Source organism: Pleionea sp. CnH1-48 (assembly GCF_024124665.1).
Taxonomy (GTDB): Bacteria; Pseudomonadota; Gammaproteobacteria; order Enterobacterales; family Kangiellaceae; genus JAMXSB01.
Genome location: NZ_JAMXSB010000009.1, coordinates 57,672 through 115,342, shown reverse-complemented (window position 1 = coordinate 115,342; position 57,671 = coordinate 57,672). Strand labels below are relative to the sequence as shown.

Sequence of the window (57,671 nt, the reverse complement as noted above, 5' to 3'; positions counted from 1 at the left end):
GTGGCGATCATAAAGATCCGTGTCACGCTTTTTGCCACTGCCTTCTCCTACCGCACGAAAAGCGACCTCTCGAAGACGACCAATTTCACGTAACACCACAGAGTCAATTAATGACTGACATAAATAGATAAGCTTTTTATCTGGCGTCTCACCGATCAACTGATGTTGTTGCAGCTCTTCATAAACTAGACAAGGACTCTCTGGATGAGCAATAGCCGATTGCGTCTTAAAAACACCCGGTCTATTTTTGCCGATTTTATAAAGGTGTTTTCGGAATAGCTGCACCAAAGGTTTCTTTTTTAGTTTGCCACTTTTAAACTGCTCGAACGGAATCATATCTCCCGCTTTGATGGTCACCGTTTTCTTTGTTTGTTTCATCATCTCTTTGACTAAGAGCAATGTTGCTAACGGCTTATAAACAAACGATGCCAAATAAAATGCCATCGAGTTACGAGCATCAACAAACAATGGAAGTATCGGTGCGTTAGCTGATCGAGCGATATTAAGAAATCCACTGCGCCACTCGCCGTCTTTTACGCCAGAAAAGCTCATACGAGAAACTTCGCCCGCAGGAAAAATAATGACAACGCCTTCGTTTTCTAAGTGTTCATTGATCTTCTTTAAGTTTTCTTTAGGCGTGTTACCTTCCATATTATTTACTGGAAGTATTAAACTATGTAACGGCTTCAATGCCATCAGCATATCGTTGGCAACGACTTTTACGTCATTACGTATCTCGCTGATCAATTTAAGCAGCGCTAACCCATCAAGTGATCCAATAGGATGATTGGCTACAATAACCACTCGACCAGATGCAGGAATACGCTCTCGGTCTCGATTAGAAATCGCATAACTAAAATCAAAGTAATCAAGAGTTTGCTCTACAAAATCAAGACCATCAAGGTGAGGATAATCTTTCTCAAATTGACGACACTCACGCTCATGCAGCAAGTACTTCAGTACCCCTGTCACTAGTTTAAAAAACATAGGTTTTCTAGTGATATCGGGATATTTCTCAGATATTACTTTTTCGACGGTAAACATAAAATCATCGGAGCTTATTACACACTTGCTCAGAATATAAAGACGCAGTGAAAGCCAGGTGACAGAAAAATGTATATTTTATGACAGACAAATCAACGTGCGATAATTAGAGGCAATCGATTACGCTGCTTCATTTAAATCATCCATAGACGAAACTTGTGTTCGATACTGAGAGATAGCTTGTTGCACTTCTGTCCAGCGAACGAGTTCCATATCTCCGTTCAAGTGCTCAACTAATAAAGTACAGTTCTCTATCCAGTCGCCACAATTAGCATAAATTCCTTGCTCAGTTTCGCACAGATCGGGCTGATGAATATGCCCACAAACAACACCATCGAAGCCTTTGTTTTTTGCACACTTGAGTGCAGCACAACGATAACGAGAAATATACTCCTGAGCTTTAGAAACCTTAGACTTGATAAAAGTTGATAATGACCAATAGGGGCGGCCAAAGAGTTTTCGCAATCGACTATAACATCGATTTAAAAATAATAAAAAGTCATACAAACAATCGCCTGTCCAGGTGAGCAAAGGGGCCGCTCTGACGGCACTGTCAAACACATCACCATGAATAACCAACAAACGTTTATTGGCATTAGTTAAGTGATGATACTCTTCAAATAATTCAACTTGAGCAATATTAAGATGCAAATAATCTCGTATGGCTTCATCGTGATTACCAGGAATGTAAACAACACGCGTGCCACTTTGTGCCAGCTCAACAAATTTATTAAAGAGTTTATGATGAGATTCAGGCCAGTAAGCTTTGCGCCTTAACGCCCAAAGATCAACGATATCACCAACCAAAAAAAGAGTATCGCACCGAAGCTGGCTTAAACAATGATATAAATAGTCTGCTTTGCAGTCTTTAGTGCCTAAATGAATATCCGAAATAAAAATGCTGCGATAAATGGCCAACGAAATTGAGCTTTCCATAACTTACCAGTGCATTGCTTTTTACTGGTTATGATACTAGTAAGCATTAAAGACGCTTCAATGACGTAATTTTGAACATTTCTTTTCACACTGCTAGAAAAATAAAATTTAGCCGATTAACCAGTAAGGCTTATTTTTAAAAACAGCGTTCCGAGTTTGTTCCATTGCCTCTAACACCGAGTCATTGCGTTTTTCTAACCAGCGTTCCGTTTCATCGGCGGTTTTTAAATTACAGTCCAGATAGATTTGAGCTGCGTAGAGATTGTATTGTAACTCTCTTATGCCAGCTAACAGATCAAGCCAAGGCTGACGATACTGTTGACGTTTTTTAGAATCGAATAAAGCGCCAAAGAAAAGCCCTAAATCTAATGCTCTGCGTAAGCTAGCCACCTCATCAAGATAGTCACTGGGTTCCATTTTGCGCTTTGGCCCCAAAGAACGCTTTAACTCTTTGAGCATGTGCTCGAGTTGCACTTTGGCAAAAGCCACAATAGGTGCATGTAGCTGTTCTTTATCGCGGTCTTCGATGAAATCTTGCCAACGTTTAAAGAACAACCATTCAGAAATACCCAGCATCACGAGGTTATAACGCTCCGTCGCCTGTAACGCGCGAAAACGCTCAATAGCACTTTCTAGTTGCTTGCGATTTTCTTGCGCTGCAAGAAGAAATGCCTCACCATCAGCGCCGTTTTCTGCCAACATATCTATATGCTGTTGATTACGGGCCACTTCTATGATGGTTTCCATAAACTCAGCAACCCAGTTCCAGTTTGCTCTCAAATCTGATGTTGCATTGCGTGGAATGATACTGCCAAAAACATGGTACACATGCTGGATATAAACCATGGCTCGATACATTTGCAAAATGGCTGTTGCGGCCATGTCAGAATCAAGCAACTGCTCGTAATACTGCCAATGTTTTAATCCCGCAAAACAAATGATCTCAAATGCCTTCTCAGCTTCCATTCCGTGAGTTAATTCGGTAGTAGTCATGCGTCGATGCGTAGCGGGTAAACCGTTACATAATCGATAGCCGCGTCGAGCCTTGCTGGCATTACAAATCAAAAATCCTTTCTCTGAGATCAACTGTCGACTCAAATTAAAAAGATGTTTGGCATCACCTTCTTTAAGCTCTAATTCAACTTCAGAAATATTTAAGGTTTTGCCATCAGACTCGATGGTTCCTATATCTAAGGCAAGCTCAATGCGAGAGCCATCGTCAAAATGCAACTCGGCTTTTTCGCGATGAAAATTCGTATCAAAAACTGCGCGCAGCTCGCCTTCTTCCTGAGCCTCTTCTAACAAGATCTTTAAGTAAGGGTCTTCAACAAGCTCTAAATCCAGCTCTGGTTCAGGCAACAAAGATTCAGATTCGTTACGCTGATGCAATCCGCCAATAGCTTTGCCGGATGACTTAACGGTTTGAATATACTGCTCACCGTCTTTGCGTACACGCAACCCAATACGCAGCTCTCTTAGTTTAAAAGAATCCGTATCAAAATAAGTGTTTTCTAAATGACTTGAACTCCATGGACTTGTTGAGATAACTCCATCGAACGTCATTTCTTTTATGCTGCTGACCAATTCTGGTGGCGCAATCAGTTTTACTTCAATTTCGTTAGCCATCTAGCAGTCTGCCATATAGCACCTTTATGTTGTAATTAAGTCAGTTTACCCAGCCAATGCTACGCTGTCACGCCAAAATTCATGTCAAACTTTTAACAAATTCGAGGTAATTTTTGAGCGGCTCCCTTACTTTTTACCCATACAAACCAGAATCCAATTATTTGATATTGAAAGATATTTTGAATCATCCTTTGCTCCCCCAAAATGTAAAGCACGTCAAAAACAAGCCAAAACACTTTTCCTTCCATGACAATAGGCTAGACTTTAGAGAACTGGATCACTAAAATTCGCGTCACAAAATCACAACAGAAGTGCAAAACAAGTGTCATGAACATTATCAGTGAGTTGTTTGCAGCATCCCCCTTCCGCCCCATGCAGGAACATATCAGCAAGGTGCATGAATGTGTTAGTAAACTGCAGCCATTTATGGAAGCAGTTATAGAGCAACAATGGTCAACAGTGGCCGAGCTTCAACTAGAAATTGCTCATCTCGAAAACGACGCAGATGATCTTAAAAAAGCCATTCGGCTACAACTCCCTGACGGCCTCTTCTTGCCCGTTGCTCGAACAGACCTTTTAGCGCTTCTCACCGCTCAAGATAAAATTGCTAACAAAGCAAAAGACATCGCCGGATTAATGACTGGCCGCCAAATGAAAATCCCTTCAGAAGTGCAGGAATATTTCAAAGCCTACACACAGCGCTGTATCGATGCCTCTGCTCAAGCAGACAAAGCGATTCACGAGCTTGATGAGTTAGTAGAAACTGGCTTTCGTGGCCGCGAAGTGACACTGGTAGAAAACATGGTGTCAGAACTCGATGCTATCGAAAACGATACTGACCAAATGCAAATCAAGCTTCGCCAGCAACTCTTTCAACTTGAGGCAGAGCTACCTCCCGTTGATGTGATCTTCTTATATAAGATCATCGACTGGTTGGGAGATCTTGCCGATCGAGCAGAGAAAGTTGGCTCTCACCTAGAACTTATGCTTGCCCGTTAAGGCAGCGCTTTATCCTTTTTAATCTCCATTTGCTTCAGTCCTTCAGTTAACTCTGATTGATGTCATCTGCAAAATGAGAACAAAAAGATTTGATGACGACTGATTACATTTATCGATAGGAATAATTCATGGATATCATCCAAACCTACGGCTTGATGCTTATCATATTTGGTGCTCTCGTTGGCTTTTTTATGGCCTGGGGTATCGGTGCAAACGATGTTGCCAATGCAATGGGAACATCTGTTGGTTCAAAAGCCATTACTATTAAGCAGGCGATTATCATCGCTGCCATTTTTGAATTCGCAGGTGCTTATTTAGCGGGCGGCGAAGTCACCTCAACCATTCGTAAGGGGATTATCGATTCAACCCCCTTCTTGCCCAATCCCGAGTTGCTTGTCATCGGCATGATATCGGCTCTACTGGCAGCAGGAAGCTGGCTTGCGATTGCATCTGTTAAAGGCTGGCCGGTCTCTACCACTCACTCTATCGTTGGTGCCATTATTGGTTTCGCCGTTGTGGGTGTTGGTATGGACGCAGTGAACTGGGGCAAAGTCGGTGGCATCGTCGGAAGCTGGATTATCACTCCTGCTATTTCTGGTGTTATCGCTTATCTAATCTTTATGAGCGCACAGAAGCTCATTTTCGATACAGATAACCCACTTAAAAATGCTAAACGTTATGTGCCAATTTATATGGGTATGGCAGGCTTTGTATTGTCACTGGTAACCATCAAGAAAGGCCTGAAACATATCATTAAAGATCAAGACTTCTCGATCTCTACTTCAGAAGCCTATCTTTATGCCGGTCTTATCGGTGTTGCCATTGCTATCATTGGTGTTCTTTTTATCAAGCGAATCAAGATTGATCCTGCTGCTGATCGCGAGATGCAGTTTAACAACGTAGAAAAAGTGTTCGCTGTTCTTATGGTAGTGACAGCCTGTTGTATGGCTTTTGCTCACGGCTCTAACGACGTTGCTAACGCGATTGGACCTTTAGCCGCTATTGTTAATGTAGTGCAGAATGATGGTGAAATCGCCAAGAAAGCGGCTCTAGCCTGGTGGATTCTGCCTCTGGGTGGTATCGGTATTGTCGCTGGTCTGGCTCTCTTTGGCCACCGAGTCATGGCGACCATCGGTAAGGGCATTACTCATCTTACGCCAAGTCGTGGCTTCGCTGCCGAGCTAGCTGCTGCAACGACAGTAGTTCTGGCATCAGGAACCGGACTGCCGATTTCGACCACGCAAACGCTGGTTGGTGCAGTATTAGGTGTGGGTATGGCTAAAGGCATTGCTGCTTTGAATTTAGGTGTGGTGCGAACCATTTTTGTCTCCTGGGTTGTTACCTTACCCGTGGGCGCCTTGTTCTCAGTAATTTTCTTCTTCCTGCTCAAAGCCGCTCTCGTATAATTCCTCTAGTGGTCGACTCACTGTCGGCCACTCTCCTCCCCCTTCCCATTTCGTAAATATCAGAACCCCGTCACTGCTCTCAGGTGATTAAACACTGTGACAGATCGTCAGATTGGCTTACAATGTTTTAAAATTGTGGTCGAGGAAATACCATGTCTACCTTGGTTAAATTCATTCTTTTTACAGCTGTTGCATTTATTTCGGCAGCCCAGGCGAATCAAGTAGCCTATGTCACTAATGACTTGAAAATCCATGTTCGTAGTGGCCCTACTGATGGTTATAGAATCAAATACTTTTTGCTAGCCGGTGATGCCGTCACTCTGAATGGCGAAGCTGAAAATGGCTACCAGCCTATCCTTGATGCTCGTGGTAGAGACGGTTGGCTTGAAGCCAAATATGTATCCCCAATCAAGGGGGCAAAAATTGCTCTGTCCGAAGCAAATCAAGAAATCCAGCGGTTAAAATCCAGCCATAAAGCTCAAGTGACAGAACTCGAAAATCGTATAGCCAACCTGTCATCTTTGGCTAAAAAGGCAGCGACTTCTCAACAAACCATTAGTAAGCTGCAAACCGAACTCAACTCCGTAAAGCAACAAAATGACCTTATTTCTGGACGATTTAAGCAAGAAACTTTTTTTGCTGGGGCAGTCGTCGTTTTGGTTGGTGTAATCCTCGGAATAGTGTTTGGAAGAGCGACACGAAAGAAAAATACGGGCTGGAGTTAATCTTCAGTCCGACACACTGAGGGACGATAAATATCTGGCATGGAGCCGCCACTGCAATCCCAATAACCATCAAAGTCGATGATAATAGTTCGTCCATTTAAAGTTTTGTCTGAGTGCTTAAAATGCAAAACAAACATTGGGTCCGAGTAATACTCGATATTTAGAATGTCGTCGGGGAGCGGCTCTAGTTTAAGCCGTTTTTTCTCCGGCCAACGTTCATTTTTCTGAAAGTATTTAAAACTCTGATTAAGCTTAGGCTCAAGCCAAAGCAGTCCTTGATGCACTGTCTCAGAGAAGTTTCTATCTTTCGCAGCGACTTCCTCTGCAAAACTCACCATCGCAATACAAAAAATAATGAGTGAAGCTACTTTGCTAGCCACTTTTGCGCCGCTGTTTGATCGGAAGCTCTAGCTTCAACCCAATGCTCCCCCTCTTTAGATTGTTCTTTTTTCCAGAAGGGGGCCTGAGTTTTTAATAGATCCATAATAAACTGTGCCGCCATAAAAGCATCAGCACGATGCATAGCACTGACTCCCACGAATACAATGGGGTCATTGATGGCTAAATCGCCCACACGATGTATAACCCGAACGCGACCCAACGACCATTGTTGGTTTGCTTGCTCGACAATATCTGCCAACACTTTTTGTGTCATGGCAGGATAATGTTCTAATGTCAGTTGCTTAATGTTTTTACCTTGATTGAAATCTCGGACTAATCCAATAAAAGTGACGACGGCCCCATCCGTTGGATTATCTTGGTAAAGCGCATCTGTCTCTGCGGCAATATCAAATAATTTTTCATCGACAAGAATATAGGGCTGGCTCACATTATCCTCCGGTAACCGGCGGAAAAAACGCCACTTCGTCATTGTCTTTAACAAGAGCTTCATCGGTTTGCATTTCTTGGTTAACCGCAGCCAGAAGATTACCAGCAAATGCTTTGCCCCAACGCTCATCTTTATTAGCCAGTATTTCTTTTACTTTGCCAACTGTTAAACTAGATTGCTCGGCCAAGTCGATGGACTCACACCCTAATTCTTCTCTCAGCTGAGCAAAAAATAAAACCTTAATCATTGGCTCGCTCCCAATGACCCGTTTTGCCTCCTTCTTTTGCCTCCTTCTTTTGACAACACCTGAATGCCGCTAATTGTCATGTCAGGATCAACCGCTTTGCACATATCAAATAAAGTTAAAGCTGCAACAGATACTGCTGTTAGAGCTTCCATTTCGACACCGGTTTGGCCACTTAATTTACACAGGCTTTCGATGCGTACACGATTTTTATCCGCCTCGATGTAAAAGTCGACTTGCACCTTGCTCAACGCCAAAGGATGACACAAAGGTATTAAGTCGGAACAACGTTTTGCTCCCTGAATTCCAGCGATTCGTGCGACAGCAAAGACATCTCCTTTGGCATGTTCCCCTGATTGAATAAGCTCCAGTGTACGTGGTTGCATCGACACATAACCTTCAGCAACCGCTTTACGTTGAGTAACCGACTTATCGCTTACATCCACCATATTGGCTTCGCCACGATCATTTAAATGAGATAAAGACATTAATTACCTTACTACTGTTTTTATTCGGGGCGGAAGGTGACGTGATGAACAAAATTACAGGGTTTATAGTTAGAGTTAAGCTGTTGCTCAATAATAGAATCCCACGCCGTACGACAGGCATTAGTAGAACCCGGCATGCAAAAGATCACCGTGTGATTGGCAATACCCGCGAACGCTCTTGATTGAATCGTGGAAGTACCAATTTGTTCATAAGAAATATGACGAAATAACTCGCCAAATCCATTCACCTCTTTATCGAATAATGGCATTAACGCTTCTGGTGTAGAGTCACGGGTAGTGAACCCCGTTCCTCCCGTTACCAAAATAGCATGCACTGATGTGTCAGCGATCCATTCAGAAACAACCGCCCGCATTTGATAAACATCATCTTTAACAATTTTCTTGTGGAGCAACACATGCTCTGCTTGTGTCAGTTTATCTACTAACAGATTGCCTGACTTATCCGTTTCTTCTGTACGAGTATCAGACACGGTTAAGACACAAATATTTAATGGCACTGTTTTATCTTGCTGTGACATTTAAAACCTCTTTGAGTAACAGTCTATTTTCTTTTTGCCTTGTAAGCTTGCTCATCATTCCTTAGCCTCCCAACATGGCTAAATGTCGAGTCGCGCCGGTTTTTCCTGCATGCAAAAAGTGGCTGTCTTTTTTTAGCGTAACAAATTCATAAATTTTTTGTTGCAATAGTTCTTGCGCTTCAGGGCGACACCAATGCCTTAAAGAAAAACCTTCTTCTCCGAATAAACAGAGGTGTAACTTGCCTTGTGATGACACTCGTAGACGATTACAACTTTTACAAAAATCTTTACTGTACGGCATAATCAAACCGATTCGACCAGCAAAGTCAGGGTGCATATATTCAATTGCTGGGCCCGCCGTTTTGCTGCGTGCAACAGGAATCCAATTATCTTGCAATAAAAACTGCTTAAGCTCTTCACCAGAAACATGATTACGGCGAAAAAACTTTTCGTTGTCTCCCGTTTGCATTAATTCAATAAATCTGAGAGTCACAGATTTATTTTTTACCCAGTGCACCAACTGAGAAAATTCACCTAAGTTATATTCTCGCATCAGCACACTGTTAATCTTCACTTTTTCAAGACCACTTTGCAGCGCTAAATCAATGCCCTGCAAAATCTCTTCTAGACGATCATGCCCAGTGATACTTTGAAACATGCGCGGATCAAGACTATCCACACTGATATTGAGTCGGTCCAACCCCGCATCCACCCAGGATTGAACAAACTTAGGCAACTTGTAACCATTGGTTGTTAAAGCGACGGATTGAATACCAGGCGTTTGTTTGCAGATACGAATAATGTCTGTTAGATCACGCCGAATGCTGGGCTCTCCCCCGGTAATGCGAATTTTTTGTGTTCCTAAACGGGCAAAGGTTGCCACCAGAGAAGAAATTTCTTCAAGGCTTAAGTGAGATTCAAGAGAATGACAGTCCTGATTTCCATCCGGCAAACAGTAGTTACAACGAAAGTTGCAGATATCGGTTACCGACAGCCGTAAATAACGAAATTCACGACCTTGTTGATCTTGCAGCATAAACCACCTTTGCAAACACAATAGGCTCAATCACTTCTGATAGGCCAGATAATACCTGGTAGAAGCCTCTCTCTGACCAGACAATTCGTTTGAAGTTTAACGATTAACTATAAGACGTCGCTCAGCAGCAATCATTACACGCTGCGCCTAAGTTTATAGCCATCGCCTTTCTTTGATTACTTTTTTAGCTATGTATAGCACGTAGCATACCAAGATTACGAACGATTAGTAGCTCGCCATATCGATAAGGAGCCTCGATTGGACTCAGGCATGTTTTTTCTTAAGGTCTTTCACCGATTGCTGAACCAGCTTTTTTAGTACTTTGGGATCAACATCGGTGAGCTTTTTAATATAAAGACAAGATTTACCCGTTTTGTGTTTTCCCAACTGCTCCATCAGTTCCGGATAGTCAGAAAAACCGGGCATAATGTAAATAGACAGGTTGTTTTTGCGAGGAGAAAATCCCGTAAGAAACCACTCACCAGGCTTCCCATTAGCATACTGATATTGATATCGCCCAAAACCCACAAGAGACTTGCCCCACATCTCTGCTTTACTACGAGTCACCTTTGACATCATCTCCATCAGATATTCACAATCGGCTTTTTGTTGCTCATCTTCAATGCTCTCGAGATAAGCACTCACATCACCATCATTAACTTTTGTTTTAAGTTCTGCCATTCAATCAATCTCTAAAAAAGATAAACCTTACTCCACAATTAATTCTCGCCACCCAGAATTAGGCTTGTCGCCATAGCAATCTAATATGGCTCTGGCAACATATCGATGCTGACAATAACGCCCATGATAGGTGGGTTCTGCACTTTTAGGCAACGTAATATCGAGAACCCATTCATGCTGCTGACCTGCTTTTAGAGTAACGGAATCTTCAACTGGATACTCGCTGGCAACGGTTGTGTGTGAGGCGTGAATCGTCTCTCGACGCCTTTCGACAACACTGCCTTTATCATAAAGGACTTCTGTATCGGGGATTTCGATCTCTTCTCGTCCTCGTACCTCAAGATAAATGCGTTTGACTTCAATATCATGCAAGCTGGATTCCGCACTGATTTTTATACTGAAAGATTTACTTCGCTGACCGCCATCGATTTCGATGTAAATGCGGGCATGCTCGCCAGTAATCACCTTTTTCGTTGTGTGAGCTTTATTTAAAAAACCCATGTGTGCCTCCCTGACAGAATCAAGTCACAGTTATCATTAAGTATATGCAATTTCTTCCTTCTTGCTGTGACAAAAGTGTATCAGGACCTGTAGTTCTTCCATTGATGAAAGAGCTACAGATCCTAGTTATTCACAGCCAAAGCAGGTTTCAAGCGATGATAATCCGCTCCCCACTGACACATGGCTTCTAAAATAGGATCAAGTTTTTCTGCCAACTCTGTACGGCTGTACTCCACTCTTGGCGGCACTTCCGCATACACTTTTCGATGAACCAACTGGTCCTGCTCCATTTCTTTGAGCTGCTGGGTCAGTACTTTTTGAGTAATTTTTGGAATGCTTCGTTTTAGCTCGCCAAATCTCAAAGTTTTATTTTTAAGTTGGTATAAGATGATCACCTTCCATTTTCCGCCAATTACTTCGATTGCGGTGGTCAAAGGGCAATCCTGCAGCGGATTTTTTTGTGTTTCTAACTCGTTGATTTCGTTCATTAGTCACCTTTAAGTTAGTAATGCACTCAGGGGTATCTACTTGTAATTCATTGATAGAACCTAATAGTATCAAAAGTATACTAACATATTAAAGTCAGGACCAAATTCATGAAAACCCTCGAACTCATCAGTTTTGAACTCTGCCCTTTTGTTCAACGTTCCGTTATCACTCTGCTCAAAAAAGACGTCGATTTTAAGATTACTTACATTGATCTTGCCAATAAACCAGACTGGTTTCTGGCACTTTCCCCCTTAGGAAAAGTACCTGTTCTGCGCGTTGACGACGACGTTTTATTTGAGTCCGCGGTTATCAACGAATATCTTGATGAAATCACCCCAGGCTCTCTGCTACCGCAAGAAGCACTGCCCAAAGCTAAAGCACGTGCCTGGATAGAATACAGCAGTCAGCAACTCATGAATCAATATCAGCTGACGATGGCAAAAACTGAGGCAGACTTTAAAGAAAAGTCGAACAATGTCAGTGTGGGCTTGCAAAGACTCGAAGCAGTCATTCAGGGCAGCTACTTCAATGGTGATGATTTTAGTTTGGTCGACTCAGCTCTGGCCCCCTTGTTGATGCGCTACAGTATTCTGGAGCGGCAACTGGGCCATCGATTCATAGAACGAGGTAGCAAGTTAGAAGCTTTGTCTCACAATCTGCTTGAGCAGCATTACGTCAAACAGTCGGTCGTCGGTGACTTTAAACAAAAGTTACTGACCTACCTCGACAGAAACCAAAGCTATCTGGTTTCTCAGGCTTAGCCTCCATTAGCCTTACCACCTAACCTGGTGAGGCTACTTCCCCTTCCATCGGCTACGCAGAGATCCCTACATCTGCAAGAGTTAACATTGTCTTACCAATTATTCCGTTTCAGAATGGTCGTCTAATCGTTTAACATATTATAAGATACCAACAACTTCTGGCATTTTTTAACCAACAACATGACACTTCTCGTTATTTATATCGTGGTTGCAATAGGATTCTCTTTCGCCTGCTCAATTATGGAAGCCGTTTTATTGAGCGTGAACAGTGCTCATATTGCACTATTAGAAAAAGAAGAAAAAAAGCACGGCCCCTTATTAAGAGCTTTAAAAGACGAAATAGGCAAGCCTCTTGCTGCCATACTCACTCTCAACACCATAGCGCACACTATTGGTGCAGCGGGTGCAGGCGCACAGGCAGCGGCGGTATTTGGTAACGCCTATGTAGGCGTTGCCTCAGCGGTTTTAACATTACTCATTTTGGTGTTTTCAGAAATTATTCCGAAAACTTTAGGCGCATTCTACTGGAAACAACTTTCTCCAATTACCGCTTACACCCTTAAATATCTCATTATCATACTTTACCCCTTTGTTAAACTCTCTGAGATCCTGACACAAAAGTTCACCAGCAAACCCACGCTCAGTGGCTTTAGCCGTGAAGAGTTCTCTGTAATGGCAGAGCTCAGCTCAAAACAGGGACAAATCGCTGAGCAAGAATCCAGAATCCTGAAAAACTTGCTACTCATGAAAGAAACGCAGGTGAAAGACGCAATGACACCGCGCACCGTTATTTTCTCTTTATCAGATAACGTCACGGTGGAGGAGTTTTTCCACAAATACGATAAATACACCTTCTCTAGAATTCCGATTTATTCTGGAGATCAAGAAAACATCACCCACTTTGTTTTTCGTAGCGACTTACTCCTCGCGCAAGCCCGAGGTAATAGCGACAATACCTTAGCCAACTACGGCCGTGATCTGCACAGTATTTTAAGTTCTATGCTACTGGACCAAGCATTAAATGAATTGCTTTCTTCACGGGTTCACATGCTGTTGGTCGTCAATGAATACGGTGGCGTCGAAGGGGTTATCACTCTGGAAGATGTACTCGAAACCTTATTGGGTTTAGAAATCGTTGACGAAAAAGATAAAGCCGTCGACATGCAAGAAGAAGCTCGACGACAATGGCAAAAAAGAATGAAAGAAAAAGGGATGATTATAAACGACTAGCTCTCCTTCCAGAGAGCTAGAGTTTCTCTTCACTAATACTTAAACACATCAGCACAACCGCCATAGTTTCTTAACCGCTCATCGAGAGCTAGCACATCAGGCAGTCGGCGCCAACGCTCATGAAAAAACACCATAGGGCATTGGCGTCCATCAGGTAAACGATCAATTAATGTTTCCCATTCTTTGACCTGATCATAAGGAGGGTAGTGTTGAGGAGTGCCATAGGTTGGTCCGTTGAGGCGCTTGAGCTCAAGCTCAAAGAAGCGCTCCGGTGATACCCATTGCCGGGTATCTTCGTAGTAGACTTTTAATATCTGTCCTTCTAATTGACTTTCACCATGTTCAACGGCCCAACTGATGATAGTAAAAAAAGTCACAAATGCTGCAAATACCTGACGGCCAATCATGCTGCCTCTCTTATTTATCGGGTTAACATCACAAGCAATAGATGATTAACTCAAGAAAACATTACAATCTATTTTGATGATTGAGCTCTAGCACGCTGTTGGATTTCTTCTGGTGTTAATAACTCGACGACTTGTGCAATCCACCACTGGTTACCGCAGGGATCAATCACTCCACACTCTCGTAAACCGTAATAACGATCATCTGGTTCACAAATCGACTCGGCTCCAGCAGCAAGGGCTTTTTGATAAGTTGCATCAACCTGCTCGACAAATACATAATTCATACTGCTACGAACATGCTCACTGCTGGCTTGCCCCATCATAATAACAACATCCCCTATTTTCACTTCACCATGAGTTTTATTGCCGTCATTGTCGCTGATGATTTCCATAACTTCAGCAGCAAAAACCTCCGTTAAAAAGGTCACCTGCTGCTCGAGATTTTCGACCATTAGATAAGGACAAACCCGGCTATAGCCGGGTAGTGAAATGGGTAGTTTCGTGTTTGTCATAACGCATCTCCTTTACAATAATATCCTTACCTTAGTCGAGCTTATGACGTCTGTCAGTTATTTCGCTTCGCGCCACCAATATAAATCTCGAGCTTCTTCCAGTGATGCTTCATCTTGTAAAGTAATCGGTTGTCCCATTATGGGAGTGAGTAGATCAACCCAAAACTTATCGGCTAATGCAACAATGGATTCCATGGGATCATCCCAGTCGTGAAATGCTAGATCAAAAGTGCCATTGTGAATGGGCAATAACTTTTTACCTCTTACATCAAGATGTGCCTGCATAGTTTGCTCTGGCGTCATGTGCACATCGGGCCAATAGGCATCGTAAGCCCCTGTCTCCATCAAAGTGATGTCAAAAGGCCCATACATTTCTCCAATGGTTTTAAAGCCATCAAAATAACCCGTATCTCCACTAAAAAAGACAGATTGCCCCTGTGATTTAATCACCCACGAATTCCACAACGTCTTATCACGATCAGATAACCCTCGCCCGGAAAAATGTTGAGCAGGTGTAGCCGTTAAAGTCACACCATCAATTTTCGTTGACTGCCACCAGTCCAGCTCCTGGATCTTAAACTCATCGATTCCCCACTTGGTCAATTGAGCAAAATTACCTAGCGGCACTAAAAAGTGTTCCACTTTTTGACTTAACAATTTCAGTGTTTTTTCGTCCATGTGATCATAATGGTTGTGAGAAATGATCACGCCTTTGATATCTGGAAGTTCCGTTAAATCGATAGGCAATTGATGAAAACGCTTTGGCCCAGCAAAAGAAAATGGCGATGCTCGCTCAGAAAAAACAGGATCCAGTAACCAGAAATCTCCATTCACCTTTAACATGATGCTGGAGTGACCAAGGCGAATGACAGAAATACGATCATTAGGCAACGCAGTCAGCTGGGCAAAATCAAGTTTGTGTAAAGGAATGTCAGATATTGGTGCAGGGCTTTCTCTCTTCTCAAACATATAGCGCTTTAACAGAGACCAATAATTCCCTGAAACCAAATCACGAATAGGGACCGGATTGCTGAATTTTCCTTCTTTGAATTGAGGAGATGATTCGAAAGAAAGTTCATCCTGAGCCGCCTCAGCATTTAAAGATGATAGAAACATAGTGATAGCACTCCCTATTAAAGTGATAAAAATCAGCCATTTAACTCCAGATTGCCAGCGTCTTGAGTGTCGCTTCGAGGTGTTCTGAGACAATTGCATCATTGTGTTCATCGGTTTATGGCCCTGTCAGAATGTAAACTACACTGTATAGTTTACATTTATTTCCCAAAAAGTAAACTGGTGAGTGTAATAAAATATGAAAAATGATAAGATCACACCAAATCATCAGCACGGCCGACCGCATGAAGTTATCTGAAATCAAGCGCAAACAAATTATCGAAGCCGCCGCAGAAGAGTTTCGCTCGGCAGGCTTTAACGGTACCAGCATGGATAAAGTAGCCGCTCGAGCGAATGTATCGAAGCGAACCGTTTACAATCACTTTCCCAGTAAAGATGCACTCTTTAATGGTATTGTCGACTACATGTTGAACATGCTAAGCGAAGCCACCGCTATCGAATACAGTTCTGAGCGCAATGTCAGAGAGCAACTCACAGAGTTAGCAAGGCGCGAAATTGAGCTGCTATCAACTCCGCAGTTTATTGATCTGGCACGGGCGGTTATTGCCGAAGGCATCCACTCGCCAGAAAAAATGCAAGAAGCTTCAGAACAGTTTGCTGGTATCGAAGACAATCTGTCTCAGTGGTTTGATGCCGCTGCTGCCGATGGAAAACTAGCAACATCGGACGGTCAGTTTGCTTCGAATCACTTTATCGGCATGCTTAAAACTTTTTGCTTCTGGCCTCAACTGATCAAAAACCAACCCTTCCCTGATAGCACAGAAATAGAACACATTATCGAAACCTCTGTTTCTATGTTTGTTAACTACTATGAGAAGAAGAATTAAGATCGAATAACCAAGCTCTATTTGATTCACTTTGGATTCAGTTAATACATGGATAATAGCTACTAAATCCTGAACAAATAGGAAAGCCACAATGAGAAAATTATTTGCTGTATTATTACTGACTCCATTAATGGCATTCGCTGCACAAAAGCAGGAAGTACAAAAATCAGCACCTAAGCAAGCCCCCAGTAAACAACATCAAAAAGTTGTTAAGCATCATGAGCGCCACTGGCAACAGCCACACTATGATCGCCATACAACACAATATAAATGTGTCGATGCTTGGGGACATTCTATTCGTGGACGATTTATTGAGCGCCAAAAATATTTTATTGAACTAGGTGGTGGTTGGTGCAGGCAGGTTCGTAATGATCACTACAATAATGGCGTCAACGGCGACCTATCAGAAATCTATGATTACTCATTTCCAGAAGAGCATGTTTATGATGCGATTCGCGAAACACGACGTAAGTTTGGTATACGTAACTCTCGCTTCATAGAAGCTATCGATGTAGACAATGGCTTCAAAAGCTTTAAATACACTTTGGTATTTAAAGTAAAACACCAGGGCATTCGCGAGTTTCGAGTCAAACATAACTATTGGAATGGAGACATTCGTTATATTCGCGAACTTTAATTGTATTCCTCAAGACGTCTCAACCCTTGCCGCTGTAATCCAGCGGCTTTTTTATTTCTGCAATCACTCAATTGCAAAATCAAAATAGGTCTCGGGATAAGGCTCATTGCTCAATGTAAAGTGCCACCACTCTTTGGGATAAGGCAGGAAGCCATGCTTAACCATCACCGTTTGCAACAACATGCGATTGGCACGTTGTTGAAGTGTTAGTTCTTTATGCTCAGGCCAGGACTCTTTGCCAAAAAAATCAAATCCGCTTCCCATATCCAACTCGTCACCGCTCGACAACGAAATCAAGGTTAAATCCAATGTGCTTCCCCGAGTATGACCAGAACGCGAGGCGATATAGTCCAAGGCAAATAATTGAGATTTTTCTACATCTGGATAATAAATAGACTTTGTTTTTTGATCAGATAGGTCCTTTGCCCATCGAACAAAGTGATCAACCGCTCGCTGTGGTCGGTAAGCATCAAATACCTTGATACCTAAATCAAAACGTCGCAAATCCTTTTGTACATTCTTAAGCGCGGCAACGGCTTTTGATGACAGAATACCCCGAGCAGTAAGATAGCCGTCTACCTTGTTGCCAACAAAATTATGGTTAGTGATGTAACGTAACTCAATCATCGCTCCAGGAATTTCAGCTTCAATATCAGAAAATCCATCAGGTAACTCTTTCGCGTTCATCACAGATGAATAACAAACCACCATCCATCCCACCCAAAGCATCGTCACTTTTTTCATTGTTTGTTCTCTCATAAGTCGATAGTTACGTAACAGGAGATTCTATTGGGTAACACCTTAGACCAACTTGGGGCACCATCAAACCAAAATAAAAACCCTATTATCCACATAAAAGCTCTACTAAAAATAATGAATAGAGTAAACTAAGCCTACCTGTACTCACTGCGAGGTATCAGCGTTTGAGGAAAAGCTCGTTAAGATATTGTTTTACTATAGCTATTCTCAATTTCATGGCTCGATTACCTTATGCAGCATTTAACGAACAAAGGATAAAAGTCAGCAAGCTGGTAAACATCTCTGTTAACCGCTAAATAAATTGAAGCGCAATAGACTGAAACCAGAGCTTTCTGATAAGAAGAAAAAATGGACATGACCGGAGACTTTCAGTGCTACATAAACTAAAGCATTCTATTGGTCTAAGAATCGCTATTCTTATGTTGATCATTAGCAGCCTGTCAGTAGTTAGCGTATTTTTGTCCTATCAAATAGCCCAAACAGCAGCCAGCGACTCTGAAGTTCAGGAAAAGTCAGCGGCGCTAAAATCACATAGCTATCAAATCTTAAGCAAAATACTGTTTAGCCAACTCAGTCAGCATCACCTTCACGAAATTGGCAGTGATATTGAGTCCTTTGAAAAAAATTTATCGCATTCCGCATTAACTCAATATCATAAGGATCCCACCAGCACTCAGCATCAAGAACAATACAATTTAATTGTTGATGAATGGCATTACCGGATCAAACCTTTGCTACTAAGCCAAAAACGCAGCTCAGTATCGTGGCAACAACTCAGAGCAGAAGTCGACAGTTTTGTTAGTGAAGCAGACAAGCTCACTTATTTGCACCGTCGCAATGCCGAAAAGCGACTGGAATGGATGCAGTTGTTACAACTGTTGCTGTTGGTCATGCTCATCGTATTTATCTATTACATGTTTTACACCCTCTACTTCCATATTAAAAAGCCATTAGAGAAGCTCACCTACAGCGCTCACAAAATCAGCGCGGGTTACCTGGCTCACAAAGTATCGATAGAAGGTGAAGGCGAACTCAGCTTGTTAGCAGATACGATCAATCGTATGAGTGATGCCGTTTCAACCATGTATGATATTTTAGAGAAAAAGGTCGAAGCAAAAACCTTTGAGCTAGAACGAAATCAAGAGTCTCTGCAATTTCTCTACGAAACGGCAAAAGGCATCAGCGAAAATCCTCTAATGGAACTGGACTTCGATCTTTGGTTTGATAAGTTGGCGCGTATTATTGAGTTACCCAATATACAACTTTCCATCATTAATACCCGAGATGCCTCTGAGGCCGATCTCGCAGCCAAAGAAACGCCCAAAGATGCTCAAGAACTACGCTTTGCCTTAATAAAAGATGGCACCAACTTCGGTATTTTGTCGTGTATTATTCAACCGCAACGAAAAATTAAAGACTGGCAGTATCAACTACTGCATTCTTTTGCTGAGCAGGTCGCTCTGGCACTCAACCTGAAAACCCAACGAGATCAGGACCGACGCATGGCGTTGATGACCGAGAGAACCACCATCGCCAGAGAGCTGCACGACTCACTGGCTCAAGCTTTGTCTTATTTAAAGATTCAGGTCACACGACTGGAGTACTCCATCGCTTCAACAGAACATGTTGCAGACGTTGATGACATATTGCTTGAACTACGCCAGGGAATTCATTCCGCTTACCGCCAGCTACGTGAACTTCTCACCACCTTCAGGTTGCAAATTTCAGGCAGTGGCCTGGAGTCTGCACTCAAAGAAACTGTCACGCAATTTAGTGAGCGCTATCCCAATATTCATATCAACCTTGACTACGAAGTCCCTAGCGTTTCTTTTACGCCCAATGAAGAAATTCATTTGTTACAGATTGCTCGAGAGGCTACCCAGAATGCAATCCATCATTCTCATGGCACCCAGATCGACATCAGTATGAAAAAAGACACGCATAACCAAATCACTTTGTCAGTGGTCGATAACGGCATAGGAATTTCAGACACACCAGAAAAAATGGAGCACTATGGCCTGGCCATCATGAAGGAACGCAGTCGCAATTTATCTGGCGAATTAGACATTCAACGTCTGGCCACTGGTACGCAAGTACTATTTAATTTCAAACAAGGAACTCCACCAAAATTTCAGACATTTTCATCTGACAATTCTTGAAGTTCATCGGAAACATATCTCATTAGACATATAACACCATCATCATGGGGATAGAAGTGAAGTTTTGACGTTTTTTAATACAATTCGTACACCTTGCAGAGACTCACTTTCAGCATAATTTATGGTAGGGTGTATGTATGGACTTTAAAGCTAAAACGTTGTTTCCTGTGACGATCTATTGATTTTGACTATCTCATATCACAGTAAAATTTATATAAAATAAACTGATTGGGCCGATCTACCTCAATGTTTCCGTCATTGCATATTGCATTCAATGTACAGGTCTCGCGATAATGGAAATAACCACAAAGAAGCAGAGGTATATAGAATGACAGAAAGTGCCACTATTTATATGGTTGATGATCACCCCTTATTTAGAAAAGGAGTGAAGCAACTGATCGACCTGGATACAAGTCTTCACACAGTCGGCGAAGCCAGTTCCGGCGAAGAAGCAGTCAACCACATTGATAGCATGGATGACGAGCCCGATGTTATTTTGTTGGATCTCAACATGGGTGAAATGAGTGGCCTAGAAACCTTAAAAAAACTAAGGGATAAAGGCGTCACATCAAAAATTATTATGTTGACGGTTTCGGATAATGATGAAGACGTGATTCACTGTATCCGTTCTGGTGCAGATGGCTACCTACTTAAAGACATGGAGCCAGAAGATATTATGCACAAGCTTAAAGAAGCCACTTCTGGTCAAATGGTTATCAGCGAAAGCCTGCGACAAATTTTGACCACAGCATTACGTGAAAGCGGTGCAGAAAAAACCGATTTGATTTCAACTCTCACCAATCGTGAGTACGAAATTCTAGATTTTATTGCTCACGGTTTAAGCAACAAAATGATCGCACGTAACCTGGGAATTTCTGAAGGCACCGTTAAAGTACACGTTAAACATTTGTTAAAGAAATTAAATATGCGTTCTCGAGTCGAAGCCGCCGTTTGGATGGTTAACCAGAAAAGTAATCGCTCATAAAAGGCTATTTTGTATGATGGATTGCGACGTACAATCAGGACTCATGCCGTTTGATCAGGCACTGGCCAGTTTGCTTAGCAAAGTAGAAACGATTAGTGAAACAGAAGACGTTCCACTTTGTGATGCATTAGCTCAGGTTAACTTTCAGACAATTGTCTCCCCCATTAACGTCCCTTCTTTTGATCACTCAGCAATGGATGGTTATGCCTTGCGTTGCGCCGATCTAGAAAAACAATCCCATCTTACACAGGTAGGTCATGCCTATGCTGGAAAACCATTTGATAAGAAACTCGAACCGGGCCAATGCGTCCGTATCATGACCGGAGCCATCATTCCTGATGGTGCAGATACCGTTGTCATGCAGGAAAATACTCATAAAAGTCGCGAACTAGATTCATCCATTGAGTTTCTTAATCAACCGGCATTAGGTGAGAACATTCGTCGAGCAGGTAATGATTTTAAAGCTGGCAGTATTATTCTTCATCCAGGACAAAGACTCTCTGTCGCCGATGTAGGACTACTGGCTTCATTAGGATTATCAAGTGTCGTCATCCACCGACGCTTAAAAGTTGCCGTGTTTTCTACTGGCGATGAGCTGAAAGCGCCAGGAGAATCACTGGCGCTAGGCGAAATCTATGACAGCAATCGATTTACCACTTTATCACTTTTAAAAAAGCTGGCTATCGAAACACTGGATATGGGCATCTTGCCAGATGATCAACAAGAAATAACCAAAGCCTTGTTAAGAGCATCAGAGTGGGCCGATGTAATCATCACTTCTGGAGGTGTGTCTGTTGGTGACGCAGACTACATTAAACAAGTGCTTCAAGAACATGGCTCACTAGAACTCTGGAAAATTGCCATGAAGCCAGGCAAACCTTTTGCCTATGGCCAAATTGGTGGTGCTCACTTTATTGGCCTACCCGGCAATCCTGTGTCGGCACTGGTCACACTGCATCAACTTGCAGTGCCTATGCTGCGCAAGTTTCAGGGCGAAGCCTACGAGCCCGAACAAATGCTGCCAGCTACGACCCTTAGCGATATCAAAAAACGCCCAGGACGGCGAGATTTTCAGCGTGGAATGATGTTTTATGATGCCACCGGAGAGTTAGTCGTCAGAAGTGTAGGTAATCAAAACTCTGGTGTACTCTCGTCGATGGCAAAAGCCAATTGCTTTATTGTGCTACCTGCCGCTCAAGCAAGCCTGAGCAGTGGCGAAAAAGTCATGGTTCAGCCATTCAGCGATTTGTTAAACTAATCCATTTATGACTTTATCTCATAGCAAGGGCTGGGTTATGAGTTTTCAACTCGAACAATAGCCTACCAACGCATTTTCATTTATTGCACAACAGCATTTTTTTACCTTTAAAATCAAACACTTAAAACAACATTTCAAGAGTGAAATTACACACTATAATTGATGGTTATTTCACAGCATCGACCAGGCTGTTTTTGCTAGCAAAATTATACAATATCCCAGATAATACGCCGCTAATTTCATAGCCTTATGGCTTAACCATCGTTATTTTGAACCAGCGTTTTTCAGGAGACTGGTGTATGTTTAAAGCAAGTGAAGTGTTAACTAAAACGTCAACTTCAGAGTCGCTCGACAGTATCTGGCAATCCATAACCAATAACTATCAAGTTGATGAGTCAGCCTATCTTGAAGAGTTATTGCATCTGGCTTCCGAAGATGACTCAGTGCTCAATACCATCACTCAAAATGCCTCCCAGCTGGTTCAGCAAGTTCGTGCCGACTATTCTGCAAAAGATGGTATAGAAGCCTTTTTACAGCAATACAGCCTGAGCACAAAAGAAGGGGTTACCCTGATGTGTCTGGCTGAGGCTTTGTTGCGAATCCCTGATGCCGAAGTCGCCAACAACTTAATTAAAGATAAAATCCAGTCAGCAGAATGGAACAGACATGTTGGTCAAAGTGATTCCTGGTTGGTAAACAGTGCTACCTGGGGCCTCATGTTGACCGGCCGTATTGTCAGCTTCAAAAAAGATCCTATCAACGAACAACCCACTAACGTTTTAAAACAACTGGTCAATAAGTGCGGCGAACCTGTTATTCGTCAGGCAATGAATCAGGCCATGAAAATCATGGGTAAGCAGTTTGTTTTAGGACGCACCATCGAAGAAGCACTAAAGCGTGGCCAAAAATCTATCGAAAAAGGTTATACCCATTCTTTTGATATGCTCGGCGAAGCGGCGTTTACCATGGAAGATGCCAAGCGCTATTTTGATGCCTACAGCATGGCTATCAACGCTATCGGTAAAGCCATTGCAGGAGGCCAAAAGTCAACGCTACCTCCCAGCATTTCAATCAAACTCAGTGCGCTTCATCCACGTTACGAGCATGGCCAAAGTGATCGTGTCATGACTGAAATGTTCGAGACACTCAGTCAGCTTGCACGTCAGGCAAAATCTTTGGGCGTTGCCATTACGATTGACGCCGAAGAAATGGATCGCCTTGAATTAAGCCTTAAGCTTTTCGAAAAAGTCTACCGCAGCGACGTCTGTGATGGCTGGGAAGGTTTTGGTTTAGTTGTTCAAGCTTACTCAAAACGAGCTCTACCTGTCTTACATTGGCTCAACCAGTTATCAAAAGACGTTGGCCGTCGTATTCCATTACGATTGGTTAAAGGCGCTTACTGGGATTCAGAAATCAAATGGTGTCAACAAGGCGGCACCGAAGGCTACCCAGTCTTTACCCGTAAAGCCGCTACCGATGTGTCTTACCTCGCCTGTGCACGATACATTCTGAGCACAGACAGCAGCTTCTACCCTCAGTTTGCAACTCACAACGCGCAAACGGTTATGAACATTTTGCATTGGGCAGGTGAGCGTCGTGACTTTGAATTCCAACGTCTACACGGTATGGGTGAGCAACTTTATAATTTAGTACTCGATCAAAACCCAGGCCTGAACGTAAGAATCTACGCTCCGGTCGGTCAGCATAAAGATCTACTCCCCTATCTGGTACGTCGTCTGTTAGAAAATGGTGCCAACACATCTTTTGTCCATCGTCTTGTGGATGAGAACACACCCATTAATGATTTGGTAACTCACCCAATCACAACGTTACGCAGTTATCCAACACTGGCGAATGATCGCATTCCATTGCCTGGTGATTTATACGGTGAAGAGCGTAAAAATTCTTCTAGCACCAATCTGCACATCGAAAGTCAGATCACACCTTTTATGGCTGCCGTTGCGCAACACCTGGACAAAAAATGGCATGCCCGCCCTATGATTGGTGGTAACACCATTGAAGGCGAAAAAACCGACGTAGTTTGTCCTTACGACAAACAAACCGTGGTGGGAACAACCGTTAACGCCAGCAAAGATGACGCGCTTAAAGCCATCGATATTGCAGCGAAAGCTCAGGTAAGCTGGGATGCCGTTGGCGCACACCATCGCGCGGACTGCATTGATAAAGTAGCGGATTTGTTTGAGCAACATAAGCACGAATTGATTGCGATATGTAGTCGAGAAGCGGGTAAAACCATGCAAGATGGTATTGACGAAGTGCGAGAAGCAGTGGACTTCTGTCGCTTCTACGCAGCCAATGCCCGCAAAGATTTTGGTCAGCCAAAAGTCTTGCCCGGACCCACAGGTGAAAGCAACGAACTTTATCTTCAAGGACGTGGCGTATTTGCCTGTATCAGCCCCTGGAACTTCCCATTGGCAATCTTTACCGGTCAGGTTATCGCAGCACTGGCGGCTGGTAACTCTGTTTTATGTAAGCCAGCAGGGCAAACCACACTCGTTGCTCACCGTGCGGTAGAACTTATGTATGATGCAGGCATTCCTAAAGATGTACTGCACTATATTCCTGGTCGCGGCTCAGCTATTGGTCCAGTGTTAACTGGCGACCCACGCATCGCTGGTGTTGCTTTTACAGGTTCAACAGATACAGCCGTTGGCATTAACCAGACTCTGGCAGCCCGAGCTAACAGTCCTATCTCACCGCTGATCGCAGAAACAGGTGGTCAGAATGCCATGATCGTAGATTCATCTGCGTTACCAGAACAAGTCGTAGCCGATGTGATTGAGTCAGCCTTTACCAGTGCAGGCCAACGCTGCTCGGCTTTGCGCGTGCTCTACTTGCAGGAAGAAATCGCACCGCGTGTACTCACCATCCTTGAAGGCGCGATGAAAGAGCTGATCCTGGGTGATCCAACCAAACTCAAAACCGATATTGGTCCCGTGATCGACGCGCACTCACAGGCAGAGCTAAAAGGTCACATCGAAGATCTTAAAAACGCTGGTCGCCTCATCGCCGAAGCCAACTTGCCAGCGAATGCCGACGCAGGCCACTTTGTTGCACCCGTAGCCTTCAAAATCGATTCCATTAATGATTTAACTCAAGAGTGGTTTGGCCCGATTCTTCATGTCATTACTTATCGCTCGCAAGATCTGGATAAAGTGATTGATAGCATTAACGGCTATGGCTACGGACTTACTTTAGGTGTCCACAGCCGCAACGAAGCAACCGCCTTCTATATCGATTCTCGCGTTCGTGTTGGTAACGTATACATCAATCGAAATATGATTGGTGCGGTAGTGGGTGTTCAACCCTTTGGTGGTCAGGGACTGTCTGGAACAGGTCCCAAAGCAGGTGGCCCACATTATCTCCATCGCTTTGCCACTGAGCGCACTCGTACCAACAACACAGCAGCCATCGGCGGTAATGCCACTCTGCTGTCTCTTGGCGACGGCTAAGCATTACTTTCTGATAAAAAAGCCACTCATCGAGTGGCTTTTTTATTTGTGCAGAGAAAACAAGGATTCTGCAAAAGTTAGTGATAAAATAGAAACAAGTTTGTATGAAAAAATAATAAGCGCCACTGCTCTCAAATGACAATGACTTCACCTGCATTCATTCAACACATACAATCGCAAGTTGATAACGATTTTGATATGGAAGCCTTTTTAGCGGCTTGTGACCGACCATTAAGAAAAAGTATCCGCGTCAACACACTCAAGATATCCGTCGAAGATTTTAAAACTCGAGCCGAACAACTCGATTGGCAGCTGACTCCCATCCCCTGGTGCAACGAAGGTTTCTGGATTGTACGAAGTAAAGAGCAAGAAGATACTCAATCGCTGGGCAATTTTGTTGAGCACTTACAAGGCCTGTTCTATATCCAAGAGGCCAGTTCAATGTTGCCTCCAGTCGCTCTGATGTCGCAGTGTGATGAACCTCATCTGCTCCTCGATATGGCAGCAGCACCCGGCTCAAAAACCACTCAGCTGGCAGCCTACATGAACAACGAAGGCACGCTGATTGCCAATGAGTTATCTTCCTCACGATTGAAAGCATTACACGCAAACGTACAACGCTGTGGCGTTAAAAATGTATGTCTGACCCACATGGACGGCAGCCTTTTGGGCGACCGACTCAAAGAGACTTTTAGTGCCATCTTATTGGATGCTCCCTGCGGTGGCGAAGGAACCTTAAGAAAAGATCCCAATGCGCTGAATAACTGGAGCTTACAGGCACTGGAAGACATATCTGAGATTCAGAAAAAACTTATCAGCAGTGCTTACGAAGCTCTTGCCCCCGGCGGCACTCTGATTTACTCGACCTGCACCTTATCTCGAGAAGAGAATCAAGATGTATGCGATTACCTGTTAGAACACTATCAAGATATGACAATACAGCCCCTGACAAATTTATTTGCGGGTGCGAATGAGTGTACAACCCCAGAAGGCTATTTGCATGTGTTCCCACACATTTATGATTCCGAAGGCTTCTTTGTTGCGGCCTTTAGAAAACAAGGTGAACTCAGTGCAGATCAATATCAGACTCCGGCTCCCACCAAATGGCCTTACACTCCCATCAGTCGCAAAAACTTCCAACAGGTAACAGAGTACTATCTGAAGCACTTTGGCATCGATTTTTCTGATCAGAAAAATCATTTATGGCAAAAAGACAAAGAAGTCTGGTTATTCCCTGACGCAACCACCCAGATTGCCACCCCCATCAAACTCAACCGCTCAGGCTTCAAGCTGTGTGAACTACATAAACAACAAACACGCAGTAGTCACGATTTTGCCATCGTATTTGGCGGCCACGCCACCTCGAATGTTGCAGAGCTTTCTGCAGAAGACACTCGGGAATACCTCCAAGGTAGAAATCTGGAAAATGCTTTAGAGCAAAATGGTGAGGTAATCGTTCGTTATAAAGATAAGCCTTTAGGGTTAGTTAAAGCGCAAAAAAATAACTTAAAAAACAATTTGTTGCGAAGTCTCGTATCCCACAACCCCATTGCATAAAGAGGCATCTACAATTTATCGCAAATAAAAAGTAACAAAGTATCCCTGTCACCGTCAGTTTAGTAGAAAAACACTATACTTTAGTTACCTTTAACTTTGCCAACGATAAACTGATGCCTCGATATAAAGTCGTCGTAATCTATATTCTTATCGCGCTATCAGGTGCGACGCTCTCCTATTTCATTTATCACTCGGGGCAACAAATCGAAAAAGCCAATAATAACCTGGTTATCTACAGCATCCCCCAGCTGCAAAAAATTTCGCTCATCCGACAAAAGTTTGTTGAACTCGAACGAGTCTTGTACGAGTACTACGCCACAACAGAAAGAGAGACTTATCTCTCCAACTACCACCAAATATCAGGGACTATTGAAACGAATTTAAACTCTCTAGCAGGACTGAACGACCAAACAACACTTAACAAAGTCAAAGAAAACTTTATTCTGTTAAAGCAACTATCCAATCAGATTGACCAAACACTAATGCCAGCTAAAGTAGACTGGGATGAGGCTAGAGATCAACTGAAAGCCGTCACTCATCTGGGTGAAAGAACCATGCCACTGCTCGACAATCTGGTTGCCGATATTAAAAACCATGTTGAGCTCGACAAGCACAAAAGCACCAACACACTTGCCAAGATGTCTTCGCTGGTGTTTATCTTTACATTCGTAACCATCCTGATTTCGATTGCGACAGGAATGCAAATAAGGCAATACCTGCTCGAGGCGAGAGAAAAAAAACGCCTGGCCCTCTTTGTCGAACGCAACCCCAATCCGGTAGCCAGTATGGATTGGAATGGACACTTACATTACAAAAATCCATCTTGGACTCACTATCAACAAAGACTCTCAGAAGCCTCTCTGTTACCCACAGACATTGACGAACACATCACTCGTTCAAAACAAGATTCCATAACACGCCTTACCTGGCTGCATGAAATAGAAGGCTACTGTTTTCTTTGCATACTGTATAAGCAAGAAGATGTCGAAACCTTTACTATCTACCTTGAAGACATCACACAACGAAAACGCACAGAGCAAGAGTTAGAGTACCTGGCTTACCATGACCCATTAACGGGATTGCCTAATCGAAAAAAACTAGAAACAGACTCACAACGAAAGTTGACTCTTTCTGATCAAAAAAATATAGCCATATTATTGATTGGTATTGATCGCTTTAATCAAGTAACGGCTTCTCACGGATTTAAAGTGGGAGACCAAATTATCATTGCGATTATAAAAAAAATGCAAACGGTCATCGAGAGCCTTCATGAACATCCAGTATCCATAACACTCTATCGATTTACTGAAGCTAAGTTTGTTGCTCTACTCGAACCTACAGAAGCTGAAAACACCACGCGCATCACTCATCAATTTGTTCAGTTGCTTCAAAGCGAAATGAATAACTTTATTGCCATCAGTCATGGACACTTTTATTTAAACCTGAGTATTGGAGCCGCCTATGGTGCCGAGGATACTTCCGACTACAATCGCCTCTTGCGCAATGCTGATGCCGCCTACTCTATGGCACAAGGCAATGGAGGCAATCAGTTTCTCACCTACAACCCCAATATGATGGTCAATGAGCAAAAATGGCTCACCATGGAAGTGGACTTACGTTTTGGTTTACATGCAGAAGAATTCTTTTTGGTATATCAACCCAAAATGTGTGCACAACAAGGAACCATGCGCGGAGTAGAAGCGCTGGTACGCTGGCAGCACAATAAGCAGGGCTTTATTTCTCCCGTAGAATTTATTCCTGTTGCAGAAAACAGCGGATTGATTGTGGAGCTAGGAGCCTGGATTTTAGAGACAGCCTGCTACCAAACTCGTAAATGGATTGAATCAGGAGAAAAAGAAATCATTTGCGCCGTGAATATATCGCCTTTGCAGTTTCTCCATCGCAATTTTTTGCAATCGGTAGAAGATATCCTGGCTCGAACAGGATTACCTCCAAAACACCTCGAGCTGGAAATCACAGAAGGCGTCTTGATGAATGATATTGAGCGCTCAGTCACTATCTTAGAAGAACTTCATAGGATAGGCGTAAAACTTTCCATCGATGATTTCGGAACAGGCTATTCATCGTTAGGCTACTTAAAATCCTTTGCTATCGATAAACTAAAAATAGATAAATCCTTTATCGACAATATAACGACCCACAAAGCCGATAAAGCAATCATTAGAACCATTATTGATTTAGCGAAACACCTGGACTTGGTGGTGATAGCAGAAGGGGTAGAATCTCAGTCACAACTCGAATTACTTAGAAGCTATGGCTGTGATGAAATTCAAGGATATTATTACAGTAAGCCTTTAGTCCCAGAAGATTTAGAACACTTTGCGCAAAAGCAAGCTTAGTGGCATTTGCCATAGAACAGCAACTTCAGGCCACTAAGCCTTAATATTATTTTTCAGTTAACGCCTTAAGATTTTTAAGACCCTCTTCAAAATCCGGCCCTAACATATCATCCAAAAACAGAGTGAAGTAGCGGTTCACAATGTTATATCCCATATCACCACTGTCACTCCACTCAATCAAGGTATTGCCATTATCTAATTGAGTAAACGTCATCTTGCCAATAGATGTCATATCCATATCTGGAAAATACAGATTGTACTGAATCATTTTTGCAGGCTCAGCATGGGTGATAGTCATCTCACCAGAACCTTGTGTTTCGCTTTTCCAGCTAGATTTTGCCGTTACACCCTGACTAGCTCCGGAATATTCAACTTTCATGTCAGGATCGCGCTTAAACCATACACCCCATTTTTGCCAAGCTTTTAAATCCGCAACATGTTGATAAACATAATCTGCCGATGATCTCACTTCAATCTGTCGCTTTACTTCATATTGTGGCGAAATAAACAATCCGCCAACACAGATCAAAGCGATGAGCACTACAAAGGCAATAACCAATCTTTTTAAAACGCCCATTATCTATCCTCTTTTTTATTATTAATTCTGGTTAACTTTCTTACGCACAATAAGGATACCGTTGCTAACAATGATGGCATCTTCTTCGATAGCGCTTAGAACCCAGCCATCTGCTAACAGATCGCCATTTTGCTTTAGCTTGCCGGCATAGAAAATAAAGCTCTTACCTGGATTTTCAGAATAAACATGAGCATCGATACGCACCGACGCCATTGAGAGTTTTTGCTGCGCAGATAAATCATCGAAGCTAATAATGTCACCCGCTATTTCTGGTTGTGCAGGCGCTTCTAACTCAACAGGCTCCGACACAGGAGTGGGCGCAGGATCTTTTACCACCTGAGAGCTAACGGTTTTACGAGGCACCACGGCACGTTTAACATTCTGCTGAGGTTTTACCACACTTTTTTCGGCGGCATAAGATTCAAAATAAGGAGATGATGACGAACTCTGAGATTCTTCACTTCGGCTTTCTAGCGTCGGTGGAGTAACAGTACGAGCTTGTTCGTTCGTTTGTGGAGTCTGACTAACGGGCTCAGAACGAACGGGTTCAACAACGGTTGCTGGCTGACTAAACTTATCGATAGCCATAAAAACGACGATAACCAATAACAGGAGCGCAATAACCGTTAACAAAAAATAAAGCGTCTTATCATTGGATGAAAAAGATTCATCTTTAGTAATCACCGACTCATCGATTTCGCTCGCAATGTCATGGCCAAACTCAGAATCTTGAGCCTCATGATTATCTTTATTTAATGCATTTAAAATAATCGACATACGGTAACCTAAATAAGACGGGGAATACCGTCAATCGTTGAGGTATTCAGCTGGATTAATGTATTCATACCCGCAATTCCGTCAGCTTTCAGACCATGTCGTTTCTGAAAATCCATCAAGAGATCTTGCAAATACTCATCAAACAAATCGATATCGTTGATCGACTTATCTTCATAAACAAAGGCAATTCGCTTAGCTAGCCAATTAACATTTTCGCCTCGATCACCTTTTCTTATGGGACGCAAATAATCAGGAGGCGCTTGCCATAAAATAACAAACTGGCGAGTCCACACCGCCAATAACCAATCCAGCTTAACACGACGCTGGCCGGTTGAGGTTTCGATATCGACTTTATCTTCAACAACACCCTGCAAAGTAACCCAACTTACTCGGCCTTGACCATCTTCCAGCTTTAGAACCGCTGGACGATTGTAGCTAGTGATAGCCTGCCAGTCAGAGATCCCGCTTTCGCATAACAAACGATAGTCCGCAACATATCGGCAAAAGTCCCCATCACGAGATTCATCGTAATCTACTGACCAACGTGACGCTAAATAGCTCCGCGCCACATCTTCTGAACGACTAACATCGCTGCCACGCATAATGAGGTCAAAAATATCTTTGCGCGACTCCCACCCTGGTGTTGTCGCCGCTTCTGTTTTTACAGTGTCAGCGTGGTTATCAACATTGACCGCTTCTTGCGAATCGCCACCCGCAAACCAACGCCCTAGAAATACGCCGACAATCAAAGTCACCACAACAGCAACGGGCATTTTCCAAGGTAATGAGACTTTTTTCTTCGGCTCCGTAGCCATGTTTTGCAAATGCAATACTTCGGCGCCTGCAGCCTTCACGCAAGCTTCACTCACCACTCTTTTTTCAGCACTATAGGCAGCCATCATGGCACGATCACAGAGTGTGTTGATTAAACGCGGAACACCTTCCGTCAGCTGAAAAACTTTTCTAACAGATTGTTTTGAAAATAACTTGGAGTGAGAACCTGCAATGCGCAAACGGTGCTGAATATAGACCGCAGTTTCTTGCAAGTTTAATGGTCGTAAATGATAACGAGCGGTAATTCGCTGTGCTAACTGACGCAACTCCTTACGTGCCAATAACTCCTGCAACTCTGGCTGTCCCACCAGAATAATTTGCAGCAACTTCTTTTGATCGGTTTCTAAGTTAGTGAGTAAGCGAATTTGCTCAAGCACTTCAGGAGCCAGATTTTGTGCTTCGTCAATCATCAACACCACGTTAAAGTTCTGTCGATGGCAATCCAGCAAATAATTCGTGAGGTTATCTGTTAACTGTTTGAGAGAATAATTTTTTTCATCATACTCAATCCCCAGCTCATCACATAAAGTGGCCAACAACTCATTGGCGTTCAACATAGGATTAAGAATGAAAGCCAGCTGAGTATTATCGGGCAGCTTACGTAAGATTTGGCGGCAGATGGTCGTTTTACCAGTACCTACCTCCCCCGTCAGCAGAACAAATCCCGCTCCCTGACGAATACCATAAGCCAAATGAGCTAATGCTTCTTTGTGCCGTTGACTCATAAAGAGATAACGCGGGTCCGGTGCAATCGAAAAAGGCAACTCTTTTAACCCAAAAAAACTCTCGTACATGCTCAAAATCCAACTAAAAACTTACTTAAATTATAAAAGGCTTGCCCCTGCATTGACCAGCCAAACAATGAATGATTCCATTCATCAAATAGTTAACGTGCAAGCATACCACTTTCGGTTAGAGAAAACGCCAACCACAGCACTGAATGTCAAAATTAACAAACCTGTGGATAACCTGTGACCAAATACAACAGTTCTAGTTTATGTCGCATTCTCCCGCTCAATGCCATCTCTTATCATCCAACCTCTTAATTTACCCAAAATACTAGAAAGATGACGGGGTTAGCTCTCTCTTAATAACCGGATTCTATTTTATGCCCTCTCAGACTTCACTATAATAGCTAAAGTAGAAGATAACCGCCCTATGGCTGCACGCTCAGAATAGCTACCTTAAGTATTTTAAATGGTGCGCAGGCGGCAAATAATCCCAGGAGCTAGCTCTCACCCAACGAACTGAGAGCTAACGTGGTCACCAACCGTGTAGTTCGAGAGACAACGGGTATAGAGAGATTTCATGGCTGTAGAAGTATTCCTCGTTGGCGGCTCTGTCCGCGATAAGTTACTAGACCGTCCCAGTGAAGATAATGACTGGGTCGTTGTCGGCTCGACGCCAGCAGAACTGCTAGCAGAAGGTTATCAACAGGTTGGCAAAGACTTCCCTGTGTTTCTACATCCAGAAACGAAAGAAGAGTATGCTCTGGCACGTACCGAAAAGAAGCAAGGCCAGGGCTACCAGGGCTTTGAGTGCTACTTTGCGCCCGATGTGACTCTCGAGCAAGATTTGATGCGGCGCGACTTAACCATTAACGCTATTGCACAAAAACACGATGGTGAGCTTGTCGATCCCTACCACGGCATCTCAGATATCAAAAACAAAATTCTCAGACATGTGTCACCGGCTTTTGTCGAAGATCCTCTGCGGGTTCTAAGAGTCGCACGTTTTGCCGCCCGCTATCACACACTGGGATTTACCATTGCGCCAGAGACCTTTGCCCTGATGCAAGAACTTGCTCACTCAGGAGAAATAGAACTCCTCAGTGGTGAACGTCTGTGGAAAGAAACTGTCAGGGCTTTATCGGAGCCCTCGCCTCATATCTACTTTCAGGTGCTTCACGACTGCAATGCCTTGAATTGCTTTTTTCCAGAACTGGAAAAACTCTGGGGCATTCCCAATCCAGAAGAGTGGCATCCAGAAATTGATACCGGCATTCACACCATGATGGTGCTCGAACAAGCCGCCAAACTCTCTGATTCAACCGAGGTACGTTTTGCCGCTCTATGCCATGATTTGGGTAAAGGGCTAACGCCCAAAGAAGAGTGGCCCAGTCATCGAGGCCATGAAAAATCTGGAGTGCCTCTTATTGAAGCTGCCTGCAAACGGCTAAGAATTCCTAAGAAATATCAGCAACTGGCGCAAATCGCTTCGGAATATCATTTGCACCTGCATCGTATTTTCGAAATGGACGCCACCGCCATAGTGACGCTGATGGAGAATACTGGAGCTTACCGTCACCCTCATGTATTCGAGCAATTTATTCTTGCCTGCGAAGCAGATTTTCGCGGCCGAACTGGTTTCGAAAACAAAGACTACCCCCAACGACACTTTTTATTATCAGCATTAGAAGTGAGCGCTCCAGTTTCCGCTCAAGCTTTTATTAAAAAGGGGTTTCAAGGCAAGGCCATTGGCGAGCAAATCAAAAAAGAAAGAATTGCCAAAGTTCAAGAATCTACATCGGTTAACAACAAGAAATCATAAATGACACTGTCTCCGAATCTACAGTTTGTAAAACAACGGATAAACCTGATCAAGCTCACCTTTTACGCGAGCCTGTTCTACTCGACCTTCCTTTATGCCACAAGTCCTTCAGAAAGTGCATTGGCCTATAAGTTAGAACCGATGACTCTACATCAAGGATTGGAAATAGCTCCTTCAACATCACCAGACGGGCGCTACATTCTATATAGTCATATAAACAATACTTCAAAAAATTGGGAAGTGTGGACTTTTGATACCATCAGGAAAAAAAGTTTTCGTTTACTATCAGGGGAGGCCTCTTACTTTCAGCCTGAGTGGTCGTATGATGGCAGCCAAATTACCTATATAAAACATTACCAGAACTCCTGCGGTTACTTTATAGCTGACTTAACTCCTTCTTACGAACAGGTAATTCAGTCGTCTCAATTAATGCCATGCAATGACAATAAAGCCTTTGAGGCATCTTCGTTAAAAGTATCTGAAGATATCGTAATTTTTAATAAAGCCAGCTCAACCAGGAGTCCATTGAGTATTTATCGACTTAATACAAAAAGTGGAGAGATTAAAAGCCTACTAACACCTCCTAATGATGGTAAAGGAGATTACTTTTTTAGTTTATCCCCTGACCAAAAGAAACTGGCCGTATTAAGGAGTCGATACTTTAGAACAACAGAAATATGGATATATGATTTAACAAGTAACACCTTTACACATCTTCACAACAACCCACTTACTTTATCTCGACTATCTTGGTCAAAAGACAGCAAGAAGGTGGTTTTCAGAAGCAATAAACGCACAATTTCTTCACTAAATATCGAGTCACATAAAGTATCTAAAGTACTTACTTTAAAAATTAAATTTAGAGATCCCTTTTTATTTGGAGAGAACTTATCAAGCATGGGAATTTGCTTAATAATGTCATCATTTACTGAAAAAGATATTTACCGAACTTCTTACGATGGAAAAATCACAGAGTCTGTAGAAGCTTCAATAGCATCAGAACAAAATCCTATTGTTAGCCATGATGAGAAGAAAATCATCTGGGTATCTTATAAAGAATCTGGTCGCCAATTATGGCTAAAGGAGAGCAATAATAAAGCCAAAAGGATTTCAAACTTTGCAAAGGATACCTTCATTGAAAATATAAGTCTCAGTGCCGATTCAACCAGACTACTCGGCATTAACTCTAATAAGCTGGTCATTATAGATCTTGACAGTAGTCACTACCTCACTCGCTATATTGATAAGAATAACACTTACTTCCATCGTGTTATATGGAAAAATAAAGATAATGTATTAGCCACCGTCACAGCGAACAATAAAAAAGGCGTGGTTAATATTAATATAAATACACTGGAGTTTACCCATCTGCCTATCGACGATCCCGAAGAGTTAACTTATGATACAAGAACTCAGACTCTTTACTATACCAAAGAGCAAAAGCCCGGCCTATGGACATACTCAATCGATAAACATCAAAATCTGATAGAATTAAACTCAAAAATCAGTAACTTAATCATTAACAGGCGGGAGCTTTACTTTTTAAGTGGCAATGAATTAAAAACGCTAGATTTATCAAGCCTAAAAGTATCAACCGTCCAAAAAAACTTCATGGCAGGAAATTTCTTCCTCAGTCAAAGTAGAAAGTGGATTTATTATCATACGGAGAAGTTTGGAAATCAGTATTTATATAAAGTTTCCAATGATATTTCTCCGAAGCTCAATTAACCGCCTAACTCAACTAACTATCTAACTCATAGATATCAGAAGGCAATACATTATATTTTGCTTTAAAGCACTTAGTAAAATAACTATGAGAAGAAAAGCCAACTTCATAACAAACGATGCTCGCCCCCTCTCCTTCAATCAACTTTAACTTGGCTTTCTCCAGACGATAATTTCTCAAGTACTCGGTAGGGGTAATATCAAATCTTGCCTTAAGCTTTCTATGCAGCTGGCGTTCGCTAACACTCATATTTTGAGCAAGTTGCGCGACTTTAAACTCTACATCGGCATAGAACTTCTCTACCACAGAATCCAGCTCATTAACAAATAAAGCATCTTTTTCTGGAACATTTGATACCGCTCCTGAATCACGCCTCTCATTTTCAATATAACTACTATACTGGTTTTTCAGAATGTTCCGAATAGATATTAGCGCCCTCATCCGCATAACTAGTTCATGTGCACTGAAAGGCTTAGTAATAAAATCATCAGCCATTTCGTCCCAGCCCTTTAATCGACTTTCAAAGTCTGTTTTTGCAGTTAACAAAATGAGCGGAATGTGTGATGTTAATCTATTATTTCGAATGTCTTCTAATAATGAAAATCCGTCTTTTTTTGGCATCATGATATCTGAGACGATAATATCTGGAACATGAGCAAGTGCTAGCTCAATACCCTGAGCTCCATCTTCGGCTGATAAAATTGAAAAGTCTTCAGATACAGAGTCGCAAATAAGTTCTCTGAGGTGGATGTTATCTTCGACAATAAGGGCAATAGGTTTGGAATCATCGTAATCAACAGGCTCTACCAGCCTAAGCTCATCACAGTGAGCTTGTTGAACAGGATAAGCAGCCTTATCAATTACACTGACCTTAAATTGACTTTCAATCTCTTTCTCAGACGAAACAGAGGCAGCAGGAAGTTTTACTAAAAACTCACTACCCTTGCCATAATGACTCCTCACAACTATTTTTCCGTTATTCTTCTTTACCAACTCACTAACAAGCGATAGCCCGATCCCATTGCCATCAATAGATGAAATGTCAGGCGATCGATATAGTGGTTCAAATATTTTATCCAGTTCTCCCTCTTTTATCCCCACACCGCCATCTTTTACTGAAAGCAATATATTTTCGCTATCAGCCGATAGTTCAACACTTATCCAACCATCTGAGACATTATACTTCACAGCATTAGTAAGCAAGTTAGATAGAATTTTTTCATAGTCTCCGTAGGCAACTTTCGAAACGACGCTACTATCGATATGGATATTATCTCTTAAACCTGAAGAGATAATGAGTTCTTTAAAAGAATATACAATGGCTTTTGTTGCTGCGGAAAGATCGATGGTGACCTGACTAGTTTCGTTTCTAATACCACTGACAGAAAACTCCAATAACTCTTCTACCAGATTAAGTAAATGCCGAGCATTAGCTTTTAACTGCTGCGAAACTTTCGAGTGTTGAGAGTCTATTTTTTCAGCATTAGCCATAATTAGAGTAATAGGCGTTCTAAATTCATGTGACACCCCTGTAAAAAGACGTTCCTTTTGTTTTAACAAACTAGAGACTTCTCGAGTTCGCTCTTCGACTTTTCTTTTTAGCAACTCTCGATGATAGTGACTTCTTAAAACATAGATGCCAATGAATACAATAGCCATGATCATATAAAGAAAAATAGCCAGCTTACTTTTCCAAAAGGGTGGTTTGACGAAAATTCTCAAGCTACGTTCACTTCCCCACACGCCATCATTATTGGATGACGAATAAGTCAATGTATATTCACCAGTAGAAATGCTAGCCAGATTAAACTCTTGCTCTTTTCCTTTATAAATATTTCCTTTCCCACTCAATACCCATAGCCATTGATTTTTGTCAGGAGATACCAAGCTGCTATTTCTTGCTTCAATACGCAGATGATCATCTTCATTCAGGTATAATGAGTCATTAACAATATTAACAGAGGAGCGATTAACACGGGCCTGAATCAAATAAGTTGTTGGCGCCTTTTTATTCTCTTTGATACTTCTAACGTTAATTGTTGCAATACTATTTTTAGCGCTGAAAAATAGCTGACGATTATCTTTATCATAGTAACAAAAATCGCCAGTTAAACCTGACTCAGGTAAACCATCATCTTGATTATACTCGGTTAGTTTATTATGTTTTGGTAACCATCGCCATAATAAGCCAGCCCGATCAAAGAGCCATAGAACGTCATTAGACTGCTCTACAATACATTCTACACTCGCCACAGGAGAGTTAAGTAACTCGAGATGGTTAAGGCCAGCTTCTTTATCAGCTCTACCAAGTGAAATATCATTATCATTATGGAACAAGACTACACGTCCCTGCTCATACTTCACTTTCCTTAATTCTTTAAATGGCGGCTTCTGCTCCAGAACTGGAGAAAGCTCCAAGCTTTCTGTTTCTATCCTAGCCTCTCTCATTGCATCAGCATAAATTCGGATTCCTTTATTATTTGCATCAGGAGTAATGCTAAGGAAGTTAGCAGAAAGGTAACTTTCAAAACCAGCCCCCTGGTATGCTTTAAATTCAACGCTACTATTCTCAATAAAAAGAATGTTACTGTTTCTGGCTCCAGACAATCCAATCCAGACTCTTGACTGCTTGTCTTCTACTACAGAAGTCGGTTTTAACCCACTTTTTTTAGTAGAGACAATAGGGACCTGTCTGGTTATACTTCCAGTTTGAGGATCAATCCAAGTTACAGAATGCTCCGATACGCCAATAATATTTTCGACTCCTTTATATAAAAGGATAAATCGACGCTGCTCCAGTATTTTTGAAAATGCGCTTTTACCATCCCACACGTATAGCCCTTTCGATGTTGCTATCCAAAACTGCTCCTTCACTCTTAGAACATCTTCAATGTAAAGCTTTTCATCCGATAATAATAAATTTGTAAACTTATTCGCACTGGGAGCATACCGATAAATTCCCCCTTCACTTTTACTTGCCCATAGTGTGCCCTCGTTATCTAAAAAGAGTTTGGAAAAACCACCGTCACCAATATCTACAGGAATATTAGTGTCCGAAGACATTTGCCACAAAGTTTCATTAGATGAGAACCACAATTGCCCTTCCAAACTAGCACTCCCTCTAACATTCTCGGCATAAATTTGAGAAACCTGTTTATCCGTAACGGAGCGTAGCCATAAACCACTATCTGAAGATAGCCAAATGCCTCGACTGTCCTGAGTGCATTGATGAACCAACCCTAACTGTATATAACTATCAATTTCTATTTCATTTGTATCAGAGGTTATAGAAACAATCACTCCATTTCCAGTTACAACCAATAAGCGATTGCCATCCTTGAGGATACATTGACCATCTTCTAATGGAAGGTGAAGTTCTCTTTCTACAACACTATCAAAAGCAACATACTCAAACGAGTTACGAGAGTGAAAATAGCGAAGGACGCCTTTAGAAGTTCCAATCCATAAGATATTTTGATTATCGACAAAGAATGATAGTAACTCTCCAGTATCAAAGTCAGGAGAAACATTTGCCAGAGAGGCCGTTTCCTTAGAATAAGTGATGAGCTGGTTACTTGCCGCAATCCATAGCTTATCTTTAAACTCGACGATGGCGTTCACTCGCGTGATGCTGAACTCCTGCTCAGGATCACCAGGGTTAAGTCTTTCGACGTTCTTACCATCAAATGTTAAGACTCCGTATTCACTACCCAGCCAAAGTAATCCATCTGAATCCTGATAAAAAACCGTTATGCTTTCTTTTTCAGATAGGCCTTTATGAATGAAAAGCTCGGGGCTCCTTAATATCGAGCCGTCACTTGAAAAAACAGAACAAGATATAAGAAGTAAGAGTAGTGCGACCTCTTTCCTAATCGAAAGTATCAACGCGTTTTACTCTCCTTAACTTAAGTTGCCTAAATTATAGCTCTAATCTTTATTTCTAGCAGTCTCACAAGCCAACAGTCAAGCTCATCCCCAAATAATCAATCCAATCAACACAGCTCCCATTGCCAGCCGATACCAGACAAACGGCATCATGCCGATGCGATCAATCAGTTTTAGAAATAGATGAATACAGGCAAACGCACTGACGGCAGCAATGCCGAACCCTGCCAGCATGGCTCCCCATTTTACTGGTTCAGCCTGTGTGACTAACTTAAGACTTGTTAGTCCACCGGACAGGATAATGACCGGGATAGATAACAAGAAAGAAAATCTTGCCGCAGCTTGACGTGTAAGCCCCAGCCACAATCCCGCCATGATGGTGGCACCGCTGCGACTGGTTCCGGGGATCAAAGCAAATGCCTGACAACAGCCAACAACAGCAACATCTTTCCAGGTCATCTGATATTCGTTACGCTCGCGCTTTACTCGTTTTTCGACATAAGCCAATAACAGAGCAAAAATAATGGTGGTCGCAGCAATCACCGGAAGATTTCTTAAATAAAGATCAACAATATCAAAAACACTAAAAGCAAGACCAACCAATCCTACCGGTACCGTTCCCCAAATGACGGCCCATGCCAGGCGGGCATCTTGCTCCATGTCTTTTTTAAATCCAGAGCGAAAAAACGCCGCAATCATACTGCCCACTTCTTCTCGAAAATACACCAGAACGGCAGTCAGGGTTCCCACATGAACGGCAACATCAAAGGCATGGCCTTGATCTTTCCATCCCAATATTTGCGCAGGCAAAATCAGGTGAGCGCTGCTCGAAATCGGTAAAAACTCAGTAAGCCCCTGGATCAGAGCGAGAAGGATAATTTGTAACCAGTCCATTGTTGCCTCAAATATCAGTCTGGAAATAAAAATTTAACGAAGGGTCACGTAATAAATGCTGTACAGAATCGCCTCTGTAAACATAATCACCCAAAAATAGATGCCGAACCCAAAAATGTGCCCATGTACACTCTCGATACGAGGATTGCGTTTAGCCAGAATAATAGCGCCAATCGTAGCGATTACTAAGGCACCCAAACCATGGGTTTTCCAATCGAGAGGTTCAACCGCCCAAACCGTCTGAGGGATGGCCCAAAGCACCAATACAACCAATAAGGAATTAAGCACCTTTGTCATGTTACAACCTCGACTCTAATGTATCAGGGACAGATGGCCGAGCATTCTCGCTGATGTTTTTAACAAAGGCAATGACTTTCACACTCTCACCCATTTCTGATGGCAACAACAGTTTTTGTAAACTCTGAGAACGCTCAACACGCTGCACAAGTGATGACTCCTCGGCCATATTCAAATGGGTACCATTACTTAATAAATATTCGGCTTGAGAACAGTAACCCGTTAACTCCCACCCTAAAGATTCGGCCATGCCACATAACTCAGAAAAGTTAACGTGAGTCGTGATGTCCTGCAATCCCACTAGCTGTTCAAAATGAACATGACGACGATGGCGATAGAAACACTGAACGCTGCCATCGATCCGCTGTGGATGAAATAGCTCATCCGCCGCATAACCATAATCCAACAGTACAATAGCCCCTGTTGACAAGGTTTGCGACAGGGTCGCCAACCACCCACTACGCCAGGGCGATGCCTCAAAAACAACCTGCTCAGTTTTAGGCAGTTTATCCCTATGCTGCATTAACCATTGTTCTAGCTCGTCAGATAAACGAGAACTCCAAATTGTTTGCCATCCTTCTTTACTCCAACGTATTTTCTGCTCTTGAGCCTCACCCTCAACCCACTTAAAACGATGGGACGGAATGGCATCGAGAACCTCATTACCCAGTACGCATCCGCTAAACTCTTTGGCAGGCGGTGCAGATAGCCACTGAACAATATCCGGGTCATAAACTCCCGCTTTCGTTAAAGTTTCCTGTTGGAGTGCGCGTAAGGGCGCTGAGACTTCAATAATAAAATAGTGTTTTAGTGGAAAATCTATCGACTTTAAATACAGCAATATTTGAGCGGCCAGTTGACCAGAGCCTGCTCCAAACTCATAAATGCATTCATCGACATGTGGCAATACAGGCAACAGACTACTTGCCACAAACTGACCAAACATCGAAGAAATTTCTGGCGCGGTAACAAAATCCCCCAGCTCACCAAATGGCAGTTGACCGTTAACGTAATATCCCAGCTCGGACGTATAAAGTGCCCGATGAACAAACTCAGCAAAACTTAACGCCTGCTCATCACTGGCTTGCGCAGCGGTGATCATTTGTAAGCATAACTGATAGCTGGTTGCCAGTTGGCTTTCTGACGGCAAAGGTAAATCACCAAGGGAATAACACTGATTGCGGACTAACTGACAATAGTCTTCAAAACATGGGCGATGCATCTTATAAAAATTCTCCGCCATCGAGCTTAATAATTTGTCCGGTTAAAAAAGGTTGAGACAACAAATATAAAACCGAACTTTGTACCATGGATAAATCACCCACACGGTTTAAAGGAATGCTCTCTTTTAAACGCTCAAGATGGCTTTGCGGTTTTCCTGGTGGTGGCAAAATCGCACCCAGAGCCAAAGCATTGACCTGAATGTCTGGCGCGAGCTCTCGCGCCAGATTGAGTGTGGCATCGTGCAACACACCTTTTGCCATTCGATACACAAAGTGGTCACCCATAGGACGATTTAAACGAGCATCTAAAATATTAATGATATGCCCACCTTGGTTCTGCAACGCAAACTGTCGGCTCAAAGACAAAGGCGCATAAGCATTAATGTTCATAATGCTTTGCCAGTGAGTAGGCAAATGCTGCCAATCATCACCTTCAGGAAAAACCGCTGCCGAATTCACTAACACATCAGGAGATCGAAAAGACTCCGGCAACAAAGAAAAAAGCTGATCGGTACTTTCAGGAGAACTCAAGTCACATTGAACACAACAATGCTCGTATTGCTGCTCTGTCATCCATTGCGATAACTCCTTTGCAGGCGTCTCTGAATGCCCATAATGAATAATGACGCGATAGCCACTTTCGGCCAAGGCTTCCACAATCGCGCGTCCAATTCGAATAGCGCCGCCCGTTACCAATGCTGTTTTTTTCATTGCTTATATGGGCTCATGTCGATAGGGTCTTCGATTTTTTTAAGCGGCTGGCTGTGTTGATCAAATGCCTGCCACAACTTAGATAGAGAAACACCTTGTTCGGGATGGATCCAGTCGGGAGCCAGCTCGTAAAAAGGCAACAACACGAAAGCGTTGTGTAAAATTTCGGCGCGAGGTAACGCCACAGGCTCAGCATAAATCTTGTCGCCATAATTAAGCAGATCAATATCGATGGTTCGTGCACTGAACTTAGCGGCATGGCGATCACGACCACCTTCCAATTCGATGGCCTTAAACTCAGTATTGAGGTCAGCAATAGAGTCAGTGGTTTTAAATCCTACCACCATGTTGTAGAAGTCATCCCCCACAAATCCAACGGCTTCGCTTTCATATACAGACGAAAGCTGCAACGACCCCCATCGACCATACAAAGCATCCAGAGCAAACTTTAGATGTTTACGTCGTTCAATATTGGTACCAATGCTGATGAATACCCTTTCCACTTAACTCGCTTCGCCTCGTTCAATCATGACACCCACAGCATCAGAGCCACTCACTGCAGCAGGCTTACTTAATTTGAGTTTTACTTTTTTAACACCAAATTCTTTTATAATTATTTCAGCCACACGTTCAGCCATGGTTTCTACCAGCTGAAAATCACTGTTTTCAACAAAACTGATGATACGCTTTGCAACGGCTTTGTAATCTAAAGCTTCGTCAATCGTATCGGTCGCAGCAGCAGGTCGGATGTCCGTCGACATTTCGATATCAAACGCTACTTTTTGCTTAATTTTGCGTTCCCAACCATAAATACCAATCACCGTTTCTATGACCAGGTTTTCAATAAATACTACATCCATAAACTTTTACACCCATTTCTTTACCCAAAGTATTTCAAGATACAGGTAGGCGGCCAGCAAGCGAATCCCCTGAACTTAGATAGACTAAGTGATTGGGGTGAGTGCGCGCAGCCAACATCGCTGCATCTTGAAAGGCGACGGGTATATTTGTTTTTTTGTCAGTCAACCTATCTAAGTTAATCGAGCTTATCGATTGTTGAGTTTTATTCTACAGTGAGAATTTGCCTCTTGCTTTCGTTAATACAGATCTGCATCATGTACTGATATTCAAAGCGCCGTTAATGCTCCATTATAACGAGGTCGCAACATTGCGACACCCACAATAGCAGCGAAACCAATGGAAACCTCATTTATTGCCATTATTTTTCTATCTTACCTTTTAGGTTCGATATCAAGCGCCATACTCGTATGTCGCTTATCTGGCTATGGTGATCCGCGCGATACAGGATCAGGGAATCCTGGCGCTACTAATGTTCTTCGCATTGGGGGCAAAAAGGCGGCATTGTTAACCTTGCTGGGAGACATGCTTAAAGGTGTCATTCCGGTGGCCGCACTGTTAGCTATGAACTACCCAGTCACGACAGCCGCAGCGGCTGGCCTGGCAGCTTTCATCGGGCATTTATTTCCGGTTTATTTTCATTTTAAAGGTGGCAAAGGTGTTGCCACCTTTTTTGGTGTACTGCTAGCCCTTAACTTTAAATTGGGACTGCTCGCCACAGGCATTTGGTTGATTTGTGCCTTCACCTTCAAGATATCCTCTTTGTCGGCACTGATAACAGCCTTTGTTATTCCGATGTTTTCCTGGTTCTTCTTCCCACAGCAATTTCCTTATTTGGTGACTATGTGCGCTTTGCTGATTATTCGCCACCACAGCAATATTCGAAAACTGCTGTCCGGTGACGAATCTAGCATAGGTAATAAAGCATCCTGAAACAGCAGACTTGTTTCTATAGGTAAGCGTTTTATACAGGCTCTAACTCACTGATCGGCCAACGAGGTCTTGCCTGAATCCCCATTCCATCTTCGGCACCAGCTTGTAGACGACAAAATCCAGCGTAAGCAATCATAGCGCCATTATCCGTGCAATAGGCCGGACGAGGATAGAACACTTCTCCTCCAATTTTCGTCATGTACTTGCCTAACTCTTCTCTAAGCAGTTTGTTAGCACTTACACCACCCGCTATCACTAAACGTTTATGCCCTGTTTCTTTCAATGCTCGACGACACTTTATCAACAGGGTATCCACAACGGCTTCCTGAAACGCGTAAGCAATATCAGCCAAGGTTTGTTCATCGTCATCGTTGTCGCGCAAGGTATTCGCAGCAAAAGTCTTTAGCCCACTGAAACTGAAATCCAGACCGGGTCGATCAGTCATCGGCCGCGGAAAGCGAAATCTTCCAGCAGAGCCTTTTTCTGCCAATGCAGCCAACTGTGGCCCGCCAGGGTAGCCCAGCCCCATAATTTTGGCTGTTTTATCGAAAGCTTCTCCGGCAGCATCATCAATAGACTCACCCAGGATCTCGTATTCGCCTAATGCTTTGACATCAACCAGCAGGGTATGGCCGCCAGATACCAACAAAGCAACAAAAGGAAACTCAGGACGATTATCTTCTAACATAGGCGCCAGTAGATGGCCTTCCATGTGGTGGACACCAATGGCTTTGCACCCCCAACTAAAAGCCAGGCTACGGCCCAGTGTGGCACCCACCAACAAAGCACCAACCAACCCCGGCCCTTGGGTAAAAGCCACACCATCAATATCGGTAGCTTCCAGTTGAGCCTCGTTCATCACCTGCCTGACTAACAATGCCGTTTTGCGGATGTGGTCCCGTGAAGCCAGCTCTGGCACCACACCGCCATACTCAGCATGCAGTTCAATCTGGCTATAAAGTGCCTGTGCAATCACTCCCTCTTCTGAATCATAAATCGCAATACCTGTTTCATCACAAGAGGTTTCGATACCTAATACTTTCATAACTTAAGGGGAGTTCCAGTTAATAAGACGTTCTACCTAATGATACCTCCCTTAACCAGTGACATCTATCCCCATCGCCTTTCAAGGTGCAGCGGTGCTGGCTGCGCGCGCTCCCCCCAATCACTTAGTCTATCTAAGCTCCGGGGATTAGCTTGCTGGCCGCCTAACTGAACCTTGAAGCACTTTGGGAACAGCAACCCGCTCTTACGACAGACTTCCTATCGCAAAAGACTAAAAACCGCTAAAATCTGGTTAAAGTTTTTGCAATCAACCCCAAAAAGCATTAAGATCCACGCCCTCCGAGAGGAGGACCAATTTTTGGTCAATCATTTTTTTAATTAAACTATTTAAGGTGGTGATTTTTCATGCCAAGCGTTAAGGTAAAGGAAAACGAGCCGTTTGATGTGGCTCTGCGTCGTTTTAAGCGTTCTTGTGAGAAAGCCGGTATTCTGGCCGAAGTTCGTCGTCGTGAACATTACGAAAAGCCAACTTCAGTTCGCAAACGTAAAAAAGCCGCAGCAGTTAAGCGTCACTTGAAAAAGATGTCGCGTGAAAACCTCAAACGTACCCGTTTGTACTAATTAAGGTACCTTAAGCTGATATGGCCGCATTACTTGATACCATCAAAAATGCGATGAAAGATGCGATGCGTGCCAAGGAGAAAGATCGCCTTGGCACCATTCGAATGCTTCTCGCAGCCGTGAAACAATACGAAGTTGATAACCGTGAAGAAGCCGACGATGCAACCGTGCTGGCTATTCTTGATAAAGCGGTTAAGCAACGCAGAGAATCTCTAAAGCAGTATGAAGAAGCTGGTCGCGACGATCTGGCTGCTGTCGAAAAGGCAGAAATTGCTGTTTTACAAGACTTCCTTCCCGAAGCGCTCACCGAAGAAGAAATCAACTCTGCTATCGAAGCAGCCGTTGCTCAAACCGGTGCAGAAAGCATGAAAGACATGGGAAAAGTCATGGGTGTTCTAAAACCCCAGATGCAGGGTCGCGCAGACATGGGCGCGGTAAGCAAGCTGATCAAAGCTCGCTTGTCATAAGCCAGTAGCCCGGCTCTCACTCAGTGATGAGTGAATGATTTACATAAATTACCATTCCGGGTTTTTATGGCAGGAAGAATTCCCAAAAGCTTTATTGACGATGTGCTCGACAAAACCGATATTGTCGAGCTTATCGATCAGCGAGTGCAACTCAAAAAAGCAGGTCGAAATTACCAAGCCTGTTGCCCTTTTCATAACGAAAAAACCCCTTCCTTTTCAGTCAGTCCAGAAAAACAGTTCTACTATTGCTTTGGCTGTGGTGCCACCGGTAACGCCATTACCTTTGTGATGGAATATGACCGACTGGAATTTGTCGATGCTATCGAAGATTTGGCACACAATCTGGGCATGGACGTGCCACGAGAAGCTCAGGAACAACCGCAACGCCAGTGGTCTCATGATCTTTATGAACTCATGTCACGAGCTGCTGTTTTTTATCAACAACAGTTACGCAAACCAGGACACGAACGCGCCATTGAGTATTTGAAGAACCGAGGTTTGAGTGGCGAAATCGCCAAAGACTTTAAACTCGGTTTTGTGCCAGACGAATGGCACAGCCTGTCTCAGCTTTTCGGGCAACAGCCCTCAATGAACAAAGCTCTGGTCGATTGTGGACTGCTGATACAAAAAGAAAACAATCATTATGATCGCTTTCGTGATCGTATTATGTTCCCCATTCGAGATCGCCGTGGCCGTGTCATTGCCTTTGGTGGCCGAGTGTTGGATAAAGGCGAGCCCAAATACCTCAACTCACCCGAGACTGAGATTTTCCATAAAGGGCAAGAACTTTACGGTCTCTATGAAGTTCGACAAGCCAATCGCAAAGTCGAATGGATAACCGTGGTTGAGGGCTATATGGATGTTGTGTCTCTAGCCCAGTTTGGTATTCGGAATGCCGTCGCAACCTTAGGTACTGCCACCAGCAGCGCTCACATTCACCAACTGTTCCGAGTATGCCCCAAAATCATCTTTTGTTTTGATGGTGATAGAGCGGGACGTGACGCTGCATTGAGAGCGCTCAATCAAAGCCTCAATCATATTCGCGACAATCGCGAAATTCGCTTTATGTTTTTACCTGATGGTGAAGATCCTGATACACAGGTGCGAAAAATAGGCGCAGATGCTTTTAGTCAGCAGCTACAAAAAGCACCAACGTTGTTCGAATTTTTATTTGAACATCTGAAATCGCAAGTGGATCTCAACACCTTTGAAGGGCCTGGCAAACTGGCCAATATCGCCAAGCCCTTTGTGAATCAAATTGAAGATCCCATTCATCGTGAACGATTTCTGGCCAGCTTGTCTAAAGATGTAGGGTTAAGTGAACAAAAGCTGACCCAATTGCTCGATGAACACCAGCCGCAAACTCCGGCACCTGCTCCTGCTGCGCAAAAAGCCTCTTCGATGAGTCAGCTAACCCCGGTTCGTAAGATCATCAAAGTATTGCTGCACAAAGGCTCTTATGTCGAAACCATTGACGACTATGACTGGCTGCCTAAATCCAGAGTGGCAGGTAAAGATCTTTTGTATCAAATGCTTGAAATTTTGCGCAACAACCCCCACATGTCGACAGGAGCTCTTATTGAGCATTGGCGCGGAACACAATATGAACCGCATTTGAACAAACTCATCAATGACACACCGGTGATTCCGATTGAGGAAATGGCGCAAGAAATACCAGCCATCATGGTGAAGTTAAAAGAAGAGACGCTTGTTCAACGAAGAGAGGAACTGGTAGCACGTGATCGCACCGGGCCTCCATTGACACCGGAAGAAAGAAAAGAGCTGAGAAGTTTGTATTAAAGGCAAAATCCAGCTCAGCAAATTTGCCTGTAAGCGGCTACACTGTGTATAATTGCGCGTTTCGTGTTCAGCAGTGGTGTGCTGTTTGTTACAGCGCATTTGTGCACATTTATCACTCACATAGATAACCCATCAAAAGGTTGTAACTGAATGTCAGATTTCTCTAACGAAACACAGCAATCCCAGCTAAAACTGCTTATCGCCAAAGGTAAGGAGCAAGGCTATCTGACTTACGCGGAGGTCAACGACCATCTGCCCCCAGATATTGTCGATCCGGACCAAATCGAAGACATCATCCGAATGATCAACGATATGGGTATTCAGGTTCACGAATCTGCACCCGACGCCGACTCATTGTTGATGAGCGACGCCCTAACCGATGAAGATGCGGCCGAAGAAGCTGCTGCAGCCCTGGCATCGGTCGATAGCGAATTTGGTCGAACCACCGATCCTGTTCGTATGTACATGAGAGAAATGGGTACGGTTGAGCTGCTGACTCGCGAAGGCGAAATCGACATTGCCAAACGAATTGAAGAAGGCATCCGTCAGGTTGCTATCGCTATTTCTGAGTTCCCTCGCACTATAGAAACCTTATTGGACGATTATGACCGTTATCAAGCGGGCGACTTAAAACTGTCTGACTTAATTACTGGGTTTTCGAACGGTGAAGAAGAAGAGCTAACCCTCGGTGGTAGCCACGTAGGTTCTGAAGTTCCTGCTGATGAACTAGAAGACGAAGACGTTGATACCACATCCAGCGATGACGATGACGTTGATGACGGCCCAGATCCTGAAGAAGCGCAAGAACGTTTCACAGCATTAAGAAATCAACACGAAAAAACCATTGCTGCCGTTGCCAAATATGGCCGAGCACACAAATCCGCTCAGGCAGAAATCGGAGAACTGCAACATCAATTCATGCAGTTAAAGCTGTTGCCAAAACAGTTTGATCGTTTAGCAACCAACATGCGCAACCAGATGGACTTGCTACGAGCACAAGAACGTCTGATCATGAGACTGTGTGTTGAGTACGGCAAAATGCCGCGTAAAACCTTTATCTCTGAATTCCCAGGCAATGAGACCAACACCAAATGGTTGGATGCTCATCTTGGTAAAAATGTCGCTTACAAAGCTGACTTAGAAAGCGTTACCGAAGATGTTCTGCGTTGTCAGAATAAACTGCTTAATATCGAAGGCAAATGCAATCTCACCATCGCCGAGCTAAAAGAAACCAACCGTCGCATGTCGATTGGTGAAGCTAAAGCTCGCCGAGCTAAAAAAGAAATGGTAGAAGCCAACCTGCGTCTGGTTATTTCGATTGCAAAAAAATACACCAACCGTGGCTTGCAGTTCCTAGATTTGATTCAGGAAGGTAACATCGGTTTGATGAAAGCAGTTGATAAGTTCGAATATCGTCGTGGTTACAAATTCTCGACCTACGCAACATGGTGGATTCGTCAGGCCATTACTCGTTCGATTGCGGATCAGGCCAGAACTATCCGTATTCCAGTGCACATGATCGAAACCATCAACAAGCTAAACCGTATTTCTCGTCAAATGCTTCAAGAAATGGGCCGTGAGCCTCAGCCTGAAGAGTTGGCAGAACGTATGGAAATGCCTGAAGACAAGATCCGTAAAGTTCTCAAAATTGCCAAAGAGCCCATTTCGATGGAAACTCCCATTGGTGATGATGAAGATTCGCACTTAGGCGACTTCATTCAGGACGATGCGCAGGAGTCTCCAGTAGACTCAGCCACTTCATCCAGTCTTGGAGAAGCGACTAAAGACGTTCTTGCAGGCCTAACAGCACGTGAAGCGAAAGTACTGCGTATGCGATTCGGTATCGATATGAACACGGATCACACCTTGGAAGAGGTAGGAAAGCAGTTTGATGTAACTCGTGAGCGTATTCGTCAGATTGAAGCCAAGGCGTTACGTAAATTGCGTCACCCTTCTCGCTCAGAGAAGCTAAGAAGCTTCTTAGACGAGCAATAAAGCATATTAAAAAAGGCTCTTCGGAGCCTTTTTTATTGCCTGTAATTGAGCTCTATGGACCTAAATCACCCAGATATTGGAAGAATCATCCATTTTTTGATGTAATTAAAGAGAACCTTTGAGACAAATCATTATTAGATACGACGAGGATAGAGCTTTTTGAGATCGAGTAGTGCCTTCACACTAATAGAGATGCTTACCGTCATTGTGATCATTGGGCTGCTGGCGAGCCTTAGCGTTCCTCGATATATTAATGTTCAATCCGATGCCAGAAATGCCCACCTACAAGCTCTGGAAGGTTCTGCACGTACAGCAAATACTTTGATCAATACTCTATTCCGTTTACCTTCTACGCCACGGATCCAGGTGGACAATCGCATTACCGATTTAGATACCGATAGAAATGGAAGTTTTGAAACACGTTTGTTATGGGGTTATCTGGATAATACGGATATCGAACAACATCTGAACTTGTCCGATCAAATTGAAACCCAACTCAGCGGGCTACCATTTATTTATTTTGGTTTTGATTTAAATGAAGATGGGAATCCGATCAATGACAATTGCTACTTTCGCTACGAACAAGCGGCATCGGCAAACTCTATGCCGGGCTATATTATTCAAAACTCAGGATGCTAATCAGGCACAAGGCTAACGACATTTGTCGTCAGCGCTGTACCCATTATCATTTCATTCTCGCGGAGGCAGCCAATTAGTGCGCTGATGCGGTTCTTAGCTGCTCGAATCCAGTGGCTCCGACACCCACTTGACCGTAAGTAAATTCTTGCCAGTTTAACGGTGACCAGTCACTGGTTGGGCGAGAAGGAATTGGCGGCATTGATGTACCAAAGTTATAAGGAATAATTTGTTTTTCTGGTGGACGAGGCACTAAACCTCTTTCTGGTAGTTTGGGTCCTTCGTGAGCCCAGATAAGAAAACCAACGGCATGTCCTGCATGATCACGAAAATAACCTTTTTCAATCACACCTAAATGTTTACCAGGAAAACTGAATACGTTGTTGTACTCAATTAAAGCTGTTGCCGTACCATTGAGATCATAAATGATATCGTTACTTAACCACGACACTACGTCGCCGTGTTTATCAAAAATAGCTTCCATCGTGTGTACCTCCACCGAATACGAATGAAATAAAAAAGAGACGTCAAAACTCGTCGTCCTGAGATTATTAAACTTGATTTCAAAAGCTCATGTTGTGATTTATACGTGATTCTCATGTGATATGAGATGACAACACTGTTAACTTATTGATTTTTATATAGATAACAGAAAAATTACACACTGTGATCACACAAAGAATTCGTGATTTTGTTCATTAATTACTCATCAGAACACGAAAATAACACATATTGAGATTCGAAAATCTCAAAAAAAAGTGGTTGATAGAGCTTTGGCTCAAAAGGTATTACACTAAATAGGTATTCGAAAAAGACTACTAGAGGAAAACGGAATGGCTCATAACTAATCCCAATAAATACATCGCGTTACGAGTTTGGATCACGCAGAACTGCGTGATTTTAGTGTGGGTGTCCAGAATCACACTGTGATTTTGATTCATTTTTACAATAAAAACTATATTGTATATTTCCTTTCATTCTTAAATAGTATCCACTTTTTAAGCTCAAATATGAGACTTACCACATTATGGATAAGTCTTTCGATACACTTAGCAGCGTTTTTTTCATAGAATCAACTAGGGCCAGTTGCCCTCTAGTTACTTACACTTTGTTATGTCTCAGAAGAAGGTTTAGGCTTCATGGCTAAAATGGTACTCAGATATGGAATCGTTTTATTTCTGCTGCTTGCTGTTTTTCAATTAATGGAATACTTCTTTTTTAGCTACAAAATCACTTTGAGCACTTATCTCGGTCTGGTCGGTTTTTTCTTCTTACTCATTGGCATTGCAGGCACCTGGTATTTTACTCGACCCGTTCAAGAGGCGACGATGGCAGATCCCGACTTACTGGCACAATTTAGTCCACGAGAATTAGAAGTATTGAATCTGATTGCTAAAGGTTACGCTAATAAAGAAATCGCCCAATTACTGGATTTATCCCCCAATACCATAAAAACTCATATTAGTAAGCTATACGATAAACTCGGGGTCAATAACCGAACTCAAGCAGCCTCAGAAGCTAAGCTATTGAAACTAATAGAGTAATAAAAGCTTCACCCATTTGGGCGATGGTCAAAACCCTGCACAAATCCTTAAATAAGGCTTCCAGATAACTGTCGAGAAACAAATATGAAATCAACCATTCTAAAATACGGACTCCTAAGTGGCGGCGTGATGATACTGATCTTTAGTATCAGTTTTGCGCTAATGAAACCTGCTCCAGAGAACTATCGCATTGGCGAAATCATTGGCTATTCCACCATGATTTTATCCATGCTTGTTATTTACATTGCCTGCAACGAATATCGCCTTCAGCAACCAGGCCAATCCGTCACTTTTGGGCAGGTATTCCGCCTAGGTATAGCGATCAGCGCCATTGCAGGAACTATGTTTGGCATCTTTAACTGGGTTTATGTAGAAATCTTCCATCCAGAATTTATGGAAGAATACTATTCATACTTTGTAGAGAGCGTAAAAAATAGCGGTGCCAGTGAAGCTGAAATCGCTGAGACTTTAAAACGTCTGGAGTCAGAGAAAGAAATGTTCTCAAGCCCAGCGGTACAATTCTTCACCATGTTTATTACCGTCTTTATGATTGGTGCCATAGTGACCTTGGTAACATCCTTTATTCAATCAAAGAAAGCGGCACCTGAGTTAGCTCATAGCTGATACAGCGCCCTCAGTGGGCGCTTACTTACTTCAAGCTGCAGAAGATGTAGCTAAAGGTTGATGGCGTATAAATTGAGTTTCGACCAACTCACGATAATAATCCGATGACTCCATTAGCTCATCGTGAGTCCCTTGGGCCGATACCGTACCATCTGCCAACACAATGATCTGGTCGGCTTCCATCACCGTCGAAAGTCGATGGGCAGCTACGAGTGTTGTGGATTGAGCTTGCAGCGGCTTCATCGCCGTTTGCAGTTGCTGCTCAGTAATTGCATCTAAATGGGCGGTCGCTTCATCACATAGCAGGATCGGCGACTGGCACAACAAAGCTCGCGCAATAGCAACTCTCTGTCGTTGGCCTCCCGATAAGCACACGCCATCTTCCCCAACCTCAGTATCCAGTCCTTGAGGCAGCTCTTTTACAAAATCAGCCAGTTGGGTTTGCTTAAGCACTTCGGCGATGGCTTCGTCAGTTACTTCTCCCTTTACACCATAACTTAAATTATGCCGCAACGTCCCTGATAGCAGTGGTGTGTCTTGTGCGATATAAGCAATTTTGTCACGCCAATCAGCCCCTCGCAATTCAGCAACATTTTGTTCGCCATAACGTATTTGTCCCTGCTGATGCAGGTAGAAGCCAAGCAACAGAGAAAATAACGTGGTTTTTCCTGCACCCGAGCCGCCAACCAAAGCCGTTGTTTTACCTGCAGCAAAACTGACAGAAAGTTCCTTGATGATCTTTTTATCTTCTCCGTAACCAAAATCAACCTGCTCAAAATGAATATCCTGCATCCCATCGGCAACCGGAGCTCCTTGGTCTAATTGCTCCACCTCTGAATGCATTAGGGTGTGAATACGCTCCGCAGCACCCGCCGCTTTATTGAGACCAGCAAAAAACATACTGAACTGGATTAGCGGGAAAACGATATTAAACAGATACAGAATAAAAGCGATCAAAGTTCCAAGAGTAATATCCCCTTGAGCGACACGGGTTGCGCCAAAAACGAGTATGGCAATCATCGCCGCGGTAATAGTAATGCCAGCAATAGGCGCCATCACCGCCATGATCACAACTTCTTTTTGGCCAAGCTTGTATAGCTTATTCAGCTTTTCGTCACAGCGCTGTAACTCTCGCTGCTCGGTACCAAAGGACTTAATCAAACGGATCTGACTAAACACCTCAGTGATTCGACCTAGAAAAGACGCTTCTGTACTCTGAATCTCCGTAGAAATTGCATTAAGACGGCCAGCGACAGGGATCGTAATCAAGAACGAGGCTGCCAAACATCCAAACAATACCAGAGTAAGCTGCCAATCAAGCACCCACAGGATAATCAAACTCGCGATCACCGTGACCATACCGGATATAAACGGCTCAAAATGCTGTGCGACCACTTCGTTAATAACATCAGTATCATTAACGACACGGCTAGCTGGTTCGGCAGAGGTTTCTTTATCAAAAAAGCGCACCGGAAAATAGAAAATTTTGCCAAGCAGCGACTGTCTCAAATGCACCAGCATTCTATTACTTACTCTACCGATTAAGTAAGTATTAACTCCGGCTGCTGCGACTCCTGCAATTAGTACCGCAATCAAAATCCATAAAAACTCATTGCTGACCGCTCCCAATGAGGAATAGCTGTCTACCAACTTTTGCGTCAACATAGGGAAAAGCAACGAACTGGCCGAACTCAAAAGAGTTAACAGTGCAATCGTCACTAGCAAAGCCCGACCTGGCTTGGCCAACTTTATCAATTCAAAAAGCTTCCTATAACTGGCCTTCTCATCTTTCATAATGATTCCTTCAAACTTTATGACTTCAGATGTGACTATTAAAGCACCGCACTGACCAACTGGTCAATATTTTTGTGACCAAATAAAAATTGACTGACCAGACAGTCAGAAAATAAGATACCTCTGCGTTTAATAGAAAACCAACCAGGACATCCATGAGCGACAAGCGAGACAGAATTCTGGAATCGGCAAAAGCACTGTTTTTAGAACAGGGCTATCAAACCACCAGTATCCAGAGCATTGCAGATAAGGCCCAGATCTCAAAGGGGGCTATTTATATCTACTTCAAATCAAAGCAAGAGATCCTTCTCGCCATCTTTCGCCATCTGGAAGAAGAAGTCTGGGAGCAGATTAACAAGATAAAAAGTGATAGCTCACTTACTCCAAGAGAGCAGTTAAGAGAACAAATCTATTGCTATTACGAAGACGTTCGAGCGAACTCTCAGTTTTCTCAAACAGTGCTTACAGGTTGTGAACTGAGTGAAGAGTTGATCAACTACAGCAAAGAATACCGTTATCGCCTGCAAATGTCACAAGAGGACGCACTGGTTCTGGTATATGGTGATGCGATCCGTCCCTGGCGGCTGGATGTGGTGAATTCACTCAATGGCATGATGCAAGAGCTAGAAATGACCATGGTGCTAGACAACATCGAGCTCAGCGGAAAAAAAGTCGCAGACCACCTTTGCAATCTCACTGATTTTATCGTCAATGGATTGCTGGACAGCCAACAAACACCGCTACTTGATGAGCATTGGTTGCTCGAGAGAAAAGCTTTTTTACATAAAGAAGAAGCCAAACGAAGTAGAACGGTTTCTGAGCTATTGGAAGAGCTGGAGAAAGCTGCAAAAAAATTGGTGATCACTGGCGACAACAAAGAGATGCTACAAGAAACGTTGCGCATGCTGTCTGAAGCTTTGGCCTCTGAAAACCAGAATAAGGCATTGCTCAAAGCGTTTTTGACCAGCTTGCGCGACTATCAGGAACTGGAGAAACCGCGAAAAGCTTTAGCTCAAGAATTAGGAATATCGATTAGTTAGCTTTCGGTGGGCGATGAATAAACTCCAACCGATTGCCACTAGGCTCACGAATCATCATGTGTTTAGCTGGCCCACCATAAAAAAGCTCAGGAGCAAACTCGATAACCACATCGCTTCGATTTTTCATCCTATTATAAAGAACATCCAATGTTTCAAAACTGGAAACTTTAATTGCTAAATGGTGAAGACCAACATTGTATTTACGATTGAAGGTTACCAGTTTGCTCTTATCTTTCACTTGCCACAAAGTCACAAATGACTGGCCATCCGTAACAAAGTTTGCAGGATAACTTTTATCCCTTCCCGCTAGACGCCACCCCAATACATCAATAAAGAATGATGTTGTTGCGGAAAGATCGGAAACCGTAAGACCTAAATGATCAATGCCCTGAGTCGCTGGCTTGGTGTTATCCTCTGCAACTAAAGATAAGCTGCTCAAAAAAATTATCAAAGCTACTAGTAAGTTTTTCATAGAAAATTTCTTTATTTAATTTGCTTCAAGATAAGGTTTTTAATGTCTTTTTTATTTCAGAACGCAGCTCATCGATAGACTCGGTAATATTATCAACCGCTTGTCGACTCTCTACCATCGACTCCCAGTTCTTCTGCCAGACATCCTTTAAAGCTGAAGCTTTCTGTTGGATTTCGGGTGTAGAAACAACACTTAGATCATTAATCAACCCGACCCGCACCCAACCATGACGAGGACTGCCTTCAATAATATCCTTATCGTAGTGAGCAAAGAAAACCACTTGCTCTAACTCGCCCAACTCCTCAAGCATTTCAAAACAGGCAGTACGGACATTATTATTTTCTTCAGTAATTTCTAAACGCCACACATTGTAGCTAAAACCTACAAGGGCAAAGAAGATGCTGAAGATGGCTGTGTATTGGTAGGTTCTGAGTTTGTTTTGCAGTTTCTTATTCATGATTCGGTGTCAAAATAACGTTAATCAATAGATTGAGTCATTGAGTATTTGTTACAGACGGAAAGTAACTTCCCGCCTGTTTGGTCACTATTGATTATTATGGCTGACACTTTCTGAAGTTGCGACTTCAAAGCCAAAGAAGTTAAGCACTCCTCGCTTAAGCCGACGCATAAGGCTGCGAATGTCTTCTAAGATTAGATAATTTACCGGAACAAATAGCAGCGTAATCAGCGTAGCAAACAGAATCCCAAATCCTAATGACACCGCCATAGGAATCAAGAATTGCGCCTGTGTGCTTTTCTCAAATAATAAAGGCATCAAACCAACAAAAGTTGTGAGTGACGTTAGC

The 57,671-nt window shown here is 43.0% G+C and carries 56 protein-coding genes (2 of these 56 cut by a window edge); 24 read left to right on the top strand and 32 right to left on the bottom strand.

The window, feature by feature from the left end; translation table 11 throughout:
• From NH399_RS15275 to NH399_RS15265, 3 genes are all read right to left on the bottom strand, one after another.
• On the bottom strand, positions 1-1,044 hold the 5' portion of the coding sequence (locus NH399_RS15275) for a lysophospholipid acyltransferase family protein (RefSeq protein WP_256489582.1). The gene continues 669 nt to the left of window position 1, outside the view; 1,044 of the gene's 1,713 nt are visible here — the first part of the coding sequence; its start codon is at positions 1,042-1,044; its stop codon lies beyond the left edge, outside the window.
• A gap of 120 nt (positions 1,045-1,164) precedes the next feature.
• Complete coding sequence (locus NH399_RS15270) at positions 1,165-1,980, bottom strand: UDP-2,3-diacylglucosamine diphosphatase (RefSeq protein WP_253041555.1); 816 nt, start codon at positions 1,978-1,980, stop codon at positions 1,165-1,167.
• Between the two features lie 108 nt (positions 1,981-2,088).
• Positions 2,089-3,606: a CYTH domain-containing protein gene (locus NH399_RS15265; protein WP_253041553.1), complete on the bottom strand. Its 1,518-nt coding sequence runs from the start codon at positions 3,604-3,606 to the stop codon at positions 2,089-2,091.
• Positions 3,607-3,933: 327 nt separating this feature from the next.
• Here NH399_RS15265 and NH399_RS15260 point away from each other — a divergent pair, with 327 nt between their 5' ends.
• From NH399_RS15260 to NH399_RS15250, 3 genes are all read left to right on the top strand, one after another.
• A complete protein-coding gene (locus tag NH399_RS15260) occupies positions 3,934-4,605 on the top strand; it encodes a TIGR00153 family protein (protein WP_253041551.1) in 672 nt (223 codons plus the stop codon).
• 128 nt (positions 4,606-4,733) lie between these two features.
• On the top strand, positions 4,734-6,011 hold the full coding sequence (locus tag NH399_RS15255; protein ID WP_253041549.1) for an inorganic phosphate transporter: 1,278 nt from the start codon (positions 4,734-4,736) through the stop codon (positions 6,009-6,011).
• Positions 6,012-6,163: 152 nt separating this feature from the next.
• Positions 6,164-6,736 carry a TIGR04211 family SH3 domain-containing protein gene (locus NH399_RS15250; protein ID WP_253041547.1) on the top strand — a complete coding sequence of 191 codons (573 nt, stop codon included), beginning with the start codon at positions 6,164-6,166 and terminating at the stop codon, positions 6,734-6,736.
• Here the strand turns inward: NH399_RS15250 and NH399_RS15245 are convergent.
• The 9 genes from NH399_RS15245 to NH399_RS15205 all read right to left on the bottom strand — a co-directional run bounded on the left by NH399_RS15245 (position 6,733) and on the right by NH399_RS15205 (position 11,542).
• Positions 6,733-7,116 carry a hypothetical protein gene (locus NH399_RS15245; protein WP_253041545.1) on the bottom strand — a complete coding sequence of 128 codons (384 nt, stop codon included), beginning with the start codon at positions 7,114-7,116 and terminating at the stop codon, positions 6,733-6,735. The two genes, NH399_RS15250 and NH399_RS15245, sit on opposite strands and share 4 nt — an antisense overlap.
• Entirely contained in the window at positions 7,101-7,565 is a 465-nt protein-coding gene (gene moaE, locus NH399_RS15240) for a molybdopterin synthase catalytic subunit MoaE (protein WP_371876083.1), read from the bottom strand. Before moaE ends, NH399_RS15245 begins: the two co-directional genes overlap by 16 nt.
• Position 7,566: 1 nt before the next feature.
• The gene (moaD, locus tag NH399_RS15235) at positions 7,567-7,812 is read right to left on the bottom strand and encodes a molybdopterin converting factor subunit 1 (protein ID WP_253041541.1); all 246 of its coding nucleotides are present in this window, start codon (positions 7,810-7,812) and stop codon (positions 7,567-7,569) included.
• Positions 7,809-8,297, bottom strand: a complete 489-nt coding sequence (gene moaC / locus NH399_RS15230) for a cyclic pyranopterin monophosphate synthase MoaC (RefSeq protein WP_253041539.1) — start codon at positions 8,295-8,297, stop codon at positions 7,809-7,811. Before moaC ends, moaD begins: the two co-directional genes overlap by 4 nt.
• 20 nt (positions 8,298-8,317) lie before the next feature.
• Positions 8,318-8,836: a molybdenum cofactor biosynthesis protein B gene (gene moaB, locus NH399_RS15225; protein WP_253041537.1), complete on the bottom strand. Its 519-nt coding sequence runs from the start codon at positions 8,834-8,836 to the stop codon at positions 8,318-8,320.
• A 61-nt stretch (positions 8,837-8,897) separates the two neighbouring features.
• Positions 8,898-9,872, bottom strand: a complete 975-nt coding sequence (gene moaA, locus NH399_RS15220; RefSeq protein WP_253041535.1) for a GTP 3',8-cyclase MoaA — start codon at positions 9,870-9,872, stop codon at positions 8,898-8,900.
• Between the two features lie 264 nt (positions 9,873-10,136).
• Positions 10,137-10,553 carry a DUF1801 domain-containing protein gene (locus NH399_RS15215; protein ID WP_253041533.1) on the bottom strand — a complete coding sequence of 139 codons (417 nt, stop codon included), beginning with the start codon at positions 10,551-10,553 and terminating at the stop codon, positions 10,137-10,139.
• 27 nt (positions 10,554-10,580) lie between these two features.
• Positions 10,581-11,054, bottom strand: coding sequence for a hypothetical protein (locus tag NH399_RS15210; RefSeq protein WP_253041531.1), 474 nt, complete (start codon positions 11,052-11,054; stop codon positions 10,581-10,583).
• Positions 11,055-11,176: 122 nt separating this feature from the next.
• Positions 11,177-11,542: a helix-turn-helix domain-containing protein gene (locus NH399_RS15205; RefSeq protein ID WP_253041529.1), complete on the bottom strand. Its 366-nt coding sequence runs from the start codon at positions 11,540-11,542 to the stop codon at positions 11,177-11,179.
• A 108-nt stretch (positions 11,543-11,650) separates the two neighbouring features.
• Here NH399_RS15205 and NH399_RS15200 point away from each other — a divergent pair, with 108 nt between their 5' ends.
• Together NH399_RS15200 and NH399_RS15195 are read left to right on the top strand one after the other, a co-directional pair.
• A complete protein-coding gene (locus NH399_RS15200; protein ID WP_253041527.1) occupies positions 11,651-12,304 on the top strand; it encodes a glutathione S-transferase family protein in 654 nt (217 codons plus the stop codon).
• Positions 12,305-12,484: 180 nt separating this feature from the next.
• A complete protein-coding gene (locus NH399_RS15195; RefSeq protein WP_253041525.1) occupies positions 12,485-13,534 on the top strand; it encodes a CNNM domain-containing protein in 1,050 nt (349 codons plus the stop codon).
• Between the two features lie 32 nt (positions 13,535-13,566).
• Here the strand turns inward: NH399_RS15195 and NH399_RS15190 are convergent, their stop codons facing one another.
• From NH399_RS15190 to NH399_RS15180, 3 genes are all read right to left on the bottom strand, one after another.
• Positions 13,567-13,941: a hypothetical protein gene (locus NH399_RS15190; protein WP_253041523.1), complete on the bottom strand. Its 375-nt coding sequence runs from the start codon at positions 13,939-13,941 to the stop codon at positions 13,567-13,569.
• Between the two features lie 68 nt (positions 13,942-14,009).
• Complete coding sequence (locus NH399_RS15185) at positions 14,010-14,453, bottom strand: glyoxalase/bleomycin resistance/extradiol dioxygenase family protein (RefSeq protein ID WP_253041521.1); 444 nt, start codon at positions 14,451-14,453, stop codon at positions 14,010-14,012.
• 57 nt (positions 14,454-14,510) lie between these two features.
• Entirely contained in the window at positions 14,511-15,569 is a 1,059-nt protein-coding gene (locus NH399_RS15180; RefSeq protein ID WP_253041519.1) for an MBL fold metallo-hydrolase, read from the bottom strand.
• A gap of 242 nt (positions 15,570-15,811) precedes the next feature.
• On the opposite strand from NH399_RS15180, the gene NH399_RS15175 reads away from it, so the two are divergent.
• Together NH399_RS15175 and NH399_RS15170 are read left to right on the top strand one after the other, a co-directional pair.
• Positions 15,812-16,414, top strand: a complete 603-nt coding sequence (locus NH399_RS15175; RefSeq protein ID WP_253041517.1) for a TetR/AcrR family transcriptional regulator — start codon at positions 15,812-15,814, stop codon at positions 16,412-16,414.
• A gap of 91 nt (positions 16,415-16,505) precedes the next feature.
• Complete coding sequence (locus NH399_RS15170) at positions 16,506-17,051, top strand: hypothetical protein (protein WP_253041516.1); 546 nt, start codon at positions 16,506-16,508, stop codon at positions 17,049-17,051.
• 63 nt (positions 17,052-17,114) lie between these two features.
• Here NH399_RS15170 and NH399_RS15165 read toward each other — a convergent pair whose 3' ends face one another.
• Positions 17,115-17,795, bottom strand: a complete 681-nt coding sequence (locus tag NH399_RS15165; RefSeq protein WP_253041514.1) for a M15 family metallopeptidase — start codon at positions 17,793-17,795, stop codon at positions 17,115-17,117.
• A gap of 386 nt (positions 17,796-18,181) precedes the next feature.
• Here NH399_RS15165 and NH399_RS15160 point away from each other — a divergent pair, with 386 nt between their 5' ends.
• The 6 genes from NH399_RS15160 (at position 18,182) to NH399_RS15135 (ending at position 29,602) form a co-directional block, all read left to right on the top strand.
• Complete coding sequence (locus NH399_RS15160) at positions 18,182-19,969, top strand: histidine kinase (protein ID WP_253041512.1); 1,788 nt, start codon at positions 18,182-18,184, stop codon at positions 19,967-19,969.
• A gap of 328 nt (positions 19,970-20,297) precedes the next feature.
• A complete protein-coding gene (gene narL, locus NH399_RS15155) occupies positions 20,298-20,954 on the top strand; it encodes a two-component system response regulator NarL (RefSeq protein WP_253041511.1) in 657 nt (218 codons plus the stop codon).
• 13 nt (positions 20,955-20,967) lie between these two features.
• Positions 20,968-22,212: a gephyrin-like molybdotransferase Glp gene (gene glp, locus NH399_RS15150; protein ID WP_253041509.1), complete on the top strand. Its 1,245-nt coding sequence runs from the start codon at positions 20,968-20,970 to the stop codon at positions 22,210-22,212.
• Between the two features lie 299 nt (positions 22,213-22,511).
• The gene (putA, locus tag NH399_RS15145) at positions 22,512-25,685 is read left to right on the top strand and encodes a bifunctional proline dehydrogenase/L-glutamate gamma-semialdehyde dehydrogenase PutA (protein WP_253041508.1); all 3,174 of its coding nucleotides are present in this window, start codon (positions 22,512-22,514) and stop codon (positions 25,683-25,685) included.
• Between the two features lie 135 nt (positions 25,686-25,820).
• On the top strand, positions 25,821-27,242 hold the full coding sequence (gene rsmF / locus NH399_RS15140) for a 16S rRNA (cytosine(1407)-C(5))-methyltransferase RsmF (RefSeq protein WP_253041506.1): 1,422 nt from the start codon (positions 25,821-25,823) through the stop codon (positions 27,240-27,242).
• A 113-nt stretch (positions 27,243-27,355) separates the two neighbouring features.
• The gene (locus NH399_RS15135) at positions 27,356-29,602 is read left to right on the top strand and encodes a bifunctional diguanylate cyclase/phosphodiesterase (protein WP_253041504.1); all 2,247 of its coding nucleotides are present in this window, start codon (positions 27,356-27,358) and stop codon (positions 29,600-29,602) included.
• Between the two features lie 46 nt (positions 29,603-29,648).
• On the opposite strand, the gene NH399_RS15130 is transcribed toward NH399_RS15135, so the two are convergent.
• From NH399_RS15130 to NH399_RS15120, 3 genes are read right to left on the bottom strand one after another with little or no spacing between them, the layout of a single operon-like run.
• On the bottom strand, positions 29,649-30,179 hold the full coding sequence (locus NH399_RS15130) for an SRPBCC family protein (protein WP_253041502.1): 531 nt from the start codon (positions 30,177-30,179) through the stop codon (positions 29,649-29,651).
• 21 nt (positions 30,180-30,200) lie between these two features.
• Entirely contained in the window at positions 30,201-30,956 is a 756-nt protein-coding gene (locus tag NH399_RS15125) for a general secretion pathway protein GspB (RefSeq protein ID WP_253041500.1), read from the bottom strand.
• Between the two features lie 8 nt (positions 30,957-30,964).
• Entirely contained in the window at positions 30,965-32,584 is a 1,620-nt protein-coding gene (locus NH399_RS15120) for an ExeA family protein (protein ID WP_253041498.1), read from the bottom strand.
• Positions 32,585-33,098: 514 nt separating this feature from the next.
• On the opposite strand from NH399_RS15120, the gene NH399_RS15115 reads away from it, so the two are divergent.
• The gene (locus NH399_RS15115) at positions 33,099-34,340 is read left to right on the top strand and encodes a multifunctional CCA addition/repair protein (protein ID WP_253041496.1); all 1,242 of its coding nucleotides are present in this window, start codon (positions 33,099-33,101) and stop codon (positions 34,338-34,340) included.
• Positions 34,341-36,068, top strand: a complete 1,728-nt coding sequence (locus tag NH399_RS15110; protein WP_253041494.1) for a hypothetical protein — start codon at positions 34,341-34,343, stop codon at positions 36,066-36,068.
• A 13-nt stretch (positions 36,069-36,081) separates the two neighbouring features.
• Here NH399_RS15110 and NH399_RS15105 read toward each other — a convergent pair whose 3' ends face one another.
• The 7 genes from NH399_RS15105 to folB all read right to left on the bottom strand — a co-directional run bounded on the left by NH399_RS15105 (position 36,082) and on the right by folB (position 43,936).
• Positions 36,082-39,951: an ATP-binding protein gene (locus NH399_RS15105; RefSeq protein WP_253041492.1), complete on the bottom strand. Its 3,870-nt coding sequence runs from the start codon at positions 39,949-39,951 to the stop codon at positions 36,082-36,084.
• An 84-nt stretch (positions 39,952-40,035) separates the two neighbouring features.
• Positions 40,036-40,845, bottom strand: coding sequence for an undecaprenyl-diphosphate phosphatase (locus NH399_RS15100; RefSeq protein ID WP_253041490.1), 810 nt, complete (start codon positions 40,843-40,845; stop codon positions 40,036-40,038).
• 33 nt (positions 40,846-40,878) lie between these two features.
• Entirely contained in the window at positions 40,879-41,142 is a 264-nt protein-coding gene (locus tag NH399_RS15095; RefSeq protein WP_253041488.1) for a hypothetical protein, read from the bottom strand.
• 1 nt (position 41,143) lies between these two features.
• A complete protein-coding gene (locus NH399_RS15090) occupies positions 41,144-42,364 on the bottom strand; it encodes a class I SAM-dependent methyltransferase (RefSeq protein ID WP_253041486.1) in 1,221 nt (406 codons plus the stop codon).
• 1 nt (position 42,365) lies between these two features.
• Positions 42,366-43,076, bottom strand: a complete 711-nt coding sequence (locus NH399_RS15085; protein WP_253041484.1) for an SDR family oxidoreductase — start codon at positions 43,074-43,076, stop codon at positions 42,366-42,368.
• The gene (folK, locus tag NH399_RS15080; RefSeq protein ID WP_253041482.1) at positions 43,073-43,579 is read right to left on the bottom strand and encodes a 2-amino-4-hydroxy-6-hydroxymethyldihydropteridine diphosphokinase; all 507 of its coding nucleotides are present in this window, start codon (positions 43,577-43,579) and stop codon (positions 43,073-43,075) included. Before folK ends, NH399_RS15085 begins: the two co-directional genes overlap by 4 nt.
• Positions 43,580-43,936, bottom strand: a complete 357-nt coding sequence (gene folB, locus NH399_RS15075) for a dihydroneopterin aldolase (protein ID WP_253041480.1) — start codon at positions 43,934-43,936, stop codon at positions 43,580-43,582.
• A 337-nt stretch (positions 43,937-44,273) separates the two neighbouring features.
• On the opposite strand from folB, the gene plsY reads away from it, so the two are divergent.
• A complete protein-coding gene (plsY, locus tag NH399_RS15070; RefSeq protein ID WP_253041478.1) occupies positions 44,274-44,867 on the top strand; it encodes a glycerol-3-phosphate 1-O-acyltransferase PlsY in 594 nt (197 codons plus the stop codon).
• Between the two features lie 31 nt (positions 44,868-44,898).
• Here plsY and tsaD read toward each other — a convergent pair whose 3' ends face one another.
• Positions 44,899-45,912, bottom strand: a complete 1,014-nt coding sequence (gene tsaD, locus NH399_RS15065; protein ID WP_253041476.1) for a tRNA (adenosine(37)-N6)-threonylcarbamoyltransferase complex transferase subunit TsaD — start codon at positions 45,910-45,912, stop codon at positions 44,899-44,901.
• A gap of 365 nt (positions 45,913-46,277) precedes the next feature.
• Between tsaD and rpsU the strand changes: the two genes are divergently transcribed.
• The 5 genes from rpsU (at position 46,278) to NH399_RS15040 (ending at position 51,394) form a co-directional block, all read left to right on the top strand.
• Positions 46,278-46,493 (top strand): 30S ribosomal protein S21, encoded by a 216-nt coding sequence (rpsU, locus tag NH399_RS15060; protein WP_253041474.1) that lies wholly within the window; start codon positions 46,278-46,280, stop codon positions 46,491-46,493.
• Positions 46,494-46,513: 20 nt separating this feature from the next.
• A complete protein-coding gene (locus NH399_RS15055; protein ID WP_253041473.1) occupies positions 46,514-46,960 on the top strand; it encodes a GatB/YqeY domain-containing protein in 447 nt (148 codons plus the stop codon).
• Positions 46,961-47,026: 66 nt separating this feature from the next.
• Entirely contained in the window at positions 47,027-48,760 is a 1,734-nt protein-coding gene (dnaG, locus tag NH399_RS15050) for a DNA primase (RefSeq protein WP_253041472.1), read from the top strand.
• A 150-nt stretch (positions 48,761-48,910) separates the two neighbouring features.
• Complete coding sequence (gene rpoD / locus NH399_RS15045) at positions 48,911-50,755, top strand: RNA polymerase sigma factor RpoD (protein WP_253041470.1); 1,845 nt, start codon at positions 48,911-48,913, stop codon at positions 50,753-50,755.
• 159 nt (positions 50,756-50,914) lie between these two features.
• Positions 50,915-51,394: a type II secretion system protein gene (locus NH399_RS15040; protein ID WP_253041468.1), complete on the top strand. Its 480-nt coding sequence runs from the start codon at positions 50,915-50,917 to the stop codon at positions 51,392-51,394.
• Positions 51,395-51,467: 73 nt separating this feature from the next.
• Here the strand turns inward: NH399_RS15040 and NH399_RS15035 are convergent, their stop codons facing one another.
• Entirely contained in the window at positions 51,468-51,875 is a 408-nt protein-coding gene (locus NH399_RS15035; RefSeq protein ID WP_253041466.1) for a 4-fold beta flower protein, read from the bottom strand.
• A gap of 655 nt (positions 51,876-52,530) precedes the next feature.
• Between NH399_RS15035 and NH399_RS15030 the strand changes: the two genes are divergently transcribed.
• Entirely contained in the window at positions 52,531-52,935 is a 405-nt protein-coding gene (locus NH399_RS15030; protein ID WP_253041464.1) for a response regulator transcription factor, read from the top strand.
• Between the two features lie 84 nt (positions 52,936-53,019).
• Positions 53,020-53,559, top strand: a complete 540-nt coding sequence (locus NH399_RS15025; RefSeq protein ID WP_253041462.1) for a DUF4199 domain-containing protein — start codon at positions 53,020-53,022, stop codon at positions 53,557-53,559.
• Between the two features lie 30 nt (positions 53,560-53,589).
• Here NH399_RS15025 and NH399_RS15020 read toward each other — a convergent pair whose 3' ends face one another.
• On the bottom strand, positions 53,590-55,353 hold the full coding sequence (locus tag NH399_RS15020) for an ABC transporter ATP-binding protein (protein WP_253041460.1): 1,764 nt from the start codon (positions 55,351-55,353) through the stop codon (positions 53,590-53,592).
• 155 nt (positions 55,354-55,508) lie between these two features.
• Here NH399_RS15020 and NH399_RS15015 point away from each other — a divergent pair, with 155 nt between their 5' ends.
• The gene (locus NH399_RS15015; RefSeq protein ID WP_253041458.1) at positions 55,509-56,393 is read left to right on the top strand and encodes a TetR/AcrR family transcriptional regulator; all 885 of its coding nucleotides are present in this window, start codon (positions 55,509-55,511) and stop codon (positions 56,391-56,393) included.
• Here NH399_RS15015 and NH399_RS15010 read toward each other — a convergent pair.
• From NH399_RS15010 to NH399_RS15000, 3 genes are all read right to left on the bottom strand, one after another.
• Positions 56,386-56,865 (bottom strand): VOC family protein, encoded by a 480-nt coding sequence (locus tag NH399_RS15010; protein ID WP_253041456.1) that lies wholly within the window; start codon positions 56,863-56,865, stop codon positions 56,386-56,388. The genes NH399_RS15015 and NH399_RS15010 overlap by 8 nt on opposite strands.
• Before the next feature lie 25 nt (positions 56,866-56,890).
• The gene (locus NH399_RS15005) at positions 56,891-57,322 is read right to left on the bottom strand and encodes a hypothetical protein (RefSeq protein WP_253041454.1); all 432 of its coding nucleotides are present in this window, start codon (positions 57,320-57,322) and stop codon (positions 56,891-56,893) included.
• Positions 57,323-57,409: 87 nt separating this feature from the next.
• Positions 57,410-57,671, bottom strand: partial view of an efflux RND transporter permease subunit gene (locus NH399_RS15000; RefSeq protein ID WP_253041452.1) — the 3' end only. Its footprint extends 2,894 nt past the window's final position; the window shows 262 of its 3,156 coding nt (coding positions 2,895-3,156); its start codon lies off the right edge, out of view; it ends in the stop codon at positions 57,410-57,412.

Bases quoted from the DNA above. Each gene is read 5' to 3' on its own strand.
- narL (WP_253041511.1), top strand. From the start codon at position 20,298: ATGACAGAAAGTGCCACTATTTATATGGTTGATGATCACCCCTTATTT.
- NH399_RS15255 (WP_253041549.1), top strand. From the start codon at position 4,734: ATGGATATCATCCAAACCTACGGCTTGATGCTTATCATATTTGGTGCT.
- NH399_RS15125 (WP_253041500.1), bottom strand. From the start codon at position 30,956: ATGTCGATTATTTTAAATGCATTAAATAAAGATAATCATGAGGCTCAA.
- moaA (WP_253041535.1), bottom strand. From the start codon at position 9,872: ATGCTGCAAGATCAACAAGGTCGTGAATTTCGTTATTTACGGCTGTCG.
- NH399_RS15200 (WP_253041527.1), top strand. From the start codon at position 11,651: ATGAAAACCCTCGAACTCATCAGTTTTGAACTCTGCCCTTTTGTTCAA.
- NH399_RS15250 (WP_253041547.1), top strand. From the start codon at position 6,164: ATGTCTACCTTGGTTAAATTCATTCTTTTTACAGCTGTTGCATTTATT.
- NH399_RS15030 (WP_253041464.1), top strand. From the start codon at position 52,531: ATGGCTAAAATGGTACTCAGATATGGAATCGTTTTATTTCTGCTGCTT.
- moaB (WP_253041537.1), bottom strand. From the start codon at position 8,836: ATGTCACAGCAAGATAAAACAGTGCCATTAAATATTTGTGTCTTAACC.
- rpoD (WP_253041470.1), top strand. From the start codon at position 48,911: ATGTCAGATTTCTCTAACGAAACACAGCAATCCCAGCTAAAACTGCTT.
- NH399_RS15130 (WP_253041502.1), bottom strand. From the start codon at position 30,179: ATGGGCGTTTTAAAAAGATTGGTTATTGCCTTTGTAGTGCTCATCGCT.
- NH399_RS15205 (WP_253041529.1), bottom strand. From the start codon at position 11,542: ATGAACGAAATCAACGAGTTAGAAACACAAAAAAATCCGCTGCAGGAT.
- NH399_RS15010 (WP_253041456.1), bottom strand. From the start codon at position 56,865: ATGAAAAACTTACTAGTAGCTTTGATAATTTTTTTGAGCAGCTTATCT.
- NH399_RS15190 (WP_253041523.1), bottom strand. From the start codon at position 13,941: ATGATTGGCCGTCAGGTATTTGCAGCATTTGTGACTTTTTTTACTATC.
- NH399_RS15185 (WP_253041521.1), bottom strand. From the start codon at position 14,453: ATGACAAACACGAAACTACCCATTTCACTACCCGGCTATAGCCGGGTT.
- NH399_RS15055 (WP_253041473.1), top strand. From the start codon at position 46,514: ATGGCCGCATTACTTGATACCATCAAAAATGCGATGAAAGATGCGATG.
- NH399_RS15215 (WP_253041533.1), bottom strand. From the start codon at position 10,553: ATGGCAGAACTTAAAACAAAAGTTAATGATGGTGATGTGAGTGCTTAT.
- moaD (WP_253041541.1), bottom strand. From the start codon at position 7,812: ATGATTAAGGTTTTATTTTTTGCTCAGCTGAGAGAAGAATTAGGGTGT.
- NH399_RS15115 (WP_253041496.1), top strand. From the start codon at position 33,099: ATGGCTGTAGAAGTATTCCTCGTTGGCGGCTCTGTCCGCGATAAGTTA.
- NH399_RS15100 (WP_253041490.1), bottom strand. From the start codon at position 40,845: ATGGACTGGTTACAAATTATCCTTCTCGCTCTGATCCAGGGGCTTACT.
- glp (WP_253041509.1), top strand. From the start codon at position 20,968: ATGATGGATTGCGACGTACAATCAGGACTCATGCCGTTTGATCAGGCA.
- tsaD (WP_253041476.1), bottom strand. From the start codon at position 45,912: ATGAAAGTATTAGGTATCGAAACCTCTTGTGATGAAACAGGTATTGCG.
- plsY (WP_253041478.1), top strand. From the start codon at position 44,274: ATGGAAACCTCATTTATTGCCATTATTTTTCTATCTTACCTTTTAGGT.
- NH399_RS15015 (WP_253041458.1), top strand. From the start codon at position 55,509: ATGAGCGACAAGCGAGACAGAATTCTGGAATCGGCAAAAGCACTGTTT.
- NH399_RS15035 (WP_253041466.1), bottom strand. From the start codon at position 51,875: ATGGAAGCTATTTTTGATAAACACGGCGACGTAGTGTCGTGGTTAAGT.
- NH399_RS15120 (WP_253041498.1), bottom strand. From the start codon at position 32,584: ATGTACGAGAGTTTTTTTGGGTTAAAAGAGTTGCCTTTTTCGATTGCA.
- putA (WP_253041508.1), top strand. From the start codon at position 22,512: ATGTTTAAAGCAAGTGAAGTGTTAACTAAAACGTCAACTTCAGAGTCG.
- dnaG (WP_253041472.1), top strand. From the start codon at position 47,027: ATGGCAGGAAGAATTCCCAAAAGCTTTATTGACGATGTGCTCGACAAA.
- NH399_RS15110 (WP_253041494.1), top strand. From the start codon at position 34,341: ATGACACTGTCTCCGAATCTACAGTTTGTAAAACAACGGATAAACCTG.
- NH399_RS15175 (WP_253041517.1), top strand. From the start codon at position 15,812: ATGAAGTTATCTGAAATCAAGCGCAAACAAATTATCGAAGCCGCCGCA.
- NH399_RS15170 (WP_253041516.1), top strand. From the start codon at position 16,506: ATGAGAAAATTATTTGCTGTATTATTACTGACTCCATTAATGGCATTC.
- rsmF (WP_253041506.1), top strand. From the start codon at position 25,821: ATGACAATGACTTCACCTGCATTCATTCAACACATACAATCGCAAGTT.
- folB (WP_253041480.1), bottom strand. From the start codon at position 43,936: ATGGATGTAGTATTTATTGAAAACCTGGTCATAGAAACGGTGATTGGT.
- moaC (WP_253041539.1), bottom strand. From the start codon at position 8,297: ATGTCTTTATCTCATTTAAATGATCGTGGCGAAGCCAATATGGTGGAT.
- NH399_RS15020 (WP_253041460.1), bottom strand. From the start codon at position 55,353: ATGAAAGATGAGAAGGCCAGTTATAGGAAGCTTTTTGAATTGATAAAG.
- NH399_RS15165 (WP_253041514.1), bottom strand. From the start codon at position 17,795: ATGAAAAAAGTGACGATGCTTTGGGTGGGATGGATGGTGGTTTGTTAT.
- NH399_RS15195 (WP_253041525.1), top strand. From the start codon at position 12,485: ATGACACTTCTCGTTATTTATATCGTGGTTGCAATAGGATTCTCTTTC.
- NH399_RS15090 (WP_253041486.1), bottom strand. From the start codon at position 42,364: ATGCATCGCCCATGTTTTGAAGACTATTGTCAGTTAGTCCGCAATCAG.
- NH399_RS15270 (WP_253041555.1), bottom strand. From the start codon at position 1,980: ATGGAAAGCTCAATTTCGTTGGCCATTTATCGCAGCATTTTTATTTCG.
- NH399_RS15085 (WP_253041484.1), bottom strand. From the start codon at position 43,076: ATGAAAAAAACAGCATTGGTAACGGGCGGCGCTATTCGAATTGGACGC.
- NH399_RS15025 (WP_253041462.1), top strand. From the start codon at position 53,020: ATGAAATCAACCATTCTAAAATACGGACTCCTAAGTGGCGGCGTGATG.
- NH399_RS15135 (WP_253041504.1), top strand. From the start codon at position 27,356: ATGCCTCGATATAAAGTCGTCGTAATCTATATTCTTATCGCGCTATCA.
- NH399_RS15260 (WP_253041551.1), top strand. From the start codon at position 3,934: ATGAACATTATCAGTGAGTTGTTTGCAGCATCCCCCTTCCGCCCCATG.
- NH399_RS15005 (WP_253041454.1), bottom strand. From the start codon at position 57,322: ATGAATAAGAAACTGCAAAACAAACTCAGAACCTACCAATACACAGCC.
- NH399_RS15265 (WP_253041553.1), bottom strand. From the start codon at position 3,606: ATGGCTAACGAAATTGAAGTAAAACTGATTGCGCCACCAGAATTGGTC.
- NH399_RS15210 (WP_253041531.1), bottom strand. From the start codon at position 11,054: ATGGGTTTTTTAAATAAAGCTCACACAACGAAAAAGGTGATTACTGGC.
- NH399_RS15095 (WP_253041488.1), bottom strand. From the start codon at position 41,142: ATGACAAAGGTGCTTAATTCCTTATTGGTTGTATTGGTGCTTTGGGCC.
- NH399_RS15180 (WP_253041519.1), bottom strand. From the start codon at position 15,569: ATGTTTCTATCATCTTTAAATGCTGAGGCGGCTCAGGATGAACTTTCT.
- rpsU (WP_253041474.1), top strand. From the start codon at position 46,278: ATGCCAAGCGTTAAGGTAAAGGAAAACGAGCCGTTTGATGTGGCTCTG.